At 46.9% G+C, this 57,671-nt stretch carries 44 protein-coding genes and 1 pseudogene (2 of these 45 running past the window's edge); 19 read left to right on the plus strand and 26 right to left on the minus strand.

Annotated elements, in window-relative coordinates; genetic code table 11:
• A protein-coding gene (locus EP181_RS00975; protein WP_172959653.1) for a CHAD domain-containing protein crosses the window boundary here: on the plus strand, nucleotides 1-43 show its final stretch. It extends 857 nt beyond the left edge of the window; 43 of the gene's 900 nt are visible here — the last part of the coding sequence; its start codon lies off the left edge, out of view; the stop codon is at nucleotides 41-43.
• 48 nt (nucleotides 44-91) lie between these two features.
• Here EP181_RS00975 and EP181_RS12820 read toward each other — a convergent pair whose 3' ends face one another.
• Both EP181_RS12820 and EP181_RS12825 read right to left on the minus strand, forming a co-directional pair.
• Complete coding sequence (locus EP181_RS12820; protein WP_420824412.1) at nucleotides 92-1,549, minus strand: vitamin B12 dependent-methionine synthase activation domain-containing protein; 1,458 nt, start codon at nucleotides 1,547-1,549, stop codon at nucleotides 92-94.
• An 80-nt stretch (nucleotides 1,550-1,629) separates the two neighbouring features.
• A pseudogene (locus EP181_RS12825) lies at nucleotides 1,630-3,813 on the minus strand (B12-binding domain-containing protein); the annotation flags it as partial.
• A 190-nt stretch (nucleotides 3,814-4,003) separates the two neighbouring features.
• Between EP181_RS12825 and EP181_RS00985 the strand changes: the two are divergent.
• From EP181_RS00985 to EP181_RS00995, 3 genes are read left to right on the plus strand one after another with little or no spacing between them, the layout of a single operon-like run.
• Nucleotides 4,004-4,948, plus strand: coding sequence for a hypothetical protein (locus EP181_RS00985; protein ID WP_127470003.1), 945 nt, complete (start codon nucleotides 4,004-4,006; stop codon nucleotides 4,946-4,948).
• A gap of 46 nt (nucleotides 4,949-4,994) precedes the next feature.
• Nucleotides 4,995-6,101 carry a tRNA (uridine(54)-C5)-methyltransferase TrmA gene (gene trmA / locus EP181_RS00990; RefSeq protein ID WP_127470004.1) on the plus strand — a complete coding sequence of 369 codons (1,107 nt, stop codon included), beginning with the start codon at nucleotides 4,995-4,997 and terminating at the stop codon, nucleotides 6,099-6,101.
• Entirely contained in the window at nucleotides 6,098-6,865 is a 768-nt protein-coding gene (locus tag EP181_RS00995; RefSeq protein ID WP_127470005.1) for a sulfite exporter TauE/SafE family protein, read from the plus strand. The genes trmA and EP181_RS00995 overlap by 4 nt, the downstream gene beginning before the upstream one ends.
• 20 nt (nucleotides 6,866-6,885) lie before the next feature.
• On the opposite strand, the gene EP181_RS01000 is transcribed toward EP181_RS00995, so the two are convergent.
• Entirely contained in the window at nucleotides 6,886-7,914 is a 1,029-nt protein-coding gene (locus EP181_RS01000; protein ID WP_127470006.1) for a DUF3616 domain-containing protein, read from the minus strand.
• A 267-nt stretch (nucleotides 7,915-8,181) separates the two neighbouring features.
• Between EP181_RS01000 and EP181_RS01005 the strand changes: the two genes are divergently transcribed.
• The gene (locus EP181_RS01005; RefSeq protein ID WP_232023551.1) at nucleotides 8,182-8,934 is read left to right on the plus strand and encodes a tRNA 2-thiocytidine biosynthesis TtcA family protein; all 753 of its coding nucleotides are present in this window, start codon (nucleotides 8,182-8,184) and stop codon (nucleotides 8,932-8,934) included.
• Complete coding sequence (locus EP181_RS01010; RefSeq protein ID WP_127470008.1) at nucleotides 8,931-9,851, plus strand: lysophospholipid acyltransferase family protein; 921 nt, start codon at nucleotides 8,931-8,933, stop codon at nucleotides 9,849-9,851. The genes EP181_RS01005 and EP181_RS01010 overlap by 4 nt, the downstream gene beginning before the upstream one ends.
• A gap of 27 nt (nucleotides 9,852-9,878) precedes the next feature.
• On the opposite strand, the gene EP181_RS01015 is transcribed toward EP181_RS01010, so the two are convergent.
• From EP181_RS01015 to def, 10 genes are all read right to left on the minus strand, one after another.
• Nucleotides 9,879-10,493, minus strand: a complete 615-nt coding sequence (locus EP181_RS01015) for a class I SAM-dependent methyltransferase (protein ID WP_127470009.1) — start codon at nucleotides 10,491-10,493, stop codon at nucleotides 9,879-9,881.
• A gap of 19 nt (nucleotides 10,494-10,512) precedes the next feature.
• The gene (locus EP181_RS01020) at nucleotides 10,513-11,964 is read right to left on the minus strand and encodes a TrkH family potassium uptake protein (RefSeq protein WP_127470010.1); all 1,452 of its coding nucleotides are present in this window, start codon (nucleotides 11,962-11,964) and stop codon (nucleotides 10,513-10,515) included.
• 117 nt (nucleotides 11,965-12,081) lie between these two features.
• Nucleotides 12,082-13,482 carry a Trk system potassium transporter TrkA gene (gene trkA, locus EP181_RS01025; protein WP_127470011.1) on the minus strand — a complete coding sequence of 467 codons (1,401 nt, stop codon included), beginning with the start codon at nucleotides 13,480-13,482 and terminating at the stop codon, nucleotides 12,082-12,084.
• Nucleotides 13,483-13,519: 37 nt separating this feature from the next.
• Nucleotides 13,520-14,914 (minus strand): sigma-54-dependent transcriptional regulator, encoded by a 1,395-nt coding sequence (locus EP181_RS01030; protein ID WP_127470012.1) that lies wholly within the window; start codon nucleotides 14,912-14,914, stop codon nucleotides 13,520-13,522.
• Nucleotides 14,911-16,395: a sensor histidine kinase gene (locus EP181_RS01035; RefSeq protein ID WP_232023463.1), complete on the minus strand. Its 1,485-nt coding sequence runs from the start codon at nucleotides 16,393-16,395 to the stop codon at nucleotides 14,911-14,913. Before EP181_RS01035 ends, EP181_RS01030 begins: the two co-directional genes overlap by 4 nt.
• Complete coding sequence (locus EP181_RS12135) at nucleotides 16,392-17,096, minus strand: hypothetical protein (RefSeq protein ID WP_232023464.1); 705 nt, start codon at nucleotides 17,094-17,096, stop codon at nucleotides 16,392-16,394. The genes EP181_RS01035 and EP181_RS12135 overlap by 4 nt, the downstream gene beginning before the upstream one ends.
• A 14-nt stretch (nucleotides 17,097-17,110) precedes the next feature.
• Nucleotides 17,111-17,728 (minus strand): DUF4390 domain-containing protein, encoded by a 618-nt coding sequence (locus tag EP181_RS01040; RefSeq protein WP_172959654.1) that lies wholly within the window; start codon nucleotides 17,726-17,728, stop codon nucleotides 17,111-17,113.
• Between the two features lie 4 nt (nucleotides 17,729-17,732).
• Nucleotides 17,733-19,124: a 16S rRNA (cytosine(967)-C(5))-methyltransferase RsmB gene (rsmB, locus tag EP181_RS01045; RefSeq protein ID WP_127470014.1), complete on the minus strand. Its 1,392-nt coding sequence runs from the start codon at nucleotides 19,122-19,124 to the stop codon at nucleotides 17,733-17,735.
• Nucleotides 19,121-20,170, minus strand: a complete 1,050-nt coding sequence (fmt, locus tag EP181_RS01050) for a methionyl-tRNA formyltransferase (protein WP_127470015.1) — start codon at nucleotides 20,168-20,170, stop codon at nucleotides 19,121-19,123. Before fmt ends, rsmB begins: the two co-directional genes overlap by 4 nt.
• Before the next feature lie 72 nt (nucleotides 20,171-20,242).
• The gene (def, locus tag EP181_RS01055; RefSeq protein ID WP_127470016.1) at nucleotides 20,243-20,761 is read right to left on the minus strand and encodes a peptide deformylase; all 519 of its coding nucleotides are present in this window, start codon (nucleotides 20,759-20,761) and stop codon (nucleotides 20,243-20,245) included.
• Nucleotides 20,762-20,844: 83 nt separating this feature from the next.
• Between def and dprA the strand changes: the two genes are divergently transcribed.
• Nucleotides 20,845-21,993 (plus strand): DNA-processing protein DprA, encoded by a 1,149-nt coding sequence (dprA, locus tag EP181_RS01060; protein ID WP_232023465.1) that lies wholly within the window; start codon nucleotides 20,845-20,847, stop codon nucleotides 21,991-21,993.
• A gap of 36 nt (nucleotides 21,994-22,029) precedes the next feature.
• On the opposite strand, the gene EP181_RS01065 is transcribed toward dprA, so the two are convergent.
• Nucleotides 22,030-22,980 carry an ATP-binding protein gene (locus EP181_RS01065; protein WP_127470017.1) on the minus strand — a complete coding sequence of 317 codons (951 nt, stop codon included), beginning with the start codon at nucleotides 22,978-22,980 and terminating at the stop codon, nucleotides 22,030-22,032.
• A gap of 509 nt (nucleotides 22,981-23,489) precedes the next feature.
• Between EP181_RS01065 and topA the strand changes: the two genes are divergently transcribed.
• The 3 genes from topA to EP181_RS01080 all read left to right on the plus strand — a co-directional run bounded on the left by topA (nucleotide 23,490) and on the right by EP181_RS01080 (nucleotide 29,171).
• Nucleotides 23,490-26,084 carry a type I DNA topoisomerase gene (gene topA / locus EP181_RS01070; protein ID WP_127470018.1) on the plus strand — a complete coding sequence of 865 codons (2,595 nt, stop codon included), beginning with the start codon at nucleotides 23,490-23,492 and terminating at the stop codon, nucleotides 26,082-26,084.
• A gap of 319 nt (nucleotides 26,085-26,403) precedes the next feature.
• Nucleotides 26,404-28,167: an arginine--tRNA ligase gene (gene argS / locus EP181_RS01075; protein WP_127470019.1), complete on the plus strand. Its 1,764-nt coding sequence runs from the start codon at nucleotides 26,404-26,406 to the stop codon at nucleotides 28,165-28,167.
• Nucleotides 28,167-29,171 carry an SPOR domain-containing protein gene (locus tag EP181_RS01080; RefSeq protein WP_127470020.1) on the plus strand — a complete coding sequence of 335 codons (1,005 nt, stop codon included), beginning with the start codon at nucleotides 28,167-28,169 and terminating at the stop codon, nucleotides 29,169-29,171. Before argS ends, EP181_RS01080 begins: the two co-directional genes overlap by 1 nt.
• A 117-nt stretch (nucleotides 29,172-29,288) precedes the next feature.
• Here EP181_RS01080 and EP181_RS01085 read toward each other — a convergent pair whose 3' ends face one another.
• Entirely contained in the window at nucleotides 29,289-30,332 is a 1,044-nt protein-coding gene (locus EP181_RS01085; RefSeq protein ID WP_127470021.1) for a GGDEF domain-containing protein, read from the minus strand.
• A 355-nt stretch (nucleotides 30,333-30,687) separates the two neighbouring features.
• Here EP181_RS01085 and EP181_RS01090 point away from each other — a divergent pair, with 355 nt between their 5' ends.
• From EP181_RS01090 to EP181_RS01105, 4 genes are all read left to right on the plus strand, one after another.
• Nucleotides 30,688-30,939, plus strand: coding sequence for an accessory factor UbiK family protein (locus tag EP181_RS01090; protein WP_127470022.1), 252 nt, complete (start codon nucleotides 30,688-30,690; stop codon nucleotides 30,937-30,939).
• 66 nt (nucleotides 30,940-31,005) lie between these two features.
• On the plus strand, nucleotides 31,006-32,628 hold the full coding sequence (locus EP181_RS01095; RefSeq protein WP_127470023.1) for a YifB family Mg chelatase-like AAA ATPase: 1,623 nt from the start codon (nucleotides 31,006-31,008) through the stop codon (nucleotides 32,626-32,628).
• Between the two features lie 24 nt (nucleotides 32,629-32,652).
• Nucleotides 32,653-33,330, plus strand: coding sequence for an urease accessory protein UreH domain-containing protein (locus tag EP181_RS01100; RefSeq protein WP_127471722.1), 678 nt, complete (start codon nucleotides 32,653-32,655; stop codon nucleotides 33,328-33,330).
• A 104-nt stretch (nucleotides 33,331-33,434) separates the two neighbouring features.
• Nucleotides 33,435-36,041 carry a methyl-accepting chemotaxis protein gene (locus EP181_RS01105; RefSeq protein WP_127470024.1) on the plus strand — a complete coding sequence of 869 codons (2,607 nt, stop codon included), beginning with the start codon at nucleotides 33,435-33,437 and terminating at the stop codon, nucleotides 36,039-36,041.
• A 230-nt stretch (nucleotides 36,042-36,271) separates the two neighbouring features.
• Here EP181_RS01105 and EP181_RS01110 read toward each other — a convergent pair whose 3' ends face one another.
• The 9 genes from EP181_RS01110 to rep all read right to left on the minus strand — a co-directional run bounded on the left by EP181_RS01110 (nucleotide 36,272) and on the right by rep (nucleotide 48,527).
• Nucleotides 36,272-37,615: a TolC family outer membrane protein gene (locus tag EP181_RS01110; protein WP_127470025.1), complete on the minus strand. Its 1,344-nt coding sequence runs from the start codon at nucleotides 37,613-37,615 to the stop codon at nucleotides 36,272-36,274.
• A 75-nt stretch (nucleotides 37,616-37,690) separates the two neighbouring features.
• A complete protein-coding gene (locus tag EP181_RS01115) occupies nucleotides 37,691-38,305 on the minus strand; it encodes a response regulator transcription factor (RefSeq protein WP_127470026.1) in 615 nt (204 codons plus the stop codon).
• Between the two features lie 286 nt (nucleotides 38,306-38,591).
• Nucleotides 38,592-39,974 carry an HlyD family type I secretion periplasmic adaptor subunit gene (locus EP181_RS01120; RefSeq protein WP_232023467.1) on the minus strand — a complete coding sequence of 461 codons (1,383 nt, stop codon included), beginning with the start codon at nucleotides 39,972-39,974 and terminating at the stop codon, nucleotides 38,592-38,594.
• A gap of 3 nt (nucleotides 39,975-39,977) precedes the next feature.
• Nucleotides 39,978-42,239, minus strand: coding sequence for a type I secretion system permease/ATPase (locus EP181_RS01125; protein WP_197723383.1), 2,262 nt, complete (start codon nucleotides 42,237-42,239; stop codon nucleotides 39,978-39,980).
• A gap of 7 nt (nucleotides 42,240-42,246) precedes the next feature.
• A complete protein-coding gene (locus EP181_RS01130) occupies nucleotides 42,247-44,202 on the minus strand; it encodes a bifunctional diguanylate cyclase/phosphodiesterase (protein WP_127470027.1) in 1,956 nt (651 codons plus the stop codon).
• 91 nt (nucleotides 44,203-44,293) lie between these two features.
• Nucleotides 44,294-44,722 carry a transglutaminase-like cysteine peptidase gene (locus EP181_RS12140; protein WP_232023468.1) on the minus strand — a complete coding sequence of 143 codons (429 nt, stop codon included), beginning with the start codon at nucleotides 44,720-44,722 and terminating at the stop codon, nucleotides 44,294-44,296.
• Entirely contained in the window at nucleotides 44,701-45,090 is a 390-nt protein-coding gene (locus tag EP181_RS12145) for a hypothetical protein (protein ID WP_232023469.1), read from the minus strand. The genes EP181_RS12140 and EP181_RS12145 overlap by 22 nt, the downstream gene beginning before the upstream one ends.
• A 190-nt stretch (nucleotides 45,091-45,280) precedes the next feature.
• Nucleotides 45,281-46,465 (minus strand): iron-containing alcohol dehydrogenase, encoded by a 1,185-nt coding sequence (locus EP181_RS01140; protein ID WP_127470028.1) that lies wholly within the window; start codon nucleotides 46,463-46,465, stop codon nucleotides 45,281-45,283.
• A 28-nt stretch (nucleotides 46,466-46,493) separates the two neighbouring features.
• Entirely contained in the window at nucleotides 46,494-48,527 is a 2,034-nt protein-coding gene (gene rep, locus EP181_RS01145) for a DNA helicase Rep (protein ID WP_127470029.1), read from the minus strand.
• Nucleotides 48,528-48,616: 89 nt separating this feature from the next.
• Between rep and EP181_RS01150 the strand changes: the two genes are divergently transcribed.
• From EP181_RS01150 to EP181_RS01160, 4 genes are all read left to right on the plus strand, one after another.
• Nucleotides 48,617-49,213, plus strand: coding sequence for a class I SAM-dependent methyltransferase (locus tag EP181_RS01150; RefSeq protein ID WP_127471725.1), 597 nt, complete (start codon nucleotides 48,617-48,619; stop codon nucleotides 49,211-49,213).
• Between the two features lie 66 nt (nucleotides 49,214-49,279).
• Nucleotides 49,280-49,858 carry a hypothetical protein gene (locus EP181_RS12155; RefSeq protein ID WP_232023595.1) on the plus strand — a complete coding sequence of 193 codons (579 nt, stop codon included), beginning with the start codon at nucleotides 49,280-49,282 and terminating at the stop codon, nucleotides 49,856-49,858.
• A complete protein-coding gene (locus tag EP181_RS12160; RefSeq protein ID WP_232023470.1) occupies nucleotides 49,852-50,223 on the plus strand; it encodes a hypothetical protein in 372 nt (123 codons plus the stop codon). The genes EP181_RS12155 and EP181_RS12160 overlap by 7 nt, the downstream gene beginning before the upstream one ends.
• Nucleotides 50,224-50,376: 153 nt before the next feature.
• Nucleotides 50,377-51,849, plus strand: a complete 1,473-nt coding sequence (locus EP181_RS01160; RefSeq protein ID WP_127470030.1) for an ATP-binding protein — start codon at nucleotides 50,377-50,379, stop codon at nucleotides 51,847-51,849.
• 262 nt (nucleotides 51,850-52,111) lie between these two features.
• Here EP181_RS01160 and EP181_RS01165 read toward each other — a convergent pair whose 3' ends face one another.
• Together EP181_RS01165 and EP181_RS01170 are read right to left on the minus strand one after the other, a co-directional pair.
• Nucleotides 52,112-53,446 carry a plasmid pRiA4b ORF-3 family protein gene (locus tag EP181_RS01165; RefSeq protein WP_127470031.1) on the minus strand — a complete coding sequence of 445 codons (1,335 nt, stop codon included), beginning with the start codon at nucleotides 53,444-53,446 and terminating at the stop codon, nucleotides 52,112-52,114.
• A gap of 182 nt (nucleotides 53,447-53,628) precedes the next feature.
• Complete coding sequence (locus EP181_RS01170; RefSeq protein ID WP_127470032.1) at nucleotides 53,629-56,061, minus strand: methyl-accepting chemotaxis protein; 2,433 nt, start codon at nucleotides 56,059-56,061, stop codon at nucleotides 53,629-53,631.
• A 653-nt stretch (nucleotides 56,062-56,714) separates the two neighbouring features.
• On the opposite strand from EP181_RS01170, the gene EP181_RS01175 reads away from it, so the two are divergent.
• Nucleotides 56,715-57,671, plus strand: the 5' portion of a protein-coding gene (locus EP181_RS01175; protein ID WP_127470033.1) for a Tim44 domain-containing protein. It continues 33 nt past the right edge of the window; the window shows 957 of its 990 coding nt (coding positions 1-957); its start codon is at nucleotides 56,715-56,717; its stop codon lies off the right edge, out of view.

The raw sequence follows: 57,671 nt of genomic DNA on the forward strand, positions 1-57,671 counted from the left end.
ACAGCGCACCATTAGTGCGCTGCGCCAGTTTCTAACTAAGTAGACGGCGATGTAAACGTCGTAAGCTGTAAAAAGCTCGGTTTATAAAACCCTACGCCGCAAAATCTTCTGGATCGTACCCTAGATTGGGTGCTAACCAGGTTTCGGCTTTTTCAATGCTCCAACCTTTGCGGTGCGCGTAGTCTTCAACCTGGTCACGACCTAACGAGCCTACACCAAAATAGCGCGCTTCGGGGTGGGCAAAATAACTGCCCGACACTGCTGCGGTCGGTGTCATGGCAAAACTTTCGGTTATCTCTAACCCAATCAGTTTATCGGGTTCCAGCAAGCTCCAAATGGTGCCTTTTTCGCTGTGCTCTGGGCACGCAGGGTAACCCGGTGCGGGGCGAATGCCTTGGTAGCGTTCGTGAATTAAATCGTCGTTACTCAACGCTTCATCGGCGGCGTATCCCCAAGCCTCTTTACGAACAATTTCATGCAAGGTTTCGGCAAACGCCTCGGCAAACCGGTCGGCTAAGGCTTTGAGCATAATAGCGTTGTAGTCGTCGTGATCGGCTTCAAAGCGCGCGACGTGCTCGTCAATGCCAACGCCTGCGGTGACGGCAAATAAGCCAATGTAGTCGGCTACGCCTGAGGCTTTTGAGGCTACGAAGTCGGCCAAACAATTGTTGGCGCCGCCGCGTTTTTTCTCGGCCTGTTGGCGCAGGTGATAAAACACATGAATCACCTCAGAGCGAGTTTCGTCGCTGTAGACTTCAACGTCGTCGCCCACACGGTTGGCCGGGTAAAAACCGAAGACCGCACGCGCGGTGAGCCATTTTTCTTCAATAATTTGTTTCAGCATCGCCTGCGCATCGGCAAAGACTTTACGCGCTTCAACGCCCACTACATGGTCGTTTAAAATGCGCGGATACAAGCCGTGCAACTCCCACGATTGAAAAAATGGCGACCAGTCAAAGCGTTCTACCAAGGTCTCGAGTGGAAAATTATCCAACACTTTACGCCCTAAAAAACTGGGTTTAATGGGGGTGTAATCTAACCAGGCCTGGTCGGTTAGCGCGGGGTTTTCGCGTGCTTTGTTAATGGGAATGCGTTTAACCTCTTTGGCGCGGGCTTTGCGTTCCTCACGCAATAGCTCGTATTCTTTGCGAATATTGGCGGCAAAATCGGCTTTTAAATCGTGCGAAATTAAGCTTTGTGCCACGCCCACCGCGCGTGATGCGTCTTTTACATACACCACAGGGTGGTCGTATTGTGGTTCAATTTTAACGGCGGTGTGCGCTTTAGAGGTGGTCGCGCCACCAATCAACAGCGGTAAGTTCATGCCGCGCTCTTTCATTAATTTGGCGACGTTGACCATTTCTTCAAGCGACGGAGTAATTAAGCCAGACAGCCCAATCACGTTGGCGCCCACGGCAATAGCGGTATCCAATATTTTTTCGGCCGGAACCATCACGCCCAGGTCAATCACCTCAAAGTTATTGCATTGCAATACCACGCCCACAATGTTTTTACCAATGTCGTGCACGTCGCCTTTTACGGTGGCCATAACAATTTTGCCTTGCACGCGATCAGCGGATTTTTCGGCGGCTAAAAATGGGTCAAGGTAGGCCACCGCGCGCTTCATTACCCGGGCTGATTTAACCACCTGCGGTAAAAACATTTTGCCTGCACCAAACAGATCGCCCACCACGTTCATGCCGTCCATTAAGGGCCCTTCAATCACGTTGATGGGCGCGCCTAACAGCACGCGGGCTTCTTCGGTGTCTTGTTCAATAAAGTCGGTAATGCCTTTTACCAACGAGTGTTCTAGGCGCTTTTGCACGCTGGTTTCACGCCAGCTTAGGTCGGACTCTTTACTGGCGGTGCTGCCGTCGCCTCTAAACGTTTCGGCGACGGCAAGCAAGCGTTCGCCGGCGTCTGGGTCGGTGTTAAAAATAACGTCTTCAATCGCTTTACGCAGGCCAGCGGGTAGGTCGTCGTAAATCGCCATTTGCCCGGCGTTTACAATCCCCATGTCCATGCCTTCTTTAATGGCGTAGTACAAAAACACCGAGTGAATCGCTTCACGCACGGGGTTATTGCCCCTAAACGAGAACGACACGTTCGACACGCCGCCCGAAATTTTAGCGTGCGGTAAATTGGCTTTAATCCAAGTGATGGCGTTAATAAAATCTAAGCCGTAGTTGTTGTGCTCTTCGATGCCGGTGGCGACGGCAAAAATATTGGGGTCAAAATAATGTCTTGTGGCAAAAAGCCGACTTTTTCGGTGAGTATTTTATAAGAGCGACTGCAAATTTCGATTTTGCGCGCCAAGGTATCGGCCTGACCCACTTCGTCAAACGCCATGACAATGGCGGCTGCACCGTATTTTTTAACCAATTGCGCGTTTTTAATAAACGCCTCTTCGCCCTCTTTCATTGAGATTGAGTTGACGATGCCTTTACCCTGAATGCATTTTAAGCCGGCTTCAATCACCTCCCATTTAGAGGAGTCAATCATAATCGGCACGCGAGAGGCTTCGGGTTCGGAGGCCAATAGATTTAAAAAGCGCGGCATGCACACTAAGGCGTCTAACATGCCTTCGTCCATGTTGACGTCGATAATTTGCGCGCCTTCTTCAACCTGTTTAACGGCAATGTCAATGGCCTCGTCAAAGTTGTCTTCGATAATTAAACGTTTAAATTTGGCCGAGCCGGTGACGTTATTGCGCTCACCTACGTTTACAAACAAGGTGCTTTGGTCAATGTTAAGCGGCTCTAACCCCGACAAGCGACAAGCGGGTGCAATGGTCGGCAATGCGCGTGCTGGATGGGATTGCGCTGCGCTGGCCATGGCGGCGACGTGCGCGGGTGTGGTGCCACAACAGCCACCAATAATGTTAATCCAGCCACGGCGCGCCCAGATGGCAATTTCGTCGGCCATCTGTTCGGGGGTTTCGTCGTATTCGCCAAACTCGTTGGGCAGCCCCGCGTTGGGGTGAATAGAGACATAGGTTTCGCACACCCTGCTAAGTTCTTCAACGTACGGGCGTAACTCTTGTGGCCCTAAGGCGCAGTTTAACCCGACCGACAGCGGTTGGGCGTGGGCGATGGCGTTGTAAAAGGCCTCGGTGGTTTGACCCGATAAGGTACGTCCCGACGCGTCGGTAATGGTACCGGACAGCATAATAGGCACGTCATAGCCCACTTCGTCTTGCACCTCTTTGACCGCAAAAATCGCCGCTTTGGCGTTGAGCGTGTCAAACACGGTTTCAATTAAAATGGTGTCCACGCCGCCTTCCAGCAACGCGTGGGTGGCGTGTTTGTACGCCAGCACCAGTTCGTCAAACGAGGTGTTGCGATAGCCCGGGTCGTTTACGTCCGGCGAGATGGACGCGGTGCGATTTGTCGGGCCAAGCACCCCGGCCACAAAGCGTGGTTTGCCGTCTTCGGATTGCGCTATGTCACAAGCCTGGCGTGCAACACGAGCGGCGGCCAGGTTAATGTCGCGCACCTGGTCTTGCATGTCGTAATCGGCCTGAGCAATGGTGGTGGCGTTAAACGAGTTGGTTTCTAAAATATCCGCACCGTGGCGTAAGAATCCAAGGTGAATGTTTAAAATGGCCTCGGGTTTGGTGAGTACCAAAATGTCGTTATTGCCTTTAATGTCCATGTGGTAGTCGGCAAATAAGTCGCCTCTAAAATCGGTCTCGGTCAAGTTTAGGTCTTGAATCATGGTGCCCATGGCACCGTCTAGCACCACCACGCGTTGTGCCAGTAACGATTTTAAAAGTTGAAGACGTTCGGTGCGACTGCTCATTGAAGTTTCCATCGTTGCAAAATTTAAGAGGAAGTATTTTACCCGATTTGACCGCCGTTCGCAGCCCTATTGCGGGGGAATGGTGGATAAATTCGATGCGACTAAACCCCTGTTTTATCACGTATTTGGATGTTAAAAGTTAGGGTTTTGCTATATACTGCACGCCATTTTTTATGGGTTTAATGGGCTTGAGTACGTCTTGATGAGCAAAAATAATAGAAATAACCGTGCCAAGTCACGGCGCGGTTTAAGCTTGGTGATTTTAAGTCTGTTGGGTGTGTTGAGTGCTACCGCGCAAGCGGGATCGTTTGAATTTGGTTCGGGCAATATGCAGTTGCAAGGTGGGTTTTTAGGGTTAGACACCGAAATTTCGGGGCCAATCACCACCTACACCATTCGCGATAATCATAATCAGATTTTAGAGTCTAACTGGTTTTACAGCTACTACTTAACCCAATATTCTGGTCAATCGCTGCAAGCGGTAGGCACTGAAGTGACGGCTTCAGCGGGCGGGTTAATTGAAACCCCGTTAACCGATTACGATGTGGTGAGTGTCGATGCGCAAGCTGGCTTTGGCTACGACTTTTACTCGCTGGGCGAACACGAATATTTAGGCATTGGCGTGGTGTTGGGTATTGCCACGCCGTACATTGAAAATTCGGGCAGCGACAGCGGTTCGAGCGGCGGATCAAGTTCTAGCGCCTCTTCAACGCCCGTACCCGTGCCGATTGGTACCACGGAAACCGTTGATTTTTTAGAGTCTACTACCGAGTTTATGGGCTATAACCTGGGGCTTAAGTTGGCCGGTAGCAAAGCGTTAGGGCCGTATGCGTCGGTGTACGCTGATGTGAGTTACGCTTGGCAAACCATGCAGGTAACCAATAAAACCTTAAACTTTAAAACCACCACCGACGGTTATTATATGAACACCAATGTTGGGGTGCGATATACGCCCATTAAAACCAAAGTGGATGCGGGCATTATGACCCTTGATCCATCGCTGTATTTTACCTTTGGGGTAAATCAGTCTGAGCTGGTTTTAAAGGACTTAAACATCGACATCAGCGGGGTTAGCTTTGCGGTCGATTCGGCCAATTTACGCTCCAGCACCACGTCATTGTATTTGGGTGTTGGGTATTCGTTTTAACAGACGCAATAAATCGTATAAACCGCAATAAAGATAGAGATTGACCATGCTTTGCCAAGTGTTTCCCGAACTGTACGACCAGCAATTAAGCGATAAAGTAGCACGATTAAACGCGCTTATTCCGGCGCTGCCACCGCATACCGACGTGTTTGCCTCGGCCAAAAGTCATTATCGCGCGCGCGCCGAATTTAGCATTTGGCACCAAGGGCCGCAAAGCGATTACATTATGTTTGACACCGACACCAAGCAAAAGGTCATTATTCAGCGCTGCCCGATGGTGAGCGAGTCGATTAGCGATTTAATGCCCAAGCTGATGCAGCTAATTATGCAAAACGAGTTGCTGCGCACACGGCTGTTTGAGATTGATTTTTTATCGACCTTAAGCGGACAAATGTTGGTCACGCTTATTTATCGCAAGCCCATTGAAGATGACCAGGCCTGGTTAAATGCCGCGCAAGTCTTAAAACAACAACTGCCCATTACTCACATTATTGGACGGGGGCGCAAACAAAAATTGTTGCTGGACGCCGATTACGTGGTCGAAACCTTGCAGGTCGATGGCCACGATTTTATTTATCAGCAAATTGAAAACAGCTTTACCCAACCTAACGCCCAAGTGGCGCAAAGCATGTTGCATTGGGCGCGTAAAATGTCGCAACAAACCACCGGCGATTTACTGGAGCTGTATTGCGGCAACGGCCATTTTTCGATTGCCTTGGCCGAACATTATCCGCGCGTGCTGGCCACTGAAATCTCTCGCAGTTCCGTGACCTCGGCGCAGTTTAATTTGGCCGCCAATGGGGTCAGCAACGTGACCGTGCTTAAAATGGCCGCCGAAGACGTGTCGAGTGCGTTGGCTGGGCAGACGTTTAAGCGCATGGGCGATGTGTCGTTAGACGATTACGATTTTAAAACCATTTTGGTCGATCCGCCGCGCTCAGGCCTGGATGATTTAACCCGTCAAATGGTGACTCAGTTTGAGTTTATTTTGTATATTTCGTGTAATTCAGACACCTTGGCGTTTGATTTGCAGCACATTTTACTTACGCACGACGTGGTGGCCAGCGCGTTGTTTGATCAGTTTCCGTACAGTCATCACATTGAGTCGGGCGTGTTTTTAAAACGTAAAAAAGCAGTTGAGGATAACACATGATTTTGGCTTGGATGGGCGCATTGGTGATTGGCATTACCCTGGGGTTACTGGGTTCGGGTGGCTCGATTTTGACCGTGCCGGTGCTTACCTATCTGGTGGGGCAAGAGATTAAAGTCGCCATTGCCGGTTCGTTAATGATTGTGGGAATTATCAGTCTGTTTTCGGTGATTCCGTACGCCCGACAAGGCCTGGTAAAGTGGCGCACGGTGGTGGTATTTGGTGTGCCTGGCATGGTGGGCGCTATGGCTGGAGCCTGGGGCGCGCACTTTGTGAGCGACGCGGCGCAAATGTTGGTGTTTGCCAGTTTGCTCATTATCGCCTCGTATTTAATGTTTAAACCTGTGGCGTTGCCCGAGGGTGCTGCGGTGCCCAAAGAGCGTGCTGTGGCTAACATTGCCCTGGATGGTTTGGTGGTGGGCGCGGTGACCGGTCTGGTGGGTGTGGGCGGCGGGTTTTTGATTATTCCGGCGTTGGTGTTGCTGGGCGGTTTGTCGATGCGCTTGGCGGTTGGCACCAGTTTGATGATTATTGCGATTAAATCGTTTGCCGGGTTTGTGGGTTATATTCCGGTGTTAGAGGCGCTTAATTTGCAGGTCGATTGGCACATTATTGGTATTTTTTCGGTCATTGGGATTGTGGGCGGCTGGTTGGGGCATAAAATCAGCAGTCGCATTAACCAAAACACCTTAAAGCAAGGCTTTGCGGTGTTTCTGGTGTTAATGGGCGCGTTTATTTTGTACGAGCATGTGCCCACATTGTTTTAAGCGTTAGTGACATGCTTAAATTACATCGCACAGCTAAACGCGGTGGGCTGGCCATCTTTTAGGCCGTCTTGCACAATTAAAAACTCAATGTGTTGGGCGGCTTGCGCTAAAAATTGAATCCCTTCTGGCTTGCCTGCACCTTCGGGCAGCTCGCATAAATGGCGCAGGGTATTGGCTTTGCGGTCGGTGCCTGGTAAGCCGTTTTCACCGCTCCAGTGGTACACTTGGTAAGGCAACGGTTGGTCGCCCGTGGCGCCGGCCAACACCAAATAGCCATTGGGCGTTTCACTCAATCCGCGTATGCCACGGCCTTGCAGTTCTAAATACAGCGGCGTGACCTCTTTCACTTTAAACGACTTTTTGGCCAAGGTAACGCGCAATAAGGGCACAAGGTTGCCGCGAAGTAAGGGGCCGCGTAAGCCTAAAATAAGCTCACCTTGTGGGCTAACGGCTAAGCCTTCAATGTCCACGCCGTTTTCTTTGCTGGGCAAGCCGCTAAACGGTTTTAAAATGGGGTCGTCTTTAACAATGTCGGCCAACGACAGCGTTTGTATCTCTTTGGGGTTAAAGTCGTTGTCCAATTCAATTCTAAACAACTGCTGGCGCGAGGTTTCAAGCTCAATGGGTTGTAGGCGTTTTAGGTTGTCTTTTTGGTTTAAATCGTCTTTGAGTTTTTTGCGTTTTAAACCGTATGAACCCGTGGCGTACAAATAGGGTGCTTGCCACGCTAGGCCTTCTAAATCCAGTTCGTCCACCGAGTCGCTTAAGGGTACCACTTTGTACGCGTGCCACACGCCGTTGCGTTTACGGTACAACTCTATCGAAGAGCCCTCGTCGGTGGCTAGGGCGATAAAATCGCCGCTTACCACTACGCCGCTGATGTTTAATGGGTCAATTTTAAGGTGTTTGTCAAATGACCAGGCCTGGTGAGTTGGGTTTTTTGAGTCGCTTAAAGGTTTTGCTACGTCAGCCAACAGGGTAGTCGAATGGCTTAACAGCAAGCTCATGACCAGGCCTGGTAAGATTAAAAAACGAGAAGAGTGGCGCATGTTAAATCCTTTGTGTGCATTGGGGGTGGCGAATCAAGGCTTTATTGTAGTGGATTGTGTAAAATAAACGTTCTTAAAAATTCACTCCCCCGAATTTACACCCCAGCTAATTTGAGATTTTATTACTCCATGACTCAGCCTATTAACGCTATTTCCAACGATATTTCCCACGATATTGCCGCCGATATTCTGGCCTCTCAAACCGCATTAGAGCCGTTAACTCAAAAACAGCGTAAAGCCGATTGGATTAAACCGCCCAAATCTATTATGCAAATGGTGGGGCGGGCGATGGCGCAATACAAAATGTTACGCGACGGCGACCGTGTGTTGTTGGGATTGTCGGGCGGTAAAGATTCTATGGCGCTGTTGGTGGTGTTAAAGCATTTGCAACGGCATGCGCCGGTTAAATTTGAGTTGGCGGCGTGCACCATTGACCCCGAAATTCCGGGGTTTGATCCCTCGCCGCTTAAAGCGTGGTGCGCCCAAATGGACGTGGCGTATTTTTATGAAACCGAGGACATGGTGGGCTTGGCCAACGAGCGCATGAAAGGCAATTCGTTTTGCAGTTTTTGTGCGCGGCAAAAACGCGGCATTTTATACACCGTCTGCCGCCGCGAAGGCTACAACGTTTTGGCGTTGGCGCAACATTTAGACGACTTGGCCGAAAGTTTTATTATGTCGGCGTTTAACGCCGGCCAACTGCGCACCATGAAAGCGCACTATTTAAACGACGATGGCGATGTGCGCATTATTAGACCCTTGGTGCGAGTGCGCGAAAATCAAACGCGCGAATTTGCCAAGGCCGCCCAGTTACCCGTCATTGAAGACAACTGCCCAGCGTGCTACGCCAAACCGCAAGCTCGGGCTCAAACCAAGGCGTTGTTGCTGGCGCAAGAAAAAATGAATCCGCATCTGTTTGCCAATTTGTGGCACGCCATGCAACCGTTAATTGGCGACGACAATCATGCAGGCCTGGCGAAGTTAAACCCCGCAGTCCAAAACGATGAGGTGGCGTTGTGAGTCAGTCGCATAAAACGGTTAATGCCAAACCGCTATTGGGCGCACTTTTAAAAGGCTTGGTGGTGGGGTTTAGTTGGCTGCCTTTGTCGGTTAATCAGGGTTTGGGGGCGTTTATTGGCCGTATGTTGTGGTGGTTGCCTAACAGCAATCGACGTATTACCCAGCAAAACATTGCCCACGTTTACCCTCATAAAACATCCGAGCAACAGCGCGCATTGGTAAAAGCCAGTTTAATCGAGCTGGGTAAAACCATTACCGAACTGGGCCCCGTTTGGCGTTGGTCGCAACCCAAATTATTGGCCAGTGTAACGGCCGTAAAAGGTCAAAATTTTATTGACGAGGCGTTAGCGGCGCAAAAAGGCATTTTGTTTTTAGGGCCGCACATGGGGTGTTGGGAACTAACCGGCGCGTATATTTCGATGCATTATCCGGCCACAACCTTGTATCAACCGCCCAATGTGCCGTCGGTTGAAGCGTTTATGGTGCAAGCCCGCAGTCGGTTTGGCGCGCAACTGGTACCCACCGACCTGCGCGGGGTGCGTAATTTAATTCAGGCGCTTAAAGCGGGTCGCGTCAGCGCTATTTTGCCCGACCAAGATCCCGGCGACAGCGGTGGCGTGTACGCGCCTTTTTTTGGCCAACCCGCACGCACCATGACGTTGGTCAGCAAGCTCATTCAAAAAAGTGACTGTGTGGTGCTGTTTGCGTTTACTGAGCGTCTGCCCAACGCACAAGGTTATGTCTTGCACTTTTTACCTGCCGATGCTCGCATTGCCAGTCGCGATGAACTCGAGGCGGCAACGGCGTTAAACCTTGGGGTAGAAGCGGTGATAAGCCAGGCGCCCGAGCAGTATTTATGGTCGTACAAACGCTTTAGAAAACCGCCAGCCGGCGTGGTAGATATTTACAAGCGATAATTACAAGCAAGAATCTGAATGCAGATTTTAAAGGCTTTTTTTGCCTACATACCAAGCGTAACGGTGGCGGTTGGCGGTGTTTTTAGGGCTAGTTTCAGGCGTATTTTCATGCGTTAACCAACCTTCGCCGTACACTAGGGTTTTAAGCTTTGACCAGGCCTGGTTAAACTCGCCACTGCCAATGTAATACTCAAGTTTACTGGGTGCATTGTCTTGCACGGGCGCTAAAAAGGTTTGGTAATACAAAAGACCATTGGGTTTAAGCGCGTCTTGCAACGCACTCAACAAGCTGCGGTCTAAGTAGCGGCTGACCACAATCACATCAAATTGTTGGTAGGGTAAAAGCATCTGCTCAAGATCGGTTATAAGCGGCACAATGGGTGCATGATGCGCCTGCGCCCAATGGTTAAGCGCGCTTAACGCGTTGTCTGAGATATCCCACGCATGGGTTTTTAAGCCGCATTGCGCCAAAAATCGCGCATTGCCACCCAAGCCACACGCCAGCTCTAAGGCTTGACCTTTAAAGGGCAGTAAATTGCTGTGCTGTTTTAACACAAAGCACGGATTAACAGTGTCGCTTAGTTGGGCGTCGGCGTAGTGTTTGTCCCATTTTTGCGCGGTGGTGTGACTGGTGTGGCTCATATTTAGGTTACCAAGTGGGTTATTTACGCCAAAATGCGGCGGTAAAGAGCACTAAAAGGGTAAAGATTTCTAAGCGTCCCAGCAGCATGGCAAAGGTAAGCACCCATTTAACCGGGTCGCTCATGCTCGAAAAGTTGGCCGCCACCTCTCCCATGCCAGGGCCTAGGTTGTTTATCATGGCGGCAATGGCTGAAAATGCCGTGATTTGATCAACCCCTAACGCCATAATGGTGAGCATTAATATTACAAAGGTAAACACATACACTGATAAAAACCCCCAAACGGCGGTCATAATTTTTTCAGGGATAGGTTTGCCGCCCAGCTTAACCGGGCGAATGGCATTGGGATGCAATAGGCCTTGTATTTCGCGTAAGCCTTGTTTAATTAACAGGACAAAGCGAATCATTTTAATACCGCCTGCGGTCGAGCCCGCGCTGCCGCCCACAAAACTCATAATAATGAGCATGATGGGCACAAACGCTGGCCAAGCACTAAAGTTGGCATTGGCAAAACCGGTGGTGGTGGCAATAGAAACGGTTTGAAATACGCCATAGCGCAACGCATCTTCAAAATTGGGGTAAACGTTTTGAAAGTACAAATAGCCGGTAGTGATGATAATGCCAGCCAGCAGAAAGGCGCTGTAGGCTTTAAATTCGGCGTCGCTTAGATAGGTTTTACTGTTAAGGTTGCGAAACGCACTAAAATGCAATGCAAAGTTTATGCCCGACAAAAACATAAAAAACACGGCAACCGCTTCAATTTGAATGCTGTCAAAATAACCAATGCTGGCGTCATGGGTTGAAAATCCACCAATGGCCACGGTCGAAAAACTGTGGCCAATTGCGTCAAACCAATTCATGCCAGCAAACCAATAGGCTACGGCACACGCCACGGTTAAGCCTAGGTAAATAAACCATAACGCCTTGGCGGTTTCGGAAATGCGCGGGGCAATTTTATTGTCTTTAAGAGGGCCGGGCATTTCGGCGCGATACAACTGCATGCCCCCGATGCCCAACATGGGCAAAATGGCCACAGCCAATACAATAATCCCCATGCCGCCCATCCATTGTAACTGCTGGCGATACCATAAAATGGCGTGCGGCAAGTTGTCTAAGCCCGTGAGTACGGTAGCACCGGTGGTGGTTAAGCCCGAAAACGATTCAAAAATAGAGTCGGTTAAACTTAAGGGCACTTCGTGTTCAATGTAAAACGGCAAAGCACCCACAAATCCCAGTACGGTCCAAAACATCACCACTACTAGAAACCCATCTCTAATTTTTAACTCTTGGCGATGGTGGCGCGTGGGCAGCCAGAGCGCCAAGCCCACAATCAATAAACCAATCATCACCGTAATAAACGCCAGTGTCGCACCATCTTTGTAAATGAGCGATACCACAATGGGCGGCAAAAGCGACAAGCTAAACAGCATGAGCAATAAGCCTAAAATTTTAATGATGATTTTGGAATGCATAAACGTGTCCGTTTTAAAAACTGCTAAAAACTGCTAAAAATTCTTAAAAATCTTTTAAGGTGAATTGACCAGGCCTGGTCAATTTGCATGAGCCTTATTTTAACCTTAACCTAACCGTTAACCCAGCCAACCGCGTTTGATGTCGGGTGAGAACAGTTTAGAAATTTCTTGACTGCTGTTAGGGTCGGTTAAAAATAAAATAACGTGATCTTCTGCTGCAACTTCTATATCACGGTGCGCCATAATGACCTTGTCATCGCGCACGATGCACCCAATAGTAATGTCTTTGGGCCAAGGGATGTCGCCAATTTTTTTGCCAATGATGTCCGATGTGTTTTCACTGCCGTGCGCAACCACTTCCATGGCTTCTGCCGTACCACGGCGTAAGGTGGCCGCTTTGATGGTGTCACCATGACGCATGTAGTGTAAAAGATTGCTGGTGGTAATGCTGTCGGCCGAAATGGCCACATCAATGCTGTTCAGTTGAATCAGCTCAACATACGATTGGTTGTTGACCAACGCAATCACGCGGCGTACGCCCAGTTTTTTGGCCAGCATGCCTGAGATAATGTTGGCCTCGTCGCTGTTGGTGACCGCCACATATAAATCGATTTCATCAATATTTTCTTCTAACAAGAGCTCTTTGTCAGACACGTCACCATGAATGATAATGGTATGGTCTAAGGTTTCGGCAATGGAACGGGCGCGTTGTATGTTGCGGTCAATGAGCTTTACTTGATGATGGTTTTCAAGCGCTTGCGCCAAACTAAAGCCAATGTTGCCGCCTCCGCCAATTAATATGTTGCGCGAGGGGCGTTCTTTGTTTTTACGCAGCTCGTTTACAATGGCCGGTACGTGTTTGGTTTCGGCTAAAAAGAACACCTCATCACCGGCCTGAATCACCACATCGCCCGTGGGCATCATGATTTCATTTTTACGGTAAATGGCCACAATGCGGGTCTTTACGTGCTCGGGTAAATGGGTTTTTAAACTGCGAATGGGTTGGTTTACCAGCAGTCCATCGGCGTAAGCACGCATGGCCACTAGACGTACTTTGCCACCGGCAAAGTCAATTACCTGCAACGAACCTGGGTAGCTTATGAGCTGCAAAATGTAGTCGGTTACTAAATTTTCTGGGCTAATTAACACGTCAATGGGAATGGCTTCGGGATTGGTATTGCGGTCAAATAGCTCAGGGTGATCTAAATAAGAGCGACTGCGCACGCGGGCAATTTTGGTGGGTGTTTTGAACATAATATGCGCTAAATGACAGGCCACAATATTGGTTTCATCATTTTGCGTGGCGGCAATGAGCATGTCGGCGTCTTCGATGCCGGCGCGCACTAAAATGTCGGGGTGCGAAGCGTGTCCACTGACGGTGCGAATGTCTAAACGGTCTTGCAGGCGTTGTAGGTGCAAGCTGTCTAGATCAACTACCGTAACGTCATTGTTTTCGTTGGCTAACAGTTCAGCCAATGAAGAGCCTACTTGGCCCGCGCCTAAAATAACAATATTCATACTGTGCTCATTTTATTTTCAAAGGGCTCAAAAAAAATTAAATAGGGTTTTTGGGATCAATCCCCAACGCTTTAAGTTTACGGTATAAGTTGGTACGGTCAATGCCCGAACGTTTGGCGGTTTCGGATACATTTCCGGCAGTTTCTCTAAGCAATTGGCTTAAATAAGCCGCTTCTAAGCGGTCTTTGGCTTCTTTTAAGTTCACCGAGGTGTCTAAGGCGGCCATCTGCTGCGAGCTGTGCTCTACTTGAGTTAAAGCCGCTTTAATTTCATCGTCGATGACTTCGTTGTGCCCTAAAATTAATAAACGCTGAATAAGGTTTTGCAGTTCTTTAAGGTTGCCAGGCCAAGCGTATTGGCGCAATAGATTTTGTGCGCCCACCGTAAACTGTCGATATTCTAAGCCTTCGCGAGTCACAAATTCGTTGACAAAATAGTCAATTAAATCGGGAATGTCTTCGGTGTGCTGACGCAGTGCGGGAATGTGAATAGGCATGACCTTAAAGCGTTGCAATAAATCTTCTTTAAAGCGGCTGGGGATGCTCAAATCAACATCGGTGGGCATGGCCAAAACATCTAAGCTTTTACGGCTTATACCAATAATTCGTAAATTAAGTACCGTAGGCTCGGGGTGGCTAGGTAAGCGAGCCGTTTGAGTGGTAATGATTTCCATGAGCCATTTTTGCGCAGGTCGTGACAATTTTTCAACATTGGCAATGGCCAAGGTGCCATTGTGCGCCTCACGTAATTGGGTTTCTAGCGAAGTACGTCCGGCATTATGCACAGCAAGTTCACTGTCTTTTTCTGGCTCAATAAGGCTGTTGAGCTCTTGGGCGTTTAATGAAATAAAGGCATGTGCGTGGCGCTCGCTGGTTTTGTGCAAAGCATGGGCAAAATGATGTTTGCCCGTGCCAGGGTCGCCGCTGACAAATACCGGCATGCTAAATTTGGCTAGACGTTCAATGGTGTCACGCAACTCTTGCATGAGTTTGCTTTTTCCAATGGGTAAAAACTGATCGGGCAATTTTTGTTTAAGCAGGCGATTTTCTTGGTTAAGACGATGATGCTCTAGGGCGCGCTCGGCGGTTACAATTAATTTGGCCATTGAAAGGGGCTTTTCTAAAAAGTCGTAGGCACCCAGTTTAGTGGCTTCAATGGCGGTTTCAATGGTGCCGTGTCCTGACATCATAATGACGTTAGTGTGTTCAAGCAGTTCATCTTTGCGAAGTTCTTTTAATAAAGATATGCCATCAATATCGGGCATCCACACATCTAAAAACACTACGTCAGGCAGTTGTTTACGCCATGCCGTGCGAGCTTGCGCACCGTTGGCGGCTGTTTCGACTTGGTAACCTTCTTCAATAAAAATTTCTTTCATTAAATTGCGAATGTCTTTTTCATCGTCCACGATGAGGAGTTTGCCTGGTTTCATGGTGTCTCGTTTAGAAAAATAGGTAATTCAATTATAAAGCAGGTGCCGTTGTTTGGCGCAGAATTTAATGAAACTGTGCCGCCGTGTTCTTCGACAATTTTGCGCACAATGGCTAGGCCAAGCCCGCTGCCTTTAGGTTTGTTGGTGGCGTAAGGTTCAAAAATCCAGTTTTGTGCCTCTTCTGGTATGCCCGGTCCATTATCGCACACGGTAATGGTGAGCGTTTTAAGTTCGGTTGAACAGCTCGTGGTAATGAGTACTTGGGGCAAAATGGTGTTTTCGGTGGCTTCGAGCGCGTTTTTAATTAAGTTATGAAACAGTTGACGTAGCCGCACTGTATCGGCGGTGATGTAGGTGCATTTTTTGTCGAGTTTTTTCTTAACACGCCATTTTTCAGCGGGGTCTTGGTACATCTCTACAATGTCGGTAATGAGTCGATTGATGTTAAGCAGTTGCAAATCAATGTTGGGGGTGTTGGCGTAATCGCTAAACGCTTGCACCAATGTTTGCATGCTGGTGACTTGATCGGTAATGGTTTGAGTCATGCGCTCTAACAAGGCCTGCTCAGGGGCTTGCAGTTTGTCGTGCAGTTTAAAGTTTAAGCGTTCGGCCGACAGTTGTATGGGGGTTAACGGGTTTTTAATTTCGTGCGCTAAACGCCGCGCCACATCGCTCCACGCCACGTTAAGTTGGGCTTGTACAAGTTCTGTAATGTCGTCAATAACAATGACGTAGCCGCCAATGTCTTTGTCAATGCTGGGTAAGGTTGAACCGTGCAATAAGAGAATTTTTTGACTTTTTTTGCAGCTTAAGCGGTGTTGTAAGCTCCAGGGTTTGGTGCCCTGGTTAAACAGTGGTGCCACGGCATCGTACAGCGCAATTAAATGTGCGCTGTCAGGGTGGGTCATAACCTCTTCAATGTGCTTGCCCGAGTGTTGATTTAAATTGGTGTTTAAAATATCGGCCGCCGCGTCGTTGGTGGTGCGAATGCGTTTGTTCATGTCCAGGGTTAACACGCCGCTGGAGAGGTTTTGAATGATGGCTTGCAAATACAGTTTTTGCGCTTCGGTTTGTTGATGACCAATTTTAATGTCATTACGCGCCTGTGCAATGCGTTGCGTCATGTCGTTAAACGATTGAATTAAATCGCCAAACTCGTCGTTTTTACCAATGGCCATTTTAAGACTGTAATCGCCCTTAGAAATAGCTTTGGTGCCGATGGCCAAGGTGCGAATGGGGCGGGTAAAGTTTTGAATGAGCTGAATAGTAAACAGCACGGCAGTGACCAATGTGAGCAATAACACCATGCTTAATATCAGGGTAAAGCTGGCGGTTAACGGGCCCTTTAAGTACGACAGTTCTTTGTATTGACCTGACGCCATGGCCACCGACTCGGCTAATTGGGTGAAGTTAGCCGGAATAGGAAAAATAACTTGTAAGACGTAATGGCTGTTTAAATCTAAATCGGTAAAGGGAATCACAATACGAATAAACTCTTCGGCTTGAAACGTACCCGGACGGCTTTCGATAGCCGCGTAACTCTTTTTTGACGTACTTGCTGAAACAGATGGTCGCCGGGGGTTTGCGGCAAAATGGTGCTGCCATCGCGACTGCTAAAGGCAATCAGTTGTTGGTTAACATGGTAGAGCGCAACTTCTTGAGCATTTAAGCTGGCGCGTAACGCACTTACGCCAATAATGGGAGATGACGCTAATAAAAAACGGTTGTCGGTACTGGCTGAAAGCGTTAGGTTTAGGCTGTCGCGGGTTTTGTTGTCAAGGGCAGCACGAGCTAAAGCCGAGGCGTTTTCAAGGGCGGTTTCGGTTTTAACATCAAACCATTGGTTAATGCCTTGCTGAATAAAAATAAGTGAAAACACAAAGATAATGGTGGTGGGAATGCCCAATAAAAAGGTTAATACCAGGGTTAAGCGTAGGGTGATTTTAATGCCCGGAGTGCGTTTTTTGTATTGTACGCGCAGGTTGTAAAATGCGCGCACCAGCACAATCAGCAGTACGGCGACACCACCAAAAGTAAAGAACAGTAGAGCCGAATAGGTTTCAGCAAAACTCGAGGCGTTTTGCAAAATTTGGCTCATCACCACCAGCGCAATCAAAAGCGCGCCAGAAAGTAATACGAGCCAGCCATATTGTCGCATGGTTTGCCAAATTTTTGCGCTCATAGGGCGTCCATTCTTTAGGGGCTTATGGCGTTGGCTGGGGCGATAGTCACACTGCGCCAACCACTGCTCATTTGCCAATCGGGGTTAAACAAGGTGTTTAAAATGAGGGGTGCGGGCAGTTGCCAACGATTCAGTGAAATTTGCATTTTAACGGTGTGCGTTTGTTCTACATTGAGCCGGGATAAGCTCACAAGAGTAAAGTCTTGCAAGGTGCCTAAAGCCTCTAAGGCATTTTGTAGGGTAATAAAACTTTGCACGTTTTGATTGCGCTTATTGGTTAAAACATAGCGGCGATTAAAGCCGGTGGTGTGCAGCGTGGTTTCGTAGCGCACCGTTTTGACGTGCCGCTCGTAAGTCCAATTAGCAATGGCGGTGTGTTCGGTTAACTGAATTTCGGTGCGAAACGTTAATGGAATTTCGTGGTGAACAGCTTCGATTAACGCATCAGACAAAGTCACCTTTGTTTGTGAGTCAAGGCGCACTTGTTGGTCAGCAATTTTAATGTCCATCGCAATCGTAGAGATGTTATTACCTGCCCAGGCCTGGTTAACTTTAAACAGAGTTAACCAGGCCAGTAAAACAAGGGTAATGCCCATGACGCTGAACGTTGCGCTGTGCACTCTGTGACGCACTCTGTTACGCGCCCATGCTTTTGTGCAGTAAGCAGTAAAAAAAGCCATCCATGCCGTGTTCGCCCGGTAATATTTGTTGACCAGGTTGGGTTTTTAACCCCCATTCACACGCTTCTTTTGGGTTGTGCGCATTAAAACTTTGCAACACATCACCTTCTGTGGCACTGGGTTCTTGGGCTAAAAAATGTTGCATTTGCAGGGTGTTTTCGGCCGGTAAAATAGAGCAGGTGGCGTACAAAAGCTGTCCGCCCGGTTTTAATAATGGCCACAAGGCGTGCAAAATATCGGCTTGTAGGCTGACCAACGCGTCAATGTCTTCGGGCGTTCTGTGCCACTTTATGTCGGGATGTCTTCGAATGATGCCGGTGGCCGAGCACGGTGCGTCCAGCAAAATTTTGTCAAATAATTCACCGTCCCACCATGTGCTGGGTGTGGCGGCGTCACCCGCTTGGTAGTCGGCGTGCAGGTCTAAGCGGTGTAAGTTTTCGGCCAAACGTTCTAAGCGTTCAGGCTCTTTTTCTAGGGCAAACACGCGACTTTGATTATTGGACCATTCGAGTAAATGCGTGGTTTTGCCGCCGGGCGCGGCGCAGGCGTCTAAAATGCGTTGGTTAGCGAGCGGTTGTAAAATATTGGCGGCCAACTGCGCGGCGGGGTCTTGCACGCTAAACCCACCCATGTCAAAGCTGGGCAGTTGGGTAATGTCCTGGCTTTGCCCCAACGTTACGCCCTCTGGAGCAATGGGGTGAGCGTGGGCGTCAATGCCTTGAGCGTGCAGGTTCGCCAAAAATTCATCGCGCGATTGTTGGCGCACATTCACCCGCAAGGTGAGCGGCGCGGGTTGATTATTGGCGTCTAACACCGCTTGCCAATGCTCTGGGTAAGCGGTGCGCAGTTGTTTTACCAACCATTGTGGGTGTGAATACAGGTGCGCGGGTTTTAAGTCCGCGGCCGCACACAACGCGTCTTTGTCACGTAAAAAATTACGCAAAACGCCGTTTAATAACGCTTTGGCCCAAGGCTTTTTAAGCGATTGGGTAATGGCAACGGTTTCAGATACGGCGGCGTGTTCCGGAGTGTCCATGTACAAAATTTGATACAGCCCTAATAAAATCAGCTGATTAACGTCTTCGTCTTTAATTTTAAGCGGGGTTTTCAGCAACAGCCCTCTGATAGCCTCTAAGCGGAACTGCCAGCGCAAGGTGCCCAGTACCAAGTTTTGGGTAAAGGCGCGTTCGCGGCGGTCGCTAAATTGGGCTAAGCCTTCGGGTAAAATTTGGCTGAGTGAACGGCCGTGTTCAATGACATTTAGGCACATTTTGAGCGCAACAAAGCGTGGGTTGGCGGCTTTTTTGGTAGGGGGGGTGTTAAAGTTTTTACTGGGCGTGTGACTCATTCTAAAACCGTGCCGGTTAAGGCGCGGGCTTGCGCAAAGTCGTAAGCGGCCATGGCGTTTTTACCGGCCGGTTGCACCTGTTCAATTAAAATGGGTTGCGTACCTGTGGCCACCACAATTCCTTGCTTATTAACCGCAATGACCAGGCCTGGTACGTTTGGTTCTGAGTTTGTTTTAAGTTCAGTTTGCGCGTTCATATCGGCATCGGTTACATCGTCTACATTGGTTACATTGGCTACATTGGCTACATGCACCTTAGCCGACCAAATGCGCAAAGGCTGTTCTTGGTAGTGGCAAAAGGCGATGGGGTAGGGGTTAAAGGCGTGAATTTTTCGCACAATGACCTCGGCAGACTCAGACCAATTTATGCGCGCTTGCGCTTTGTTGAGTTTGTCGGCGTAGGTGGCCAAGTGTTCGTCTTGTATTTGCGGCAACAGTGTTTGCGTTTGCACATCGTGCAACGTGTGTAACAGCGCCTCTGCGCCTAAGCCGCTTAAGCGGTCGTGCAGGGTTTGCGCGGTGTCGTTATCGGCAATGGGGGTTTCTATTTTGTAGAGCATGTCGCCGGTGTCTAAGCCAATGTCCATTTGCATAATGGTGATGCCCGTGTGCGAATCACCGGCTTCGATAGCGCGCTGAATGGGTGCTGCACCGCGCCAACGTGGTAACAGCGAGGCGTGAATGTTTAAACAACCGTATTTGGGGGCGATAAGCACCGCTTTAGGCAAAATAAGTCCGTAGGCCACCACCACCATTACGTCGGCATTAAGCTGTGCGAGGTGCTCTTGAGCCGGCACATCGCGCAAGGTTTCGGGTTGAAACACCGGTAAATGGTGTGTTAAAGCTAAGGCTTTAACCGGGCTGGCGGCCAACTTGCGCCCACGTCCAGCGGGGCGATCGGGTTGCGTGTACACCGCAATAACATTGTGGGGCGAGTCAAGCAGGGCTTGCAATATGCCCACCGAAAACTCGGGCGTGCCAGCAAAAATAATATTAAGCGGCGTGTTTGGCTGTGCGGGTAGCGGTGCGGGTGTGTTTGTGGGCATAAATACTCAGTTTTAAAGTTGTTTTTCGTTTGTTTTGTTTTTGCTTGATGCAAGGGTTGATAAAGCGCGCGGTCAGTCGTTGGCTAACTCGGCCTCTTCTTCCATTAACTTACGAAATTTTTGCAAGGCGCGTGCGCGCTTAATGCCCGAAAGATGGTCCACAAATAATTTACCGTTTAAGTGGTCAATTTCGTGTTGTATGCAAATGGCCAGCAGTTCATTGGCTTCAATTTGCACCATTTTGCCGTCGCGGTTCATGCCGCGCACTAAAATATCGCTGGGACGACGCACCGTGCCGTAAATACCGGGCAGTGATAAACAGCCTTCTTCCCATGAGATTTCGCCGACACTGCGAATGATTTCGGGGTTAATCAGCGCCAAGGGTTGGTCTTTGCTTTCGGATACGTCCACCACAATGATGCGTTGTTGCACGGCAATTTGCGGCGCGGCTAAACCAATACCGGGTGCGTCGTACATGGTGTAAAACATGTCGTCAATGAGTTTATCTATGGCATCGGTCATTGCAGCAACAGGTTTGCAGACTTCGCGCAGTCCAGATTGAGGGTAGAGAACAATATCGAGTTTTTGCATGGTGTCGTTTATACTTAATTTTTTTAATTGGCCTATTATAACGAACTACGCCAACATTTTTTTGATTTAAGCAGGGGTTTAACGTGTCATTGAATACCGATTTGGCCAGTTTGGTGGCGTTGCACCTTTGTCACGCCACGCAAAAGCAGTTGCAGCAGGCGGTGGCGTTTTTTGGTGATGTAAACTCAGCCGTGCGCGCCACGCAAGCCGATTGGACGCGTGCGGGTATTTTAAGCGACAAACAGTTGGCGCATTTAACGTTACCAGGCCTGGCGAAAGAGATTGAAGCCACCTTGCAGTGGGGCGAGCAGCCCGCTCAAACGTTATTGGCGTTAAGCGATGGGCGTTACCCGACTTTGTTAAGTCGCATCAGTGACGCACCTATTTTGCTGTCGGTGCGTGGGCAGGTGAGTTTGCTCAACGACCCGCAGTTGGCCATTGTTGGCAGTCGCCATGCCTCTAAACAAGGCCTTAACACCGCCAAAGACTTTGCCCAGCATTTATCGGCACAAGGTTTAACCATTACCAGCGGCTTGGCGCTGGGTATTGACACCGCGGCTCACCAAGGGGGATTGCAAGGCCTGGGTAAAACCATTGCGGTCGTGGCCACGGGATTAGACCGCATTTATCCTGCGGCCAATCAAGCCTTAGGGCGGCAAATTGCCGAAGAGGGCGCGATGGTCTCAGAGTTTCCGTTGGGCACACAGCCGTTGGCGTACCACTTTCCTAAGCGCAATCGCATTATCAGCGGCTTGTCGGTGGGCACATTGGTGATTGAGGCGGCGTTGCAAAGTGGCTCGCTCATCACCGCCAAAACCGCCAACGAACAGGGGCGCGAAGTGTTTGCTGTACCTGGGTCTATTAATAACCCACAAGCCAAAGGGTGTCATCAGTTAATTAAACAGGGCGCTAAGTTGGTCGAATCGGGGCAAGATGTGTTGGAAGAGTTAGCGCCATTAATTCAACTGCCTATGCTCAGTGCGGCGCAAGAGAGCTTGGCGTTTAATGCGGCTGATAACACAGCACTAAATACATTGACCAGGCCTGGTCAAAGCTTAAATCATGTGTATAAAATTTTAGAGTTTATTGAGTATGACCCCATTGGGCTAGACGAATTGGTGGTGCTGAGCAAATGCGCGGTGTCGGATATTCAAAGCCAGTTGATGATGCTAGAAATGGCAGGACAGGTTGAGGCCTTGTCGGCAGGGCGTTGGCGACGCATTAAGGCTTGAGTTTTACATAATTTATTTGCAAGGTTTAAATGTGTTTTAAAGCGCAATGCGCGCCACGGCGGTGCGCCCACCGTCTTCATAATGCACGCTGTCAAAGCTGAGTTTACGGGCAATTAAAATACCGCGACCGTGCTGGTCTGTGAGCCGTTCGGCCGAAAACTCCATAAACGGACTGGGGTCAAATCCTTCGCCACAATCGTGAATTTTAAACTCCAGTTGGTTGGCCAAACGCGTAAAAACAACTCTAATGACTTTGTCGCGATGTTGCGGGTTTTGCAGGCGTTCGTCAATCACTTGCTGCAGTTTATTTTGCTTAATAAGTTGTGTTTTATCTCGATAGTTTATACCCAAGTTACCGTGTTCTATCGCGTTAATGAACAGTTCAAACAGTCCGACGCCACAGCGCTTAGGGTTGGGGGTTAACAGCGCCAAACTGGTGGCCAAACTTTTGGCTTCGTCGGGGGTTTTAAAGTGAAACTCGCCGCTATGTAAAAGAGTTTTGGCGGCGTTAAAATCCGCTAAACGTAACTTAATTTTTTGCAAATGACTAAAGCCGTTTACGGCGGTTTGCAATACGCTAATCAGCTGTTGTTTGGTATAAGGTTTTACTAAATAAAAGAACGCACCTGTGGCTAAACCATGCTGAATTTTGTAGTTGGATGGCGGCAAGTTTGTTTGCAAAATAATCGGAACGCTTTCGGGTTCGGACAGGGTTTTGAAAAGCGCGAGTGCTTCAAAGCAGGGCTCTTTCGACTGCGGTGAATCGTTTAATAAATAGGCACTAAAATAGGTGGTGGGTGCTTGCATTATTAAGGTTTTGGCCTGATGCAGGTCATGGGCAAACACCAAGTGATAAGGCTGGTTGGCCAGCGCCTGTTTTAAAAACGTCATGAGCGCAGGCTCAACATTTAAGACCAACACATTGGCCGGTAAATTATCGCTTACCGTGTCGGGAGAAAATGCAGAGGTGATAGAAGGGTGCAACATAGTAATGTTTTAATGTCCAAAAGGTAGAGAGCGTTGGGTGAGTAAGGTGATTATTTGAATGTCATTATAAATGACTTTATCCGTTTTATTACAAGTGTTTTGTGCAAAATCACTTATTAAGTCTAATTTAACTTAAGATTGGGGCTTTAAAAACACCTTATAAACGGGCAAAGTCAGCATTAAAAGCAAAAATAATGAAACCTTTGCAAAAAGGGGATTGCAAAAAGTTAAAAAGTTTTGCACCCTTAAAAAAGCATAAAAATAGACATAATCCAAAATGCGTGCCATTGTGGTCGCCATTTGAGACCTTTGCACGAGTGGGGTGCGAGAAAAAAAAGAGGAGAAATTTGCCTGATTGAGGCGGGAAACGCAGTGAATAGCTGGCTATTCGCAAGTTTTTCAACGAAAATCAGGCAAATTTTAACCATTTTTGGCCGTACATCCACTCGTGCAAAGGTCTCATTTAAACCCCTTTTAATGAATTCATAAATTGTAGAGCTTAAATTGTTATGACAAATTTGGTAATAGTGGAATCGCCCGCTAAAGCAAAAACCATCGAAAAATACCTAGGTAAAGACTTTACGGTGCGCTCAAGCTATGGCCACATTCGTGACATTGAAAAAAAGGGCATGGGCATCGACATTGCCGGTGGGTTTATTCCGCATTACGAAATTTCGGTAGACAAAAAACGCAATGTCACCGAACTGCGTAAGCTTGCCAAAGAGGCCGACACAGTGTGGCTGGCAACGGACGAAGACCGCGAAGGAGAGGCCATTGCGTGGCATTTGGCCGAGGCACTTAATTTGGATGTAAAAACCACCAAACGGATTGTGTTTCATGAAATTACCAAACCCGCCATTTTAAAAGCCATTGCCCAACCACGTACTGTGGACATGGATTTGGTGGACGCTCAACAAGCACGCCGTATTTTAGACCGTATTGTGGGCTTTGAATTGTCACCTATTTTATGGAAAAAAATTCGTACCGGCTTATCGGCCGGCCGGGTGCAATCGGTGGCAGTGCGCTTAATTGTCGAGCGCGAGCGTGAGTACGATGCGTTTACCGCCAGTTTTGTCTTTAGGGTGCAAGGCGTCTTGGATTTATTGGACGATAAAAACCAACCTGTGGGCAAATTAGAGGTAAAACGTACCGCCACTTTTGACAGCGAAGAGCAGGCGACCGCCTTTTTAAACGCAGTAGCCACCGCACAATTGTCGGTGTTGTCGCTGGAAGAAAAACCCGCTAAACGTGCACCCAAAGCGCCGTTTACCACCTCAACGTTACAGCAAGAAGCGGCGGCCAAACTGGGCTTTTCGGTTAAGCAAACCATGATGGTCGCCCAGCGGTTGTACGAGTCCGGCAAAATAACTTACATGCGTACCGACTCGGTTAATTTGTCCGAAACCGCGATTGAACAAGCCAAAGAGACCATTGTGGCCAACTACGGCGCGCAATACAGCGAAGTGCGTCGTTACAAAACCAAAAACGCCGACGCGCAAGAGGCGCACGAAGCCATTCGCCCCACCGAGTTTGGAGTGTTTGAAGTCGAAGGCGAACGTAACGAGCAACGCTTGTATCAACTGATTTGGCGTCGTGCCATTGCCTCGCAAATGAGTGAGGCGCAGTTGAAACGTACCACGGTCGATATTGGCATTAGCACGCTTGCGGGCGACAAACTCACCGCCAAAGGCGAAGTGGTTATGTTTGACGGCTTTTTAAAAGTCTACGATTTGGACGACAACGACGAGGGCGGATTGCTGCCGGTCATGCACGTCGGTCAGGCTTTAAAGGTTGAACAACTCAGTGCACGCCAAAGTTTTAGCCGTCCGCCGCCGCGCTACAACGAAGCCAGCTTGGTACGTACTTTGGAAGAGTTGGGCATTGGCCGACCTTCGACCTACGCGCCTACCATTGACACCGTGCAACAGCGCGGCTATGTGGTCAAAGAAGACCGTGAAGGCAAGCCACGCGACTATCGCACCATTGTGTTAAGCGGCGGGCAGGTGCAGGCGCAAACCTTAACCGAGATGGCTGGCGGCGAAAAAAGTAAGCTGTTTCCGACCGAGATTGCTGGCATTGTGACCAATTTTTTAATTAAACATTTTGGCGAAGTTTTGGACTACCAATTTACTGCCAAAGTAGAAGACCGCTTTGACTCAATTGCCCAAGGCCAGGTGCAGTGGCAGGCGATGTTGGGCGATTTTTACCAGCAGTTTCACCCCAAAGTGGTGGCTGCCGAAGACGTATCACGTGAAGAAGCCGGTCAAGCGCGTTTATTGGGGAATCACCCCCAAAACGGAAAACCTATGTTTGTTAAGATTGGTCGTTTTGGCCCATTTGTGCAGATAGGCGACGGTGAGAACGATGAAAAACCGACCTTTGCCAGCCTAATGCCTGGACAAAAGATGGACTTAATCAATATTGACGACGCGCTGGAGTTGTTTAAATTGCCGCGTGACGTGGGTGATATGCCCGAATCGTTTAGCGCCAGTGCAGTCGATGGCACGGTGTTTTCGGTTGAAAAAGGCCAAAAAATTATCGCCAAACAAGGGCCATTTGGCCCCTATTTGGAATTTGGTCCTAAAATGTACGCGCCCATCAAAGGCTTTGAGCCGCTGACCATTGAGCTAGAAGAGGCCGCGGCCATTATCGAAGCTAAGCTACAAGCCGACGCCGATAAGATTGTAAAAACCTTTAAAGGCACCGATGTGCAAATTTTAAACGGTCGTTGGGGGCCTTACATCACCGATGTGACCACTAAAAAGAACGCTAAAATCGCCAAAGACGAAGACCCTTTGGCGTTGAGTTTTGAAGAGTGCGTTAAACGTTTAGACGAAGCTCCAGAGCCCAAAAAGCGCGGTAAAGCCGGGGCTAAAAAACCTGCCGCCAAAAAAGCCACGGCCGATAAAGTGGCAGACGGCGATGCTGTAACCGTGAAAAAAGTCGCCGTTAAAAAGCCAGCGGTTAAAAAACCCGTGGCTAAGAAAGCCGTGATTAAAAAAGCCGTGGCTAAGAAACCCGTTGTCAAAAAAGCCGTTGTCAAAAAACCCGCCGCCAAAGCGTCCAATACTGAGTCGTTTACCGACGACAGCGTACCGTTTTAACCTAACCCGGAAAATTCATAAATTATGCACCCTCTCGCTTGCCTCTTGATTTCACAAGAAATATTTCTTCAGTCGGTCGTAATCGTGGATACGACACTTCTTTAGAAATTTCCGGGCTAATCATTTGCGTTAAGCAGGTTAAAAACCCTTTGACCAGGCCTGGTCAAAGGGTTTTTGGTTTGTTTAAATGGCGTTTGCGCACGCAAAGCGCAATTTAAACTCATTGATTTACATAATTTTAGTAAAATACCAGCCCGTTTAAACCTGTTTAAGCCAAATTACTTCTACTCCCCTTGACTACCTTTAAAGAGAACCGCTGATGAAGCCGCAAATTACGCAAATTTTGACCGACGTTGTTGAACAATTAAAAGCCCAAGGGGTAATTGGACAAGAGCACGCACCGCGTATTTCTGTGGAAAACACCCGCGACAAAGCGCATGGCGACTTTGCCACCAATTTGGCGATGATGCTGACCAAAGAAGCGGGTATGCCACCGCGTGAGTTGGCGCAAAAAATCATCAGTATGGTTGAGCACTCTCCCATTATTCGTAAGGTCGAGATTGCCGGCCCCGGGTTTATCAACTTTTTTGTGAACGAACTGGCCAAGTTTGACGTAGTGCCGACTATTTTGGCGCAAAAAGAGGCGTTTGGACGTTGCAACGTCGGTCAAGGACGCTCGGTGTTGCTGGAGTTTGTGTCGGCCAACCCCACCGGACCTTTGCATGTGGGTCACGGCCGCGGTGCCGCGTATGGCGCGAGCGTGGCCAATTTGTTGGCGGTGGCCGGTTTTAACGTGGCTAAAGAATATTATGTGAACGACGCGGGTCGTCAAATGGACATTTTAGCCACGTCGGTATGGTTACGTTATTTGGCGCTGTGCGGCGAAACCTTTACGTTTCCTAGTAACGGTTACAAAGGCGATTACATCTATCAAATTAGCGAAACATTGCGCGCGCAATACGGCTCGGCCTTAAGTAAGCCAGCGTTTGAAGTGTTTGCTGGCGTGTCGGCCGACGAAGGCGCGGACGGTGGCGACAAAGAAAAACACATTGATGAACTGATTGTAAAAGCCAAAAACTTATTGGGTTCGACCCATTACGAAGCGGTGTTTAGCGCGGCCGTGGACAGTATTTTGGCCGACATAAAAGAAGACTTAGCCGGCTTTGGCGTATTGTTTGACAACTGGTTTTCAGAGCGTTCGCTGATGGATTCTGGTGTGATTGATGCGGCGCTGCAAAAATTACAAGCCGCCGATAAAATTTACGAAAAAGACGGCGCACTGTGGTTTAGATCGACCGACTACGGCGATGAAAAAGACCGTGTTGTAGTGCGTGAAAATGGCCTTAAAACCTATTTTGCCTCGGACATCGCCTATCACTTTAACAAGCTAGAACGTGGGTTTGACGTGTTAATTGATATTTGGGGCTCTGACCACCACGGTTATGTGCCGCGCGTAAAAGCCGCCATGCACGCCATGGGCACCAATCCTGATGCGCTTGAAGTGTTGCTGGTGCAATTTGCAGTGCTGTATCGTGGCGGCGAAAAAATGGCCATGTCCACTCGCAGTGGTCAGTTTGTAACCTTGCGCGAACTGCGTGAAGAAGTGGGCGTGGATGCGGCGCGTTTCTTTTACGTGCAACGCAAATCAGAACAGCACATGGACTTTGACTTGGATTTGGCGAAGTCAAAGTCCAATGAAAACCCGGTGTATTACATTCAATACGCGCACGCCCGTATCTGCCGCGTATTAGAGCAGGCGCGTGAGCAAGGGTATACTCTTGATGTAGCGCAAGGTTTGGCCAGTTTAGACCAGTTAACCACCGAGCAAGAAGCGCATTTGGCCACCGAACTATCCAAATACCCAGACGTTGTGGCGCGCGCGGCTTTGGCTTATGAGCCGCATCAAATTGCTTATTATTTAAAAGATTTAGCACACGCTCTGCATTCGTATTACAACGCCAATCAGTTTATTGTGGAAGACGCGGCGTTGCGACAGGCGCGTTTAACCTTAATTAGCGCAGTTCAGCAGGTGGTGCAAAACGGCTTGGCCATTATTGGGGTCAGTGCGCCTGAGAAGATGTAATGGCACGCGATTATCGACACGGGCATCAGCCCAAAGAATCGTTTCAACGTAAGTCGCAAAAAACGGCGAGTGGCGATTTTGTGTCTAAACCACCCTCTAAGCCTACGTCTAAATCAGTTCCTAAGCCGACCCCTAAGCCAGTTCCTAGGTCTTCGTCTAATTTAGCGGCTAATTCAACGTATTCTCGTCAACCTATTAAGCCGCGCTACGATAATGGTGTGGGGCATGGCGGGTTCAAAAATGCTTCAAACCAAGAAGAGCCCGTTAAGCGATCAGCCGCTATGGTGTGGGGCGCGAGTTTTTTAGTCTCGTTGTTGCTGTTAACCGGTTTTTTTGTCACGCAGCACTTTGCCGATTTTGGCGTTAAGTCTGGGACACCCGTTGACCAAACTATTTACCAAGAGCCGGGTCAGGCTGCATCAACGTCCCCTTCACAAACGGCGTTAACCGAAGTGCCTATTGAAACCACCACGGTGGTTAAAGCGCTTAAAGTAGAGCAGTCTAAACCGGTTAATGTCAATCACAATGATATATTGCAAGCGCCAGAGTCAGTCGCGCAGGATGTGTCAGCGAGTGCGTTAAACGATTCTCCGGTTGAGTCGCAAGTGAGTGCGCAAGCATCGGGCGAGATGACCGAAGAAAAGACCACCAGTAACTCTTCTGCTGAGCCCGTTGCCGACCCAGTGCTAAAAAATCATTACAGCTTTTATCAAGGTTTAGGCCAAACTGAGGTTATGGTAGACGCCGTGCCTATTTCGGTTAAGTTGGGTGACCCTTATTATATTCAGGGTGGTACGTTTGATACCTTAGAAAAGGCTCGCAATGAACAAAAGCGTTTGGCTCAGCATAGTCTAAATTTGGTAGTGGCTAAATTTGAGTCGTCCAAAGGGGTGTATTATCGTCTGCGAATGGGGCCTTACAGCGATAGGTTGGAGATGAACAAAAAGCGCAACGAATTGCGTCGTCTTGGCGTGGATACGTTGTTGATTAAAATTCCAAAGTAGCCATTTTTGGCCGCACATCCACTCGTGCAAAGATTTCAATGCAATCCATAAATGTTATAAAAAGGCTTAGAGCGTAGCAAGTTTCTAGGCCTTTTTTATGTTAGCTGAATATGTTCGTTAAAGTGTAGGCAGTTGAGTTTCAGTTACGACTTGATTGCGACCGCTGTTTTTAGCTTGGTATAACGCGGCATCGGCGCGGGCAATAAAACTTTCGGCGGTGTCGCCGGTACCGTGAAAGTGTGCCACGCCAAAAGAGGCCGTAATGGTGCTTAAAGGCTCGTTGGCATTTTTACGTTTAAGATGAGCGGCGGCAATGGCCATCCTAATTTGATCGGCGCGTTGCGCAGCAAGTGCAAGCGAAGTGTCGGCCACAATAATGGCAAACTCTTCACCGCCGTATCGGCAAATAGTTTCGTTGTCTTGTTTGGTTTTTTTCATAATGCTGGCGTAGTAACGTAACACGCTGTCACCCACTAAGTGACCGTAATTGTCGTTAAACTTTTTAAAGTGGTCAATGTCACTTAATATTAAACAGAGTTTTTGCGGTGCACCTTGTGCGTCAAACATCAGTTCGGCAAGGGCGTTGTTAAAGGCTTTACGATTGCCAATTTCGGTTAGCTCGTCTTTCATTGAGTCGGCAAGGGCTTCAATTAATTGTTGGCGCAGTTGTTTGACTTCGTCACTGGTGCTTAACATCTCTTCTTGAAACGCTAGGGTACTGGCTTGCATTGATTCGGCCGTGTTGCGTACCGAACGGGTGATGCGCTTAACGTCTTCAGCGTTTAAATTTGGGTCTGACAGCGAGCTGGTGCAGGCGTCCAGTTCTTTGCTGTGGGCTTCTAGACGATTACTCCACAAGTCCATTTTTTTAACCATCAAATCAACCAAACGTCTAAACGCGCGGTCAAATTCTGATTGTGAATCGTCTTCTTTGGTTAAGTATTCATCGTACAATCGTTTGCCAACACGGTCATTGTAGCCAAAGGGGTCGTTTAAAATGGCATCAAACGCTTGTCTAAATTTAGGCTTATCGCCTTTAAGGTATTGATACCAAACAAAATAGTTAAGTGGCGTTGGATTGATGTTTTGTTCTTCAAATGCATCAATTAACTGCACAAAAATACGTTTAGCTTTATCGGGTGCATCTTGAAATTCAATCATAAAAGCAAAGACCTGTTAAACGAAGTGTTAAAAGAGACCTTTGCACGAGTGAATGCACGAATAAAAATGGTTAAAATTCACCTGATTTTTGTTGGAAAACTTGCTAATAGCTCGCTATTAGCTAAGTTTCCCGCCGCAATCAGATAAATTTTCTCTCATTTTTCTTTCGCACCTCACTCGTGCAAAGGTCTCAAAAAGTGATAAGCGGTAAATGTGAAACTATAAAATTTTACCATGTTTGTATAAGTGCGTAATGCAAAATGCGCGTTGTTACGTGCAAGCGCTAGAGAACTGGGCACTAAAAGGGTATAGTTTAAACGTTTTTTGTTAATGTCATGCATCATAAGGAAATCCTATGTTTAATCCGCATCAATTAGAGGCGTTGGCTCAGAAAATCGCTGAAGCCATCCCACCAGCCTTGGGTAATTTACCCAGTGGCGTGCAAGATCATATAAAAGCTGTATTGAGTCGAGCGTTTGAAAAAATGGATTTGGTTAGCCGTGAAGAGTTTGATGTGCAAAGTGCCGTATTGGCCAAAACTCGTCAAAAACTTGAAGCCTTAGAGCAAAAAGTAGCGCAGTGGGAAAACTCCAGTCATGACGTATAAAATATGGGTGCACCATGTTAATGGTTTAAGGTGTGGCGTTGATGTGAACACTGTGAACTTGAGGCAATGAACGGCTCAAACTTGGCAATGTTGGCCACCCGCGCACTCAGCGGCATGGTGTCGCCCGAGGTAACCGTAGAAGTGCATGCCAGTAATGGCTTGCCTGGCCTGTCGCTGGTGGGGTTGCCAGAAGCATCGGTAAAAGAGAGTAAAGATCGCGTGCGCAGTGCCTTGCTAAGCTCTGGGTTTGATTTGCCACCGCAACGTATTACCGTTAATTTAGCACCAGCGGATTTGCCTAAAAGCGGTGGTCGTTACGACTTGGCCATTGCATTGGGTATTTTAATGGCCACAGGCCAACTGCCCAATATGCCGTTAGTTGACTATGAGTTTTTGGGTGAACTGGGATTAAACGGTGAGCTGCGTGCCGTGCGAGGCGTTTTGCCCAGTGTGCTGGCGGCAAGCCAGGCGCACAAAATAACCGTGCTGCCCAAAGCAAATCAGGCCGAGGCGGCTTTGGCTGTAATGGGTAAAAACCCAGCAGAGTATTTACGTGTGGCGCACGATTTGCGTGAAGTGTGCGCGTTGTTGTTGCACGAGCACGGTTTATTGACCACGACCAGCGCAACCAGCGCAAATGCTGGGTCTTACAGCACCAACACGCCTGCAAATTTAGCCACTCAGCCCAGTCAGGCAGACTGGCAAGCTCTAATGGCCAGTCACCAAGATACGGTTTATGAGGATGATTTATCCGATATTCGGGGTCAACATCAAGCCAAACGTGTGCTCGAAATTTGCGCCAGCGGAGGACACTCACTCATGATGGTGGGGCCGCCGGGTTCGGGCAAAAGCATGTTGGCGGCACGTTTGATAACACTATTGCCCATTTTAACCGAGCAACAAGCGGTCGAAGTGGCGGTATTGCGTTCGATTGCTGGGTATGACGTGCAGGCGCATACGCTGTATCAGCGACGTATGTTGCACCCGCATCACACCGCTTCGGCGGCGTCTATTGTGGGTGGGGGCACTGTGCCTAAACCAGGGGCGGTATCATTAGCGCATTTTGGCGTACTTTTTTTGGACGAATTACCCGAATTTAATCGTGCGGTACTTGAGGCGTTGCGTGAGCCGTTAGAAACCAAGCGGGTTGAAATTTCTAGGGTCAGTCAGCAGGTGAGTTTTCCGGCTAATTGCCAACTTATTACCGCCATGAATCCCTCACCATCTGGATTTTTTCCAGACGATCCATTGGGGCGTTGCAAAGACACTCCCGACCAAATTGCACGCTATCAAAAGAAAATATCAGGACCCTTGCTCGACCGAATCGACTTGCATTTAGAAGTGCCACCGGTCGATATTTTAGCCTTGCAAGGCGATTCGCAGCCTGATGGCGACACTAGTGCGGTGGTGCGACAACGTGTGACCCAGGCTCAAGCCGTACAAATAGACCGACAGGGATGTTTAAACTCTGATTTAAGCGCTAAAGCCCTTAAAAACTTAATAGTGTTGGACGATTTGAGCCAAAAAATGTTGGCGCATGCCGTTAATAAAATGGGCTTATCAGCCCGCGGGTATCATCGAATATTACGTGTGGCTCGCACTTTGGCCGACATGAACAGTGGGGGTGAAACCCCTGTGAGTTCGGCCAATATTGCTGAGGCGTTGAGTTATCGCGCCATGCATAAGTAAGAAAGGACGTTATTTTTGGACAGTATGTATATCACCGCATTTGTAGTGGGTATTTTAGGCGGCGTGCATTGCTTGGGCATGTGCGGTGGCGTGGTGGGTGCCTTAACATTTAGTTTAGAACCCCGTGTGCAACGCAGTTGGCCGCGGATGATGCTTTTTCAGTTGGCTTACAACTTTGGTCGCATTGGCGGTTACGCCATTATGGGTGCGCTGTTTGGTTTGTTGGGAGCGCAGCTGGGTTCGTTGGTGACGTTTTTACCCGTGCAACAAGCCTTACAGGTGCTGGCTGGTGTGTTTATGATCAGTTTGGGTTTGTATTTGGGTGGCTGGTGGTTTGGTGTGGTGCAGATTGAACGATTAGGCGCCAAATTATGGTCACGAATCCAACCGTTAGCCAATAAGCTTACGCCCATTAAACGACTTGACCAGGCCTGGTTGTATGGCACTGTGTGGGGATGGTTGCCATGTGGCTTGGTGTACAGCATGCTTATTATGGCTTTAAGTGCCGGCAGTGCGCTGCAAGGCGGTTTGGTAATGCTGGCATTTGGGTTAGGAACGATTCCTAATTTACTGCTCATGGGGGTGTTTGCGTTTTATTTTACTAAATTAACCCGAATGGTTTTAGTGCGCCAATTGGCTGGTTTAAGCGTGATAGGCTTGGGGTTATGGCAAATTTATTTGGCGTGGGCGGTACAAGTGTAGCGAGCAGTTTTGTGGGTGTTTTTAAGTGCTTGTAAGAGTTTGTAATTAGTTGTAAGTGGTTTTAGACCTCAGTAATTTATATTTTTAATTTTTCAGGAGTCCCTATGTTGCGTCTATCAAATCTTAGTATTAAGTCAAAGTTGTTTGGTTTGCTGTTTTTACCGGTGTTGGCATTGCTCTATTTTGCAGGATTAACGCTGGCTGAACGCTTAACCATTACTCAGCAAATGCAAAAAATTTCAAATTTGGCCATTGTGGCTCAGGGTATGGGGGATGTCATTCACGAACTGCAAAAAGAACGTGGTATGACCGCAGGGTTCTTGGGTTCAAAAGGCAAAAACTTTGCTCAAGACCTGCCGCAACAGCGCCAGTTAACCGACCAAAAGCGTCAACTACTGGATGAACAACTCAAAAGCTTTAACTTTAAAAACTACGATGCCTTTTTGTTGGAAAACAATCAAAAACTACAAGCTAATCTTCAGCAAATCACCCAACTGCGTAGCAAGGTGGATACACTAAATGCCCAGTTGCCCGAAGTGCTTGGCTTTTACACCCAAACCATTGGTTATGGACTGTCTGCAATTGAAAGCATGCGTCACCTGACTCAAGACGGTGACATCTTAATTCAATTTAGTGCTTATATTAGCCTACTCAAAGCTAAGGAGTTTTCTGGCATAGAGCGAGCGGTACTCACCAATACCTTTGCGGCCGATAAATTTGCGCCTGGTATTTATAATCGGTTCATCACGCTGGTTGCCTCTCAAGAAGTGTTTATTCAAACCTACCAAAGTTTAGCCACGTCAGTCCAACAACAGGCGTTAAACCAAGTATTAGAAAGTGATGCTTCAAAGGCCGTTAATGAGATGCGTCAAAAAGCACACACCCATTTTTATGAAGGTGGCTTTAACACAGATGCCAGTGTTTGGTTTAAAACCATCACTCAAAAAATTGATGGTTTGCGCGAGGTAGAATCACAAGTTTCACACGATATTTTGAATCTTACCTATCAAAAAACGCAAGCCGCTAATGCAGAGTTTTGGGTTTACGCTGTTGCGTTATTAATATTGATAATTTTAGTGATTTTGCTTTCCATGAAAATTATGCAAGGCATTCTCACGCCGGTTAATCACTTAATGAATCTTATGAAACAAGTGCAAGCAACCGGCAATTTTTCGGCCAGAATGCAGATTGTGCAAACAGATGAAATTGGTCAAATGTCCACCGCGTTTAATCAATTGCTCGACAATACTCAGCAAGCCCTACAAGAAGCAAATCGTGTGGTGGGTGCCATTGCTAAAGGCGAGTTTACTCAGCGCTTTAGCAAGCACTTTAACGGAGAATTAGACGCTCTAAAGCAAGGTGTTAATGCCTCAGCCGAATCGGTAGACTTTACCATGCAACAATTGGGCAACGTTATGGATGCGCTAACACAAGGAGATTTTTCGATACAAATGAGCCATCAAGTACCTGGTGCATTCCGAACTCAAGTGCAAACGGCACTGGATTCTATGAAAGGTGTGATTGATGAAATCAATCTTACGATGGAGCACATGGCACGCGGTGATTTTGATGTGACCGTCACCACTCCGGCCAATGGAGACTTGCTCAAGCTTAAAGACAGTGTCAATAAGTCGGTAGGTGCAATAGGGTTTGCCATTAAAGCCATTAGCGATGTAGTACTTGCCCAAGCGCAAGGTAATTTAACGAAAGAGATGGCGCAAGGTTCATTGCACGGTCAGCTACTCAATCTTAAAAATGCCATGAATGATTCGACCCTTAAGGTAAAAGAAGTCGTGGATATGGCGGCTGAAGCCTCAGAGGTGGTCAGTGGTGCGGCGGCAGAAGTATCAAAAGGTTCGGAAGATTTGAGTCACCGTGTTCAAGAACAAGCGGCGGCACTTGAACAAACCAGTGCCACCATGGAGCAAATGAATGCGCAGGTGCAAAGTGCAAGCGACAATGCACAACACGCCAGTCAAATTAGCCAAGAAGTACAGCTGCAAGCTCAGCAAGGAGCTCAAGTTATGCAGCAAACCTTGCAGGCCATGCACGGCATCCAAGATGCCAGTCACAAAATTGTGGACATTGTAGCCTTAATTGACGGAATTGCTTTTCAAACCAATTTATTGGCGCTTAATGCCGCAGTAGAAGCCGCACGAGCAGGAGAACATGGGCGTGGCTTTGCGGTGGTGGCAGGCGAAGTACGCAATTTGGCCGGCAAGTCAGCGGATGCGGCTAAAGACATTAAAAAGTTAATTGACGTAACCGCGCAAAGAGTTGAGCAAGGTGCTGCATTGGCCGCACAATCAGGTCAAGTTTTACAGCAAATTAACACCTCTATAAACAGCGTCACAGACATGATTGCCGACATTGCTAAAACCTCGGCCGAACAAGCTCAGGGCATAGGTCAAGTGCATCAAGCCATCATGCAAATTGATGTCGTTACCCAGCATAATGCCGCCTTGGTTGAAGAGACCAGTGCCGCTTCTGAAAGCCTAAGCGAGCAGGCTGAAAAGTTGCAGACTGAAATTAGTTTCTTTAATACTGGGCGTAAGGCAAATCAGGTAAAAATGTTAACCAGAAAGTCGCCAGTAAAAGCAAACGATTATCAGGTTCAGGTTAAATTACCCATCAAGAAATTGGGTCAAAGTACACCGGTCAAACTGAATAACAAGGCCGCAAACACAGAGTCTGAGTGGGATGATTTTTAAGTAAAAATGCAGAATTGCTTAGGATAAAAAGGCTGCCAACTTATTTGATAAGTTACCAGGCCTGGTTAGGTTTATATGTTAAGGGATCAAGCCCCTAATACGTCAATTGCACCCAGTTGCGCCGCGCTAAACTAATAACACTCTGCAACATTCGCAACGCAAAAAAAGGCATCGAAAGATGCCTTTTTGTTAACTGTTTAAATGTAATTTAAACGTGCTTAAACCTAAGGTTAAGGCGCTTTTTTATCATTTATAGTTTTATCGTCTGAATGGGTCGGTAAAGCAATTTGAAGGCTGTCTACTAAAGTACCCATGCCGTTAAGGATGCGATATTGCGCCACTTGATAATCGGCGTTGCTGGTGGTTAAGCTACGCTGTGCAGTGATGTATTCGTCTTCGGTGTTAAGCAAGTCTAACAAAGAACGACGCCCTAAATTAAACTGCTTGCGATAACCTTCCAAGGTTTCTTTAGTTAAAGCCACTTGTTGATTAATATAGTCCAATTGAATATTGGTGTAGTTTTTAGCGTCCCACGCATAACGTAGATTTTCAACCGTTTGACGGCTGGTGTTATTGCGAATTTCGGCGGCCTGTTGAATGCCCGCAGCGGTTCTGGCGCGGTTAGCGCTGTCTTTACCACCGTTATAAAGGTTGTAACGCATGCGTATCATCGCTTGCAGGTTTTCGTTTTTGCCTTCTACGCCACCAATGTTGTTGTCAAAGGTTTTTTGCACTTCTAAATCCACTCGTGGATAGTATGCGGCGCGTGCTGAATCGTGCTGAGCTTGGGCTTGCGCAATATCCGAGTTGGCCGAGCGTAAGGTTGGGTGATTTAGCATCGCGCTATTGGTGGCTTCTTCAACCGAGTTAGGAAAGGTAAACGTTAATGTCGGTTTGACTAAATCGCTGTCGGGCAGACGGCCTAAAATACGTTGAAAACGGTTTAAGGCATCGTTGTAATTATTTTGTTGTGCCGCCAAGTTGGTTTGAGCTAACGCCAAACGCGCTTTAGCTTGATCCACTTCAACCTGGTTGCCAATGCCGGCGTCACTGCGCTGAGTAATTTGATCAACAATGCGTTGATGGGTATCGCGACTTTCTTCGGTTAAACGCACCAAATCTTGTTCTTTTTGCAAATTAATAAACGCCTGCGCCATGTCTAATGCAATTTGATTGGCCACCGCGTCAGCCGAATGCGCCGCCGCTTCTAAACGCGCTTCTTGACGCTTAATTTCGTTTTCGGTTCTGAAGCCTTCAAACAGGTTTTGGGTGGCTCTAATAGAGCTTTCGCTGCGTGTTAAGCTGGTGCTTGAATTGCGGGTATCTATCTCTTCGAGGCCCGTGCCCATCCCCAAATCAATAGTGGGCAGCCAACTGCCTTTTGCGCCTTGCACTTCGGCTTCAATGCTTTTGTAAATGGCCAGTTGTGCGCGGTATTCAGGATTGTTAACAATGGCGTCTTCAATGGTTGGCACCAGTTCAATGGCTTGAGCCGAACCCCAGGTTAAACTTAATGCCAAAACCAGCGTGCTTAATGCCGGTTTGGCTTGATTAAAAGAGTTAAAAGTTTTCATGATATTTTGTCCTATAAGTTGATACGCGGTTTTAAGTAAAAAAGCGTTTAACACAGAAATATAAAAATTAGTTATTTAGGCGGATAAGCTTTGCCAGTTTTTTACTTTTAAAGCCAACGCCAATCTGTCTTTGACATTTAGTTTTTCAAATGTGTTGTGTAAGTGCGATTTAACCGTGCGTTCGGTAATGTTTAAACGTTCGGCTATCGCACGGTTGGGTAGACTTTCTAAAACAAGTTTTACCACTTCAAACTCACGCTCTGTGAGTAGTGTTCGCCAGTCATCGTTGACCGTTACCGCTGAACCAACCGATTGAATCATGGCCGTCATAATAGATTGACCTAACCAAACATTGCCAGTCATGATGGTTGTCATGGCTTGCTTAATGCGGTCAGGAGTTGAAAAGGTGTTGAGATAACCTTTAATACCATTTTTAAACAGCGCCAAGCCTTCTTCGTTGCTGGGCAGGTTGCTAAAGACCAGCACGTCAAATCCATGTTTTACCAAGTGTCCAATGTCATGAACAGTGGCGTGTTCAGAAAGTTGCACCAGCAAGATACAACTTTGGGCAATAAAACGTTTTTCTAATTCATGTAGGTCGTACAACACTTTTACTTCTTGGCTGTCAGTAGCCTCAAGCCAATTCTTTAAAGCATTCGGGTCTTGAACAAAAATTAGGGACTGTTTCATTGAGAAACCTTTTGATTTTAATCGGGCTTTTGAATATTTTTTAAAAAAATTTAGTCATTGTATATCTTATTATCAGTATCAAGACTTACGTTCTTATTGGACAAGGTGTTGTAAGCAATAATTACTTTAAACCTATAATAAAACACTTATAAAGTATCTAAAGTTGCCGTAGACTTTATTTTAGGCATTCTAAATAAAAAAGTACGGCTAATAAAACCTAAATAAAGCAAATGGCTTGTTTTTTTATTTATCTGCCAATTAGTTTTTTTTATGACTTGCGTGGCTGTTACGACTCTCGCAATGCCAAATCGCGTGCCTTAATAATGGGTTTAAGTAAGTAATCCAATACGGTGTGCTTGCCCACTAAAATGTCCACACTTGAGGTCATACCGGGCATTAAATACAAAGGTGTTTTTGGCGTGCCAAGGTGGTTACGGTTAGTTTTAATGTACGCTAAATAAAAGCTATTGCCTTCTTCATCGGTAATGGTGTCGGCCGATATGCGCTGTACTGTGCCGTCAAGTCCACCATAAATGGCAAAATCGTAGGCGGTAAATTTTACTTTTGCGACCAGGCCTGGGTAAATAAAACCAATGTCGGCCGGAAGAATTTTGGTTTCAAGTACCAGTGAGTCGTCTTCGGGTACAATTTCGACCATATTGCTGCCCGGCTGAACTACTCCACCAATGGTGTTAACAAACATTTGTTTAATAATGCCGTTAACGGGCGATAGCACTTCGGTGCGACGCACGCGATCGGCCAGCGCTAATTTTGATTTTTCAATTTGGGTGATTTCAGCCAGGACTTCGTTAAGCTCGGCCTGGGCTTCGTTCATAAACACTTCTTTGGCCTCGGTGCGCTTAGATTCCGATTCGGTAATAATGGATTGCAGTCTGGGAATTGAAAAACGAATACTCTGCAGATTAGATTGTGCATCGTTTTCTTCGCGTTGCAGTTTTAGCATGTCCACTTCGGAGGCGATGCCCTGTTTTACCAGGGGTTGCATTAAGTTAATCTCTTTGGTTAAGAGATTGAGTGAGCGTCCAAGTTGCGAAAGCTGACTTTGCGCGTCTTTTAGCTCGAGTTTCTTTTGGGCAACTTGTTCAATTAAGATGGATTCATTGGTGGTAAATTGCTTTTGACGACCTTGATAAAGCTGATATTCACGGTCGTATAATGATTGAATGACCGGGCTTTTATTCTCTTTGGTCACCATAAAAGGTTTGTCAAACGCCTCAGCGGTTAAACGTTGCGAACGTGCTATGAGCTGGGCTTCTTTGATTTGACTTTCGCCAAATGAGCTTGCAAACAGCGTGTTGTCCAGCTTTAGCAGTGTTTGACCTTGGGTTACTTTATCGCCCGAGCGCACAAACAACGCCTCTACAATTCCGCCTTCCAGGTTTTGAATAATCTGAATTTGCGATGAGGGCACTACTTTGCCCTCACCTCGTACCATTTTGTCGAGTTCGGCAAAGCTAGCCCAGACAATGAGCCAAACCACCACCAATAAAATAACCCACACCAGTAATTGCGATTTAACGGTGGGTTTTTCAAGCGCGGCTTGGCTTAAGCTAGACATGTAGGCAATGTCTTGCTCAATAATTTTAGCCTTATGAGGTGCGGCTATTGGGCTTTCGGAATGACCGAGTGTAGGTGTGTTTTGACTCATAGATTACCCATTTTTATTGATTCGTCCTGTTTTTAATGCCTCAAGCACCGACTGTTTAGGGCCGTCGGCAATGACTTTGCCGTTGTCCATCACCAATAATCGTTCGGTCAGTTGCAGTAAACTCATTTTGTGGGTAACCACTAATGTGGTGTTTTTTATAGTGTTTTTTCGAATGCGGTCAATCATCAATTGTTCTGACTTGGCATCCATGGCGTTAGTGGGTTCGTCAAACAGATAAATGGCGCTGTCTAATAAGAGCGCGCGTGCCACGCCAATGCTTTGACGCTGTCCACCCGATAACGATTTGCCGCCTTCCGAGATTTTTAAACTGTAACCCGATGGGTGCAGTTTTATAAAGTCGTCAACACCGGCCAAACGGGCGGCTTTTAAGATAACGCTGTCTTCTACGTAAGGGGCGCGATAAGCAATGTTTTCACGCACATCGCCGCTAAACAAGGTCACGTCTTGCGGCACGTAGTTAATGTTGCGCCGCAATTCGGCTGGGTCAAGCTGGGTGATGTCGATGCCGTCAATTAAAATGGAACCCGAAGACGGTGGGTAAAATCCTAAAATGAGCTTTTCAAGGGTGGATTTACCTGAGCCAATACGACCAATAACGCCGACTTTTTCGCCGGCTTTAATAATAAAACTTACGTTGTTTAAAGCCGGTTTGGTTTCGCCTGGGTAGGTAAAGCTGACGTTGTTAAATTCAATGTGGCCGTCAAATCGTGGGTGCTGAATAAAGTGTTTGCTTTGCGGGCGTTCAACCTCTTTTTTCATGAGCTCATTTAAGCTGTTTAAAGCGGTTTTGGTTTGCTGGTAACTGGAGGTTAAGCTGGCAAATTGACCCATAGGGCCTATGGCGCGTTGGCTTAACATCACCACAGCAATAAGCCCGCCCATGGTTAAATTGCCTTCTTTAATGTAGTACACACCGGCCAAAACAATCACCACGGTGCTAATTTGTTGCATAAAACCGGTCATTCGTCCAATCGAGCTTTGCAACATTTTAGACTTTAAACTGGCGCGCGCTATTTCGCCTACCGCTTGCTCCCATTTCCACTGGGCACGCGCCTCAACCCCTAACGATTTAATGGTTTCCATAGCGGTAAGGGTTTCGATGAGTATGGCGTTCTTTTGGCTGTTGGCCTCGTAAGAGGCTTCAATACTGCGTTGAATAGGGCCTTTGAGCAATAGACTGTAAATAAGAATGAGCGCAATAATAATAATTGGCACCAACACAATGCTGCCGGCGATGTAAAAAATGACCAGTAAAAAAATCAGAGCAAAGGGTAAGTCTACTAAAGACGCAATAGTGCCCGAGGTGAAAAAACTGCGAATGCTGTCAAACTCTTTAAGGTTGTTAGCAAACGCGCCAATCGAGCCACTGCGATTGCTCATGGTTAGACCAAGAGTTTGTTCAAATAATTTGGCCGACATAAGTACGTCGCTTTTTTTGCCGGCAATTTCTAAAAAATACGAGCGCAGATATTTTAATAAAATATCAAACATATACACCACGCTGACACCAATCGCCAACACCCACAACGATTCTATGGCGTTGTTGGGCACAATGCGATCGTAAACGTTCATAACAAACAGTGGGTTGGCTAAAATAAACAGGTTAATAACAATCGAGGCGATGATGACATCGCGGTAGACTGCTTTAGAAGACCATAAAGTGCTCCAAAACCAATGGCCTTCCTCAAAGCCCACTAAGTTCTCTTTTTTACGCTCGTTGTGAAATTGCTGTGTCAGGTAAATTGCAAATCCTAGGTAATCTTCGTTGAGCTTGTCGAGTGTAACTTGGGTTTTGCCTTCGGGTGAGTCGGGCAGAATAATACACGCTGTGCCGTTAGCAAAATCAATTTGCTCAAGTAAGCAGGCCTGGTTGTTTTTAAGCAGCAAAATACACGGTAAGACTAAATTAGAAATATCGCCTAACGCACGTTCTTTGTAAGCGGCCACTAAATTAGCGCGTTCGGCAGCGCGAATAAACATCTCGGGTGCTAAGGTGTCGCCACTTAAGGGTAAACCCGCAATCAACGCCTCTTTTGAGAACGATTGGCGATTAAGTTTGGTGTACAGCACCAAGCAATCTAATAGTGGGCTGGCATACTCGCTAGGCTTGGTGCTTTGCTGAGCGTTTAAAGGCTCGTTGTCCAGTGTGCTGGACGCGGCCGTGTTTTCGTTGTTAGAAGATTCTACGTCTTGCATAGTGGGGTTTGCCTGCTTACCGTGAATGGGTGGGGTTGATGAGTTCATTTAAATATCACACCAACGCCGCAGGTGCGCCGTATAAATAGCCTTGAAAATAGGTGACCCCAAGTTCGGCAAAGGCTTTTTGTTGCGCGGCGTTTTCAATGGCCATGGCAATGACGGTAATTTCTAAGCGGTCGGCTAGTTCGCACAGACTTAAAATATAACTGCGTGTTTGCTCATCGGTTTCAACTACTTTACTGAATGCCGCGTCCAATTTAACGTAGTTGGGGCGCAGGTCTTGTAAATAACGCATATTGGTTAGGTGACTGCCAAAATTATCTAATCCAAACGGTACGTTTAAGCGACTCAGCTCTTGTAAAAAAGGCCAAGCTAAGGCTTTGTCTTCGGTGACTAAGCGTTCGGGCATTTCAAACGACAGCATGCGTGCCGCACTCCCCGCTTGGTTTAACGTGGTAATGAGCCAGCTTTTAAGGACAGAATCGGTTAGAAGAGCTTTAGACAAGTTAATGGATAGCGTAGAAGAATCACCATGGGTGGATAGGTGTTGTAAAGCAAGTTGCACCACCAGTTTGTCAATGTGAGCCGTTTTATGCAGTTGTTCTACCGCAGGCATAAAATAGCTGGCCGAACGAGTTGTGCCATCAAAGTCTTGAAGACGCACAAACAGTTCTTTGTAATGCAAACCAAAAGCTTGGTCGTATGCGCCTTGTTGAAACAGTAAAAAACGTTTTTGTTCAAACGCATCGGTTAAACGACTTTCCCAGCTGTGCAACGCATTATGCTCGTCTTGCGGGTCAATCTGCGCGTTACGATTGTAATAAAAACTTTGATTTTTACCCAGTTGGTTCGCCTGGTTAATGGCAAAGTCTAAATTGCCTAATAACGAACCACGTTGTTCACCAGGTCGGTAATCTAAATAGGCCACCGAAATACTGGTGCTTGCTCCTTCAGCAGACATATTTTTTAACAGTTGAGAAAATTCTTGACTCATGGCCAGCGCAGCCGCTTCAATTTGGCCGGAGCGCTTACCAGGCAATACCGCAATGAGTTCAGAGCCATTTAAACGCGCAAATAAACTGTTGTTGTTTGCCCATTGGGTTTGCATAGTGCGCGCTAAAGATTTCATAAGCGCATCGCCAATTAAATAACCAAATTGTTCGTTAAACTCTTTAAGCTCATGCACTCTAATAACGCCCATCATTCCAGGAACATTTTCATCGTTAGGATCTAGCAGGGTGTCTACCAGCATCTCAAAATGTTGGCGATTGCTCAATTGGGTTACGCTGTCTTGGTAGGCAAGTTTTTGTAAGCGTTCGGCGCTGTTGGCATCACGCTCAAAGATGGTTTTTAGTTTATGCACCATGGCGTTCATGGCACCCACTACTTGTCTAAATTCGATGGTATTGGGCAGATTGTCTTGCAATAAATATTCTTTTTTAACGATGGCTTCAGCTTGTTTTTCGATGTCTTTTAACGGCTTTAACAGAATTTTAAGCGCGTAAATCACCACTAAAATAGCGATAACCGCCGCGATAAAAAACCACAACAATAAATTGGTGGCCGTTTTCCAAAGCTCTGCATAGGCGTAGCCGGTGTGGCTGGTTACTGTTAACGTTCCGGTGGGCATCCAGCCTGACTGAATCACCGCCTCGGCAGACGGCGCGATAAGGGTAATATTGTTAATAAACCAGTTGGGTACTTGCGCCATTTCTTGAGTGTTTTCGCGGTGATACAGTGGGGCGTTGTCCATGTCTTTTAACGTGATGTGAGCGTAATAGCCGCGGTCAAAAATGGCATTAACCATGGTTTCCATGCTTGACAAGTCGCTGGGGTCGCTAATAGAACTAAGCGATAAACCCAGTGACGTTGCGGTGTCTTGCGCGTGCGAGCTGAGCTGATTTTGCAAAAAGTTTTTGGTATGGCTTAGGTGTAAGCCAAAGGTACCCAGCAGCAAAATAATGAGCATTGAGGCGATAAAAATAATCATCTGTTTGTTTAAGCTCATGCCTTTAGTCCTTGTGTAGCCATATTTAGGGTGGTGTGAGTGCTTTTAATGAAACATTTGCACGTGTGGGTATCTAAAATTTTCATGATTATCATGGTTGCGATGTTTCCAGCTTTTTTAGCAAGTTGTTCCATTGCGTAAGTTTAGAGGTTCCGCTAGAAACCGACTGGCCTTTGCCACGCTCTTTGGCCAACCATAAGCCGTCACCGTTAAAACTGTACACCGGCAACAAATCTTTACGTTGCGTGGCCGGAAAAATTTTGCTGTTTAAGTTGTCTAAAACCAGCGGTATTGATTTTGGGTTTTCAAAGTACGTTAAAACCATATGCGCTTGGTTGAGTTTAACGGCTTTAACGTAGGTTAAATACAACTTAGATTCGGCTACGCCAAGGGCTTTTAAGGTAAAGTATTTGGCGATTACATAATCTTCACAATCGCCCGCATCGGTGGCTAAAAACTCCACCGGGGTAGCCCAGTAGTCTTTGATGCCCCAGTGATCTATGTCCGAAATAAAACGCACATCGTTAAAAAATCGTTTACGTTTTTAAGTTTTTCCGCTTCAGGCAGCGATAAGTTATCGTTGACTAAAGCTTGCCAAGCCTCGAGCCGTTTGCCGGCCCAGGCTCCGTGTTTTTGAGTTGTTTTTTGAATTTGTTTAGCGCTGACCACACTGGGCGCTTGACTGGCTGTGACCCAAGAAAGTCCCAAAAAGCACAGCAAAAACCAACCGATTAGACCCCGGCTACTCGGCCATAATACGGCCGTAAAATAATGAGCCAACGAACGAGCTAACATACCGTTAGGACGTTTATGCTGGCTAAAAACATTTTGGTAGGGCTGATAATCATGGTTGATTGTTTCATTATTAAGCGAGATTAAGAGAGTCAAGCGGCATTAAAATGCCATCAGCGTGGTTTGGATTATAAGGTAAAAGTTTCATTAGGGTATTTAAATCATGCTTAAACACCGCCAGTCACTAAGGCGGCTTACTAGTGTATGAGCCGATTTAAAAATGTAAAGTTCCATAAGAAAATACTCATATTGGGCATGAAAAAGTGATTTTTTTACAGCGCCTTAATTACAGCGCGCTAAGTAAGGCTTGGGTAAGTTGCGCGTCGCTCAGCGTGATGGGATTGCCCAACATACTGCCACTGCGACACGCGGCCAACACTGGGGCAAGGTTGTCGGCACGTAAGCCATAATGGGCTAAACCTTGTGGAGTATAGCGTTGTGCGTACTCATTTAAGGTGTTGACCAGGCCTGGTGAATCAAATAGCTGTTCAATTTGCTGGTATTTAGCCAAGATGGTTTTATGTTGTGGGTCGGTGGACTGCTGCAAGCTTTGCAGGTTAAGTGCGGTAATGGGCGATAGCAGTCTGGCGCACACCAGTCCGTGCGGGGCATCAAAAAATGCCCCAATAGGCCCGGCCAAACCGTGCACCGCGCCCAAGCCGCCGTTGGCAAGCGTCGTGCCCGACAGCGAAGCCGCCAACATTAAACGCCCGTAACCCTGTTGCTGTTGCTCGGCATGCTCACTGTCAATGGCCTCAAACGCGCCTTTAAACAGCATCATGCCTTGCCAGGCTAAGGCGTCGGTAATGGGGTTGGCTTTAAGCGTGGTATACGATTCCAACAATTGGGTGAACGCGTCCATGCCCGTGGCGTACAAAATGTCTTTGGGGCAGGTAATAAGCAGTTCGGGGTCAAGCCAGGCTTCTTTGGCCAGCAGTTTGTCATCACGAAACGACTTTTTAAACGCACCCAATCGCGATAAAACCGCATTTTTGGTGGTTTCGCTGCCCGTGCCAGCGGTGGTGGGCAGCGCGATAAACGGGCAGGTGTTTACCTCAAAGGCTTTGCCCGCACCCACGCCTTCTAAATAATCCATTACCGAGGTTTGACTGGGAATTAATCCAGCAACCGCTTTGGCGGCATCCAGCACACTGCCGCCGCCCAACCCTATTACCAAGTCGGCATGGGGCGAGCATTGCTTAACAATGGTATCCACGGTTTCGGGCGATGGCTCACCGCTTAAACTTAATAGAGTGACTTGTCCGCCTAAGTTTTGTAAATCGTCTGTTAGGGTATGACCAAATTGACCCGGTTGGGCTAAAAACCCGCTGCAAATAAGCACCACTTTTTGACCGTACAAATGCACAACGTGTTGAGCCAAGTTGTGGCGAACTCCCCAGCCAAAACGCACTTGGGGCATGCTGGCAAAGACAAAGGGTGCGATGGCGGATGAATTGTGCTGGCTGTGCATCGTGTTCCTTTTGGGTATTTAAGTTTTTTTAAGGCTTTTTAAGCATCGATTTCAAATTAGACAAATGGGCGTTGCCGGTTTCGAGTTGTTCTTCTTTGCTAATCACCACGCCGGGTTTGCCTTCCCATTTTAAAATCTCTTGCGGCAGTTCTTCAATAAACCGGCTGGGGTCGCAGCTCATGTCTTCGCCGTATTTGCGGCGTTTGGAGGCGTAGGTCATGGTTAAGGTTTTTTGGGCGCGGGTGATGCCCACGTACGCCAAGCGACGTTCTTCCTCCAGGCCTGGTGATTCCATGTTTTGTTTGTGGGGCAGCAGTTCTTCTTCCATGCCAATTAAAAACACATGCGGAAACTCCAAGCCTTTGCTGGCGTGCAAGGTCATTAGGCTGACCATGTCGTGCTCTTTTTCGGACTCATTGCGTTCCATCATGTCCATTAAGGTCATGTGAGTCACAATCGATTTAAGTTTTTTGTCCTCACCGTCTTCTTCTAACGCCTTTTTAATAATGCGCTCAATCCACAGGGTTAAATCGCGCACGTTGCCAATGCGTTTTTCGGCCGTTTTTGGACTGCTGGCGTTTTCGTGAATCCAATTATCGTACTCAATGGTTTCAATTAACTGGCGTACAAAGGCGGTGACTTCTTCGCCGCTGGCGTGGTCAGCGGCTTGTATCCAATTTAACAGCTGTTGGCCAAAGTGCTGCACGCGGCTTAAGGCTTTGTCGGACAATACCGAGGTAATGCCAAACTCTTGCGTGGCGTCAAACAAACTAATGTCGCGACCGGTAGCGTAAGTGGCGAGTTTTTCGAGTGTGCCCGCACCAATCTCTCGGCGAGGGGTGTTTACAATGCGCAAAAACGCCGCGTCGTCGTCGGGGTTAACCACCAGTTTTAAATAACTCATAACGTCTTTTATTTCGGCGTGGTCAAAAAACGATTTACCGCCCGAGATCACATACGGAATGTTCTGTTCGCGCAAAGCGCGTTCCATTAACCTGGCCTGGTGATTGCCGCGATACAAAATGGCGTAGTCTTTGTTTTTGGTGCGATGTTTAAATTTATGCACAATAATTTCGGACACCACGCGTTCGGCTTCTTGATTTTCGTTGGCGCAGGCAATCACCCGCAAAAGGTCGCCTTCGCCCATGTCGCTCCACAGGGCTTTTTCGAATAAATGCGGATTATTGGCAATCAGTTGGTTGGCCGACTTTAAGATGCGGTTGCTCGAGCGGTAGTTTTGCTCAAGTTTAATGAGTTTTAACGCCGGATAATCGCTTTGCAACAACGCCAAGTTTTCGGGTTGCGCGCCACGCCAGGCGTAAATGGATTGATCATCGTCGCCCACCACGGTAAAACGGCCACGAATGCCCACCAACTGTTTTACCAACGCATATTGCGCGGCGTTGGTGTCTTGGTATTCGTCTACCAATAAGTAACGCACTTTATTTTGCCATTTGTCCAAAATGGCAGGGTGTTCACTAAACAGTTTAACGGGTAAGCCAATTAAGTCGTCAAAGTCCACTGCGTTGTAGGCTTTTAACTGCTTTTGGTACGCGCCGTACAGCAACGCGCGCGCCTGTTCTTGCGCATCTTGCGCTTGTTCTAATGCCGTTTGCGGGCTAATGTGTTGGTTTTTCCAGCCCGAAATCTGCCATTGCACACCGTCCAACACTTCGGGGTCGAGGGCTTGCTTAAACATCAACTCTTTTAAAATTTGGCCACTGTCGGCCGCATCCATAATCGAAAAACTCGGCTTATAGCCCAGCGCTTGATACTCTTGGCGAATAATATTAAGCCCCAAGTTATGAAAGGTCGAAACGTTTAAGCCTTTGCTGTTTTCGTCTTTTAACAGTTTGGTCACACGCTCTTTCATCTCGCGCGCCGACTTGTTAGTAAAAGTCAGCGCGTAAATGTTGTGCGCTTTTACCTCGCATTGGCGAATTAAATAGGCAATTTTCTCGGTAATTACCCGCGTCTTACCCGAACCCGCGCCGGCTAACACCAAAGCAGGGGTGTCAATGTGTTTAACGGCTTCACGTTGGCGGTCATTTAAACTGTGCATGGCTCATCTTTGGGGGCTTAAAAAGGTACAATATGATAATTCAAAACCAACCCAATTATATGGGAACTTGCATATTGGAGCTTGCCGCTGTGGCCACCATTGACGAACTTAAAAAAGACCTACTCATTCAAACCCAACTCATGGGCAAACCGCTTAAATTTGCCACCACCTGGGGCATTTTTAGCCCAAGAGAGATCGATTCGGGCACCGATCTGTTTTTAAAATACCTAGACATTAACGACGACGAAGTGGTGCTAGACATCGGTTGTGGGTACGGCCCTTTAGGATTAGCGATTGCCGCCAACGCGCCCAACGGTCAAGTACACATGGTTGATAAAGACTTTGTCGCGGTCGATTACGCCAATAAAAATGCCCAGCTCAATCACCTGCCCAACGCCAAAGCCTATTTGTCTAACGGACTAAGCGCCGTGCCAAAAGAGCTGCAATTTACCACCGTAGTGTCCAATGTACCCGCCAAAGTAGGCAAAGAGATGTTAGCGATTTTATTACACGATGTGCATCGCCAACTCGCCCCAGGTGGACAATTTGTGGTGGTCACCATTAACGGCCTACGCGACTACATGAAACGTAACTTTATTGAAGTCTTTGGCAACTACGACAAAGTAAAACAAGGCAAAGACTACACCATTTCACGCTGTGTAAAGCCTATGAGTACAGGAAAATAATTTATGCAAATCGGTCGAAATGAGCCGTGCCCTTGTGGGAGCGGCAAAAAATATAAGCGCTGCTGTATGAGCATGGCTGAACAACAACATTTTGAGGTGATGGATGATTTGTCTCATATTATGGCCTGCCACCCAGATATGAGCATAGATGAGTTAAATATTGTGGCTCAACACAAAGTAAATAAGCTGAATAATCGTCCGATGGAGCATTTTTTTGGCCTAACACCCGCCCAAATGACTAACTGGTTATATGCGCCTTTGGACACCTTAACAGGGGTTTCAATTAACACGCCCGATGATGTGACTGCCAGCCCTGTTATGCGGTGTTTAGAGATTATTCTTGAAGAGGCAATGGCACAAGGCGGTTCGTTTAAAGCCACCGCCAAAGGCAATTTACCCACAAAACTGGTTGCAAGAGCGAGCGCATTACGACTAGAGTTGTTGATTAATAAATCCAGTACAAATATCAGCATTAGTGAATACGCTGGAAGCAACGAGGATAAATTTAATGCCCTGCATTACAGTCGGGTTTTGGCGCAACTATCTGGAATAATCTATTTAAGAGCCGGTCGGTTTCACGTTAAAAAGAGGCACAAAAACGCTTTAATCAAAAAGGGCTTCAAGCGTTCTTTTTGCCCATGTTAGAGGCAGCCGTCAAAGACTATAACTGGGGGTATTTTGATGGTTGGCCAGATGACATTAATGTGCGAACTTTTTGGTTATTTATGCTTTGGCGAATAAAGCAGCATGGTTCTGAAAACAAGCTTATCGAAGAGTTTAAAATCGCGTTCCCCGATTTTGTTTTAGAGATGCAAAATAAAAGTGATTACCTTACCCCAGAAGAGCATTTAGCCTCAATCATCGCCTCTCGTTTTGTGCGTCGTTTTTTAGAGTTTTGGGGCTTTGCTGTGCAAGCATCAGACCGGTTATTTAAAAGCCCAGGGGACATCGCTCAAGTGAATGTGTTGCCACTTTTTGATCAAGTTTTTCAATTTAATTTTGATGAATAGATGGTTGAGATTGCGCTATGTATACCTTGAAAATTTAAGGAATCTTCATGGGTAATTTAAGTCAGCGAGCCTCACCAACTCAAGCAAGATTTAATACAGACGCTATTAAACGAAAAAAGACGCTTGAAAAGTCTGCGTTCCAGGGAGCGAGTCATGCCAGTTGAATTAAGCTTAGAACACCTGCGCAGTTTATTGAGGGAGTTGTGCCATCTCTCAGCTGAAACCGAATGGGTGGAGTTTAAGCACAATGCCGATATTTTAATGATTGGGGAGTATATCTCGGCGTTAGCCAACTCGGCCGCATTATTGGGTAAGCAGAGTGCCTATTTGGTTTATGGGGTGGATGATGCGAATCACCAAGTGATTGGCACGGCATTTAAGCCGTCGGTTGAAAAATATAAACAGCAAGAAGTCGAAAACTGGTTGTTGCAAAAACTATCGCCCAAGATTCATTTTCGTTTTTATGAGTTTTATGCCGGTGAACACGACGATTTACCGGTTGTGATTCTCGAGATTCAGCCTGCTACTCATAACCCTGTGCAGTTTGATGGCATTGAGTATATTCGTATAGGTTCATATAAAAAGAAGCTAAAAGAGTTTCCTGAAAAAGAGCGCGCCTTATGGCGAGTGTTCGATAAAACCCCGTTTGAACAGCAGTTTGCGGCCTTGAATGTAAGCGCAGATGAGGTATTAAAACTGTTGGAATATCCAGCTTATTTTGATTTAACAGGCCTGCCATTACCGGATAACCGAGCAGGTATCTTGAGCGCATTAAAAGTGGAGCGTTTGATTAAAGAAGTGCAGGGCGGTTTTTGGCATATTACCAATTTGGGTGCGATTTTGTTCGCCAAAAAACTGCAAAACTTTGAGCATTTGGGGCGTAAAGCGGTGCGCTTGGTGCAGTATAAGGAAAATAGTCGTATAGAAACTGTGCGCGAGTTTGAGGGCAATAAGGGCTATGCGGTTGGGTTTGAAGGGTTGATGGATTATTTAAAAACCCTGTTGCCATCAAATGAGGAAATTGGCCGAGCGTTTCGTAAAGAGGTGCCAATGTATCCTGAGTTGGCAATTCGTGAGTTGGTGGCAAATGCCATTATTCATCAAGATTTTTCGATTAGTGGTACAGGCCCGATGATTGAGGTTTTTGAATCACGCATGGAGATTACAAATCCTGGCGTGCCGTTAGTCGCCGTTGAGCGCTTTTTGGATTCGCCACCGCAAAGCCGAAATGAAGCTCTGGCTTCGTTTATGCGCCGTATTAAGATTTGTGAAGAGCGTGGCTCGGGTATTGATAAGGTCGTGTTTCAGACCGAGTTGTATCAACTGCCCGCACCCGTGTTTGAAGTAACCGATAAACACACGCGCAGCATTTTGTTTAGCTATAAAGTCTTTGCAGAAATGAACAAGGAAGAACGAATACACGCGTGTTATTTACACTGCTGTTTGCGTTATGTGAATCGTGAGCCGATGAATAACGGCTCATTACGCCAGAGGTTTGGTATTGAACAAAAAAACCAAGCGCAGGCGAGCCGAATAATTAGGGATGCGATGGAGGCTAAACTTTTAAAGCCTTTCGATCCTGATGTGGGAACAAAAGCCATGCGTTACATTCCTTGGTGGGCTTAATTTGCTTGATGGTTGCTTGATTGGAATTACATTTTTTAATGTTTTTCTGTTGGAGTTATAGTTTAACATATTGAATTTAAAGTAATTAATTTGCTTGATCGTTGCTTGATTGGTCATTGCAGTAGATGAATAAAATCCGTTCTAAAACAACCCTGTCTAAATAACAAAGTCGACCAATGTCCTGTCACACGCCCTGTCACCAGGCTCTAATATCGACATAAAAATCCCATAAAAACACCTTACCAGGCCTGGTTACACTGTTTTAAAAATATTTGGCTTTGTGCAGGCGTTTATTAAGTTCGTCTGCGCAAAATAGGCTGGGGTTATACAGTTGTATTTGTAAATCGTGCTCTAGGTGTGGGGGCATTTCTTGATTTTTTTCAAGCGCGGCCACAATGTCGTTTAACGCCCAAACGCCGCCTATGTCTTCTAATGCGCCAGCGCGCTTACCTGTTATGCAATTAACCAGTGATTTAAGCGTGCTTATGGGTGTTTCAATGGTTTGAATCGACTCTAAAACAATGTTTAGCTCCCAGCCATCGCCAAAATCGTATTCATATAGCAGTTTGTCTTTGGGTTTGTGCAACACATCTCTAAGCAATACGCCGGCTTCATCGTGGGTTTCGTATTGATTAAAATCGTCGTTTTCAATCTGTTCTTTTGATTCGTAATGCACTTTACCCACTGAAAAAGAGTGTAAATGACTGTCGTTCCAATCGAAGCAGATTTGTATTATTTGATGTACAAGCGAAAGCGGGCAGCTGTCTACTATTTGTAAACGGCGCCAAACAATGGGTTTGCTCTCTTTTAAAGTAACTTTAAGCGTGTAAAACTGTTGCGCTAACTCTATAACCTGTCGGGTGTTTTTAATAAGCGTTTTAGGCGCTGGAAAATCAACCACATTAGAAAATGGCGTTGGTTTAATAGGTTGGGTTTTTTTAGTGGCTTGGGTCGATTGGGTGGGTTTTTCGCGGTTAAGCTGGGTTAGCGGGGCTACCGTCGCGACTTCATTAAGCGAGTGGGTGAGGTCAACGGGGTTTTCACCATTAAGCTTAAACACAAGGGTATCGGCCATTATTTTTTGTAATTCACCTAGGCGTTTTGCCGATTTAATGCCTGGATGACGCGCCCGCAGGTCGGCGTTATTTAAAAACTCAAAATGCATTAAACCGTTGTTTTGTAACTCATTAATAATATCAAGCTGGGTAGAAGTGATGTCGTCGCTGGATGACATTAGCAGGTTTATATCGGGCAGTTTGGGTTTATGGGCGTGTTTTAGAAGCATATCTTTAATCGCCATTTGAGCCCCAAGCTGTACAAAAAATTCAGCTTGCAAATGTTCTTCTTGAGCCTCGTTTAAATATTCATCCAGCGCTTCGGTTGTTTGCCAAAGTTTGGTGTTGGGATTTTGTTCTAACGCATTGTGCGCTTGCATTTTTTTGCCATGTTTAAAAACGTGCTGTATAACTTGTTGATATTCATCTTCTTCTGGCAACATTAAGTCGCTGACATTATTGATTTTTTGCAGCTGCTTTTGCGCTAAGGCCAGCAGTTCAACTAAACGAATATATTGAATGTTTGATAGGTTTAATAGCATTTTTTGGGTCTACATTAATGTTAAAACCCTATTTTAGCGGATGTTATAGTGGATGTGTAGGCCGGCTTTAAGGTCTAAATAAGCCACACACAAAAAGCCCTTAACCAGACTGACCAGGCCTGGTTAAGGGCTTTTTGTTTTATACGCCCGCTATGGCTGTATAGGTGGGTTTAGATATGGATTTAATTTAAGCGTTTAAGCGCGCCACTTTGTGGACGAAAAAAGGCCATGTCTTGTGAGAGTTGCCCGGCCACTTCGGTCATGCTTTCGGCGGCGGCGGTGGTTTCTTCAACCAAGGCGGCGTTTTGCTGAGTGACCGAATCCATTTGGGTAATGGCGGTGTGTACTTGGCTTATGCCCAGTGCTTGCTCATGCGACCCAGCGGCAATTTGCTGCATTCGTTGTGAGGTGTCTTTAATGTTTAAATTAATCTCGTTGAGCATGCGCCCCGATTCGTCGGCTAAACGTGTTCCTTGGGTTATTTTGGCGACACTTTCGTCAATTAGGGTTTTAATGTTACGCGCCGCATCGGCTGATTTTTGAGCAAGCGAGCGTACTTCGCCGGCCACTACTGCAAAGCCACGACCTTGTTCTCCGGCACGTGCCGCTTCTACTGCTGCGTTAAGCGCCAATAGATTGGTTTGAAACGCAATGGAGTCAATTAAGGTCACAATGTCGGCAATTTGATGGCTGGATTGCTCAATGCTGTTCATGGCGGTAATGGTGTCGTTCATTACTTTTGCACCGGTTTGGGCTTTGCTTTCAACGCCCTGCATGACTTGGCTGACTTCTTGAATGTTTTGCGTGCCGCTTTGTAAACTGGCGTTCATTTGTTCCATGGTGGCCGAGGTTTCTTCAAGCGCAGCCGCTTGTTGTTGCACGCGCTCGTTTAGGTCTTGCGCGCCTTGCGACACTTCTTGTGCGCTGTTTTGCACCTGTTGTGCCGATACAATGGCGTTGTTGACTACTTCAAGTAAGCGATCGTTGCTGTTGTTTAACGCGTTTTGCAAAATTTGCAATTGGCCATTAAACGGCGTGTCAATCCGAGGGGTTAAATCACCGCTGGCTTGAGCTTGTAACACGCGACTGATTTCACTGATGGCCAGAGCTAAACTGTCTAAAGAGGCGTTCATGCTGTCTTTTAACTGACCTAATTGCCCAGGTGCATTCACGTTTACGCGTGAGGCAAAATCGCCTTGTTGCATTTTTTGCATCACAGCGGTGATGTTATGAACCACGTCGTTTAACATGCTAAACGCGCCGTTAACTTGATTGCGGAACGCTTCTGGAACTTGATCGCTCATTTTAAGATTAAGCGCACCGTGACTGAGTCCGTCCATAACCTTGCCCAGTTCATCCATCATAAACGCGACACTTTTGGCACTGCCGTTAATACCTTCTTTAAGCTCGTTTAAGTCGCCTACATAAGTACCTTGCATGCGTTTTTGATAGTTGTTTTGGGCAATGGCTTGCACCACTTGGTTGGCTTCTTGCAAGGCTTGATGCGTTTGCCCAAACAGGTGGTTTAACGCTTGGCTCATTTGGCCGACTTCGTCGTTGCGCTGACTCACCAATTGTTTGTTTAACGTGCCTTGGGTAGACATGCTATTAATGGCGTCTTTCATGGTGTTTAAAGGACGTTTAACCAATTGTTGCAACGAAACAAATAACACCAGCAGCAGCAGCGCAATCAAACCTGTTATAACTAGGCCTACCTGCATAAAAATGCTGTCAATGTGGGCAAACTGTTCGTCTAGCACGCTTAGGTTATAGCCCACAACGTGGTACGCAATCACTTCATTTTGGGCGTTGGTAATGGGGTAGACATCGGCACGGGTTTGATTGGTTTGAATCATTCCTGCGTCCACCAATGCGTCTACGTCAAATTGTTTTAACCAATCTTGTGAGGGTTTTCTAAATTGAGTGTTATGAGCAATGTGATATTTGCCGTATTGGGTATTTTCAGCGCCTTTCTTAAAGGTTTTTAACGCCAAATCGTTGACTAAAATAACGTGAAAGTAGTTGCGAACCAGCATGTCATCGTTAATGTTGCCAAAGCCCGAGCGAAACTCTAACGCGCCAATACGCTTGCCGTCTTTTTCAACCCCAGCAAACGAACCAATTACAATGCCGCCGCTGGACAAGTCAACCGCCGAATGAGTGGTTTTTTTGCCGGCTAAAATATCGCTTACACCACCACGATAGGTGGCGTCTTTACCACGCCCTGAATCGGGCTCTTTGGCGTAAGTGCGCATTAAAAATTTACCTTCGCTGTCTACTAATAAAAAGGTGATGTTTTTAAACGCAGTGTCTTGCTTGTATTTGTCGGCGACTTGAGCAAAACGGTCGCGTAAGCTGGCGTGGTCTTTATTGTCAAAGTCTTTAATGATGCCGGGTAAATTTACAAAACTCACCGCACCTAATTCGCCAATGCGCATTGATTGATCTATGCGATGTTCAAGAGTGCTGTGCGCTTGACGCGTTTCGTTAGCAATGGCACTTGTTACCATAGATTCACGAACAAAAAACATGACGATGGTGGCACCAATCAGCACTAGAGCGGCGGTAATTAAAATGCGATTAATCACCGCTGTGGATAAGGATGTAGGTTTCATTAAAGACTCCAAAAGAGATAATTTGAAACATTCCACAAATGGATGCAAGGTCAAAAAGGGTTAAAATCTTCCTACTTTTGAGGGCGCTCTAAGAGTGCTTTTGTTGGGCGGTAACGCGTAAATAGCAGGCTATTCACAGTGTTTACTGCCTCAGTTAGGTAAGTTTTTGTCCTTTTTTATTGCGCCCATTCGCGCAAGAGTTTCATACATGCACGACGCTAAAAATTGGGTTTGCAAGTGGTTTGCAAACAGTATGCATAAAGCCGTCAAAATAATCATAAACGCTAAAATTTAATCGTCTGTCGCGATTTTTATAAAGTGAAATTTTTGCACCAGTAAGGTCAACTAAAATTAAGCCAATAGCGCTTAAGAGCACTTAAGCGTTAACCCTTTTAGCCTTACATCCCATCGTGCATTGTTTTCATTTAGCATAAATTAACAGAGAATGTGTTGATGCATTTAAGTTTTTACACAAATTTTGTTTATTTTTGTTTGGTTATATTTTGGCTAAACAAGTATTTAACAGGGTTAACAGTGCTTTACTTAGGTTTTGAAGAGTATTTTACGACTTTTTTAAGTGCTTTTGCGTTTTCATTAGGCTTGTTTAAACGCTACAATGGCAAATCTGTTTTTTTACTTTTTTGGAGTAGTGTATGAGTCCGTTAATTAAGCCGACATTTTGGTTGGTTTTTACTGTGTTTTTTAGTTTGTTTTCAATTTCTCAGGCCGCACACGCTAAGCGTTTGGGCGGTGGCAGCAGTTACGGTTATTCAAAATCAGTTCCCGACAAGTCGTTTAACACCGCGCCCAAATCAACCCCTGCGGCACCGGCTAAGCCTGCGGCTGCAGGTGCGGCTTCGGCAGCGGCCAAACCTGCTTCGGGTGCATCACGTTGGTTAGGGCCTTTGGCGGGCTTGGCGGCGGGTGGATTATTGGCGGCCATGATATTTGGCGACGGCTTTGAAGGCATGCAAATTATGGACATTTTAATGTTCGTATTATTGGGTGTGGCGGTGTTTATGATTATTAGACGCTTAAGAGCCAATCGCGCCCAGAGTGCTGAACAACCGGCGTATGCTCACTCGGCACCCTCATCACCGTCGTCCTCTCAAAACGAACGTGCTGAAAGTGCACAAGAAATTCCCGTGGTACACACGCGTCAAGCGGCCGAACATACGCCTTACGACCCTAATCAAAGTGGTTCGATGATTGGCTCGGCGTTGGGCGAAGGGTTAAGCGAGCAAGCCACGTATTTAATGGCCGATGCGGCACCCGCTTGGTTTGATGCGTCATCGTTTGCAGAAGGGGCTAAGAGTCATTTTGTTACCTTGCAAGCGGCTTGGGATGCGGTAGACTTGGCTCAAGTAGAATCGTATTGCACCCCCGAACTGTTTGCCGCGTTGCAAGTTGAAATGCAAGGCATGCAGCCAGGTGAAAATGTGACCGTAATTGATACGTTATACGCCGACATTGCTGATATGGCGATGGACGGTGAGTATTTTATTGTCAGCATTCGTTTTACTGGGTTTATTCAAGAAGACGCAGCGGTGGGCGCACACGCGTTTAACGAAGTATGGCATATTCGTCGTCTGTCTAATAACGAAGGCAAC

This window comes from Thiomicrorhabdus aquaedulcis (assembly GCF_004001325.1).
GTDB lineage: Bacteria > Pseudomonadota > Gammaproteobacteria > Thiomicrospirales > Thiomicrospiraceae > Thiomicrorhabdus > Thiomicrorhabdus aquaedulcis.

Coding starts and splice junctions, on each gene's coding strand:
- EP181_RS12820 (WP_420824412.1), bottom strand. CDS start 1,549: ATGGCCACCGTAAAAGGCGACGTGCACGACATTGGTAAAAACATTGTG.
- EP181_RS00985 (WP_127470003.1), top strand. CDS start 4,004: ATGAGCAAAAATAATAGAAATAACCGTGCCAAGTCACGGCGCGGTTTA.
- trmA (WP_127470004.1), top strand. CDS start 4,995: ATGCTTTGCCAAGTGTTTCCCGAACTGTACGACCAGCAATTAAGCGAT.
- EP181_RS00995 (WP_127470005.1), top strand. CDS start 6,098: ATGATTTTGGCTTGGATGGGCGCATTGGTGATTGGCATTACCCTGGGG.
- EP181_RS01000 (WP_127470006.1), bottom strand. CDS start 7,914: ATGCGCCACTCTTCTCGTTTTTTAATCTTACCAGGCCTGGTCATGAGC.
- EP181_RS01005 (WP_232023551.1), top strand. CDS start 8,182: ATGCAAATGGTGGGGCGGGCGATGGCGCAATACAAAATGTTACGCGAC.
- EP181_RS01015 (WP_127470009.1), bottom strand. CDS start 10,493: ATGAGCCACACCAGTCACACCACCGCGCAAAAATGGGACAAACACTAC.
- EP181_RS01020 (WP_127470010.1), bottom strand. CDS start 11,964: ATGCATTCCAAAATCATCATTAAAATTTTAGGCTTATTGCTCATGCTG.
- trkA (WP_127470011.1), bottom strand. CDS start 13,482: ATGAATATTGTTATTTTAGGCGCGGGCCAAGTAGGCTCTTCATTGGCT.
- EP181_RS01030 (WP_127470012.1), bottom strand. CDS start 14,914: ATGAAACCAGGCAAACTCCTCATCGTGGACGATGAAAAAGACATTCGC.
- EP181_RS12135 (WP_232023464.1), bottom strand. CDS start 17,096: ATGAGCGCAAAAATTTGGCAAACCATGCGACAATATGGCTGGCTCGTA.
- rsmB (WP_127470014.1), bottom strand. CDS start 19,124: ATGAGTCACACGCCCAGTAAAAACTTTAACACCCCCCCTACCAAAAAA.
- fmt (WP_127470015.1), bottom strand. CDS start 20,170: ATGCCCACAAACACACCCGCACCGCTACCCGCACAGCCAAACACGCCG.
- def (WP_127470016.1), bottom strand. CDS start 20,761: ATGCAAAAACTCGATATTGTTCTCTACCCTCAATCTGGACTGCGCGAA.
- EP181_RS01065 (WP_127470017.1), bottom strand. CDS start 22,980: ATGTTGCACCCTTCTATCACCTCTGCATTTTCTCCCGACACGGTAAGC.
- topA (WP_127470018.1), top strand. CDS start 23,490: ATGACAAATTTGGTAATAGTGGAATCGCCCGCTAAAGCAAAAACCATC.
- argS (WP_127470019.1), top strand. CDS start 26,404: ATGAAGCCGCAAATTACGCAAATTTTGACCGACGTTGTTGAACAATTA.
- EP181_RS01080 (WP_127470020.1), top strand. CDS start 28,167: ATGGCACGCGATTATCGACACGGGCATCAGCCCAAAGAATCGTTTCAA.
- EP181_RS01085 (WP_127470021.1), bottom strand. CDS start 30,332: ATGATTGAATTTCAAGATGCACCCGATAAAGCTAAACGTATTTTTGTG.
- EP181_RS01090 (WP_127470022.1), top strand. CDS start 30,688: ATGTTTAATCCGCATCAATTAGAGGCGTTGGCTCAGAAAATCGCTGAA.
- EP181_RS01095 (WP_127470023.1), top strand. CDS start 31,006: ATGAACGGCTCAAACTTGGCAATGTTGGCCACCCGCGCACTCAGCGGC.
- EP181_RS01100 (WP_127471722.1), top strand. CDS start 32,653: ATGTATATCACCGCATTTGTAGTGGGTATTTTAGGCGGCGTGCATTGC.
- EP181_RS01105 (WP_127470024.1), top strand. CDS start 33,435: ATGTTGCGTCTATCAAATCTTAGTATTAAGTCAAAGTTGTTTGGTTTG.
- EP181_RS01110 (WP_127470025.1), bottom strand. CDS start 37,615: ATGAAAACTTTTAACTCTTTTAATCAAGCCAAACCGGCATTAAGCACG.
- EP181_RS01115 (WP_127470026.1), bottom strand. CDS start 38,305: ATGAAACAGTCCCTAATTTTTGTTCAAGACCCGAATGCTTTAAAGAAT.
- EP181_RS01120 (WP_232023467.1), bottom strand. CDS start 39,974: ATGAGTCAAAACACACCTACACTCGGTCATTCCGAAAGCCCAATAGCC.
- EP181_RS01125 (WP_197723383.1), bottom strand. CDS start 42,239: ATGAACTCATCAACCCCACCCATTCACGGTAAGCAGGCAAACCCCACT.
- EP181_RS01130 (WP_127470027.1), bottom strand. CDS start 44,202: ATGAGCTTAAACAAACAGATGATTATTTTTATCGCCTCAATGCTCATT.
- EP181_RS01140 (WP_127470028.1), bottom strand. CDS start 46,465: ATGCACAGCCAGCACAATTCATCCGCCATCGCACCCTTTGTCTTTGCC.
- rep (WP_127470029.1), bottom strand. CDS start 48,527: ATGCACAGTTTAAATGACCGCCAACGTGAAGCCGTTAAACACATTGAC.
- EP181_RS12155 (WP_232023595.1), top strand. CDS start 49,280: ATGAGCATGGCTGAACAACAACATTTTGAGGTGATGGATGATTTGTCT.
- EP181_RS12160 (WP_232023470.1), top strand. CDS start 49,852: ATGTTAGAGGCAGCCGTCAAAGACTATAACTGGGGGTATTTTGATGGT.
- EP181_RS01160 (WP_127470030.1), top strand. CDS start 50,377: ATGCCAGTTGAATTAAGCTTAGAACACCTGCGCAGTTTATTGAGGGAG.
- EP181_RS01165 (WP_127470031.1), bottom strand. CDS start 53,446: ATGCTATTAAACCTATCAAACATTCAATATATTCGTTTAGTTGAACTG.
- EP181_RS01170 (WP_127470032.1), bottom strand. CDS start 56,061: ATGAAACCTACATCCTTATCCACAGCGGTGATTAATCGCATTTTAATT.